The organism is Roseateles chitinivorans, from assembly GCF_002761755.1.
GTDB lineage: Bacteria > Pseudomonadota > Gammaproteobacteria > Burkholderiales > Burkholderiaceae_C > Roseateles > Roseateles chitinivorans.
Window position 1 is genome coordinate 1 of record NZ_PEOG01000031.1, and the last position, 54,895, is coordinate 54,895.

The 54,895-nt window shown below is 70.3% G+C and carries 55 protein-coding genes and 1 pseudogene (1 of these 56 cut by a window edge); 26 read left to right on the plus strand and 30 right to left on the minus strand.

Going from position 1 to position 54,895, the window contains the following annotated elements; all coding sequences use genetic code 11:
• The first annotated feature begins 340 nt into the window (after positions 1–340).
• A complete protein-coding gene (gene efp, locus CS062_RS12815; protein ID WP_091733741.1) occupies positions 341–895 on the plus strand; it encodes an elongation factor P in 555 nt (184 codons plus the stop codon).
• A 104-nt stretch (positions 896–999) separates the two neighbouring features.
• On the opposite strand, the gene CS062_RS12820 is transcribed toward efp, so the two are convergent.
• The 6 genes from CS062_RS12820 to CS062_RS12845 form a co-directional block, all read right to left on the minus strand.
• The gene (locus CS062_RS12820) at positions 1,000–1,416 is read right to left on the minus strand and encodes a hypothetical protein (RefSeq protein ID WP_099862020.1); all 417 of its coding nucleotides are present in this window, start codon (positions 1,414–1,416) and stop codon (positions 1,000–1,002) included.
• A gap of 90 nt (positions 1,417–1,506) precedes the next feature.
• Positions 1,507–2,367 (minus strand): 2OG-Fe(II) oxygenase, encoded by an 861-nt coding sequence (locus CS062_RS12825; RefSeq protein WP_099862021.1) that lies wholly within the window; start codon positions 2,365–2,367, stop codon positions 1,507–1,509.
• A 52-nt stretch (positions 2,368–2,419) separates the two neighbouring features.
• Entirely contained in the window at positions 2,420–3,205 is a 786-nt protein-coding gene (yaaA, locus tag CS062_RS12830; protein WP_099862022.1) for a peroxide stress protein YaaA, read from the minus strand.
• Between the two features lie 100 nt (positions 3,206–3,305).
• Positions 3,306–4,658 (minus strand): TolC family outer membrane protein, encoded by a 1,353-nt coding sequence (locus tag CS062_RS12835; protein WP_099862023.1) that lies wholly within the window; start codon positions 4,656–4,658, stop codon positions 3,306–3,308.
• A 260-nt stretch (positions 4,659–4,918) separates the two neighbouring features.
• Positions 4,919–5,572 carry a protein-L-isoaspartate O-methyltransferase family protein gene (locus CS062_RS12840; RefSeq protein ID WP_099862024.1) on the minus strand — a complete coding sequence of 218 codons (654 nt, stop codon included), beginning with the start codon at positions 5,570–5,572 and terminating at the stop codon, positions 4,919–4,921.
• A 47-nt stretch (positions 5,573–5,619) separates the two neighbouring features.
• Positions 5,620–6,315, minus strand: coding sequence for a TetR/AcrR family transcriptional regulator (locus CS062_RS12845; RefSeq protein WP_099862025.1), 696 nt, complete (start codon positions 6,313–6,315; stop codon positions 5,620–5,622).
• A 268-nt stretch (positions 6,316–6,583) separates the two neighbouring features.
• Between CS062_RS12845 and CS062_RS12850 the strand changes: the two genes are divergently transcribed.
• The 4 genes from CS062_RS12850 to mnmH all read left to right on the plus strand — a co-directional run bounded on the left by CS062_RS12850 (position 6,584) and on the right by mnmH (position 12,096).
• On the plus strand, positions 6,584–7,411 hold the full coding sequence (locus tag CS062_RS12850; protein WP_099862026.1) for an undecaprenyl-diphosphate phosphatase: 828 nt from the start codon (positions 6,584–6,586) through the stop codon (positions 7,409–7,411).
• Between the two features lie 114 nt (positions 7,412–7,525).
• On the plus strand, positions 7,526–8,344 hold the full coding sequence (gene map, locus CS062_RS12855) for a type I methionyl aminopeptidase (protein ID WP_091733726.1): 819 nt from the start codon (positions 7,526–7,528) through the stop codon (positions 8,342–8,344).
• 16 nt (positions 8,345–8,360) lie between these two features.
• Complete coding sequence (locus CS062_RS12860; RefSeq protein ID WP_099862027.1) at positions 8,361–11,024, plus strand: [protein-PII] uridylyltransferase; 2,664 nt, start codon at positions 8,361–8,363, stop codon at positions 11,022–11,024.
• A 4-nt stretch (positions 11,025–11,028) separates the two neighbouring features.
• A complete protein-coding gene (mnmH, locus tag CS062_RS12865; RefSeq protein WP_099862028.1) occupies positions 11,029–12,096 on the plus strand; it encodes a tRNA 2-selenouridine(34) synthase MnmH in 1,068 nt (355 codons plus the stop codon).
• 84 nt (positions 12,097–12,180) lie between these two features.
• Here the strand turns inward: mnmH and CS062_RS26900 are convergent, their stop codons facing one another.
• The 4 genes and pseudogenes from CS062_RS26900 to CS062_RS12880 form a co-directional block, all read right to left on the minus strand.
• Positions 12,181–12,588 (minus strand): FKBP-type peptidyl-prolyl cis-trans isomerase, encoded by a 408-nt coding sequence (locus CS062_RS26900; protein ID WP_233218038.1) that lies wholly within the window; start codon positions 12,586–12,588, stop codon positions 12,181–12,183.
• A pseudogene (locus tag CS062_RS26905) lies at positions 12,562–12,906 on the minus strand (FKBP-type peptidyl-prolyl cis-trans isomerase); the annotation flags it as partial. The pseudogene CS062_RS26905 and the gene CS062_RS26900, both read right to left, overlap by 27 nt.
• A 125-nt stretch (positions 12,907–13,031) precedes the next feature.
• Positions 13,032–14,015: a tRNA glutamyl-Q(34) synthetase GluQRS gene (gene gluQRS, locus CS062_RS12875; protein WP_303645157.1), complete on the minus strand. Its 984-nt coding sequence runs from the start codon at positions 14,013–14,015 to the stop codon at positions 13,032–13,034.
• The gene (locus tag CS062_RS12880; RefSeq protein ID WP_099862029.1) at positions 14,012–14,974 is read right to left on the minus strand and encodes a LysR family transcriptional regulator; all 963 of its coding nucleotides are present in this window, start codon (positions 14,972–14,974) and stop codon (positions 14,012–14,014) included. The genes gluQRS and CS062_RS12880 overlap by 4 nt, the downstream gene beginning before the upstream one ends.
• 122 nt (positions 14,975–15,096) lie before the next feature.
• Between CS062_RS12880 and CS062_RS12885 the strand changes: the two genes are divergently transcribed.
• Positions 15,097–15,819, plus strand: a complete 723-nt coding sequence (locus CS062_RS12885; protein WP_099862030.1) for a pirin family protein — start codon at positions 15,097–15,099, stop codon at positions 15,817–15,819.
• 87 nt (positions 15,820–15,906) lie between these two features.
• A complete protein-coding gene (locus CS062_RS12890) occupies positions 15,907–16,617 on the plus strand; it encodes a DUF599 domain-containing protein (protein ID WP_099862031.1) in 711 nt (236 codons plus the stop codon).
• A gap of 67 nt (positions 16,618–16,684) precedes the next feature.
• Here the strand turns inward: CS062_RS12890 and clpB are convergent, their stop codons facing one another.
• From clpB to CS062_RS12910, 4 genes are all read right to left on the minus strand, one after another.
• Positions 16,685–19,297 (minus strand): ATP-dependent chaperone ClpB, encoded by a 2,613-nt coding sequence (gene clpB / locus CS062_RS12895; RefSeq protein WP_099862032.1) that lies wholly within the window; start codon positions 19,295–19,297, stop codon positions 16,685–16,687.
• A 263-nt stretch (positions 19,298–19,560) separates the two neighbouring features.
• Complete coding sequence (locus CS062_RS12900; protein ID WP_099862033.1) at positions 19,561–20,562, minus strand: S66 family peptidase; 1,002 nt, start codon at positions 20,560–20,562, stop codon at positions 19,561–19,563.
• Positions 20,559–20,939 (minus strand): fluoride efflux transporter CrcB, encoded by a 381-nt coding sequence (gene crcB, locus CS062_RS12905; RefSeq protein ID WP_099862034.1) that lies wholly within the window; start codon positions 20,937–20,939, stop codon positions 20,559–20,561. The genes CS062_RS12900 and crcB overlap by 4 nt, the downstream gene beginning before the upstream one ends.
• Positions 20,936–21,430 (minus strand): molybdenum cofactor biosynthesis protein MoaE, encoded by a 495-nt coding sequence (locus tag CS062_RS12910; protein WP_099862035.1) that lies wholly within the window; start codon positions 21,428–21,430, stop codon positions 20,936–20,938. Before CS062_RS12910 ends, crcB begins: the two co-directional genes overlap by 4 nt.
• Before the next feature lie 206 nt (positions 21,431–21,636).
• On the opposite strand from CS062_RS12910, the gene CS062_RS12915 reads away from it, so the two are divergent.
• Together CS062_RS12915 and CS062_RS12920 are read left to right on the plus strand one after the other, a co-directional pair.
• A complete protein-coding gene (locus CS062_RS12915; RefSeq protein ID WP_099862036.1) occupies positions 21,637–22,146 on the plus strand; it encodes a DUF2306 domain-containing protein in 510 nt (169 codons plus the stop codon).
• 259 nt (positions 22,147–22,405) lie between these two features.
• Positions 22,406–23,131 (plus strand): glutamine amidotransferase, encoded by a 726-nt coding sequence (locus tag CS062_RS12920; RefSeq protein ID WP_099862037.1) that lies wholly within the window; start codon positions 22,406–22,408, stop codon positions 23,129–23,131.
• A 26-nt stretch (positions 23,132–23,157) separates the two neighbouring features.
• On the opposite strand, the gene CS062_RS12925 is transcribed toward CS062_RS12920, so the two are convergent.
• From CS062_RS12925 to CS062_RS12975, 11 genes are all read right to left on the minus strand, one after another.
• Positions 23,158–24,054, minus strand: coding sequence for an RNA ligase family protein (locus CS062_RS12925; RefSeq protein ID WP_099862038.1), 897 nt, complete (start codon positions 24,052–24,054; stop codon positions 23,158–23,160).
• A 382-nt stretch (positions 24,055–24,436) separates the two neighbouring features.
• On the minus strand, positions 24,437–24,709 hold the full coding sequence (locus CS062_RS12930; protein WP_099862039.1) for a hypothetical protein: 273 nt from the start codon (positions 24,707–24,709) through the stop codon (positions 24,437–24,439).
• Positions 24,710–24,815: 106 nt separating this feature from the next.
• Entirely contained in the window at positions 24,816–25,511 is a 696-nt protein-coding gene (gene kdpE / locus CS062_RS12935; RefSeq protein WP_099862040.1) for a two-component system response regulator KdpE, read from the minus strand.
• On the minus strand, positions 25,508–28,261 hold the full coding sequence (locus CS062_RS12940) for a DUF4118 domain-containing protein (RefSeq protein WP_099862041.1): 2,754 nt from the start codon (positions 28,259–28,261) through the stop codon (positions 25,508–25,510). Before CS062_RS12940 ends, kdpE begins: the two co-directional genes overlap by 4 nt.
• A gap of 36 nt (positions 28,262–28,297) precedes the next feature.
• A complete protein-coding gene (locus CS062_RS12945) occupies positions 28,298–29,155 on the minus strand; it encodes a TorF family putative porin (protein WP_099862042.1) in 858 nt (285 codons plus the stop codon).
• The gene (kdpC, locus tag CS062_RS12950; protein WP_099862043.1) at positions 29,152–29,742 is read right to left on the minus strand and encodes a potassium-transporting ATPase subunit KdpC; all 591 of its coding nucleotides are present in this window, start codon (positions 29,740–29,742) and stop codon (positions 29,152–29,154) included. The genes CS062_RS12945 and kdpC overlap by 4 nt, the downstream gene beginning before the upstream one ends.
• 16 nt (positions 29,743–29,758) lie before the next feature.
• The gene (gene kdpB, locus CS062_RS12955; RefSeq protein WP_099862072.1) at positions 29,759–31,840 is read right to left on the minus strand and encodes a potassium-transporting ATPase subunit KdpB; all 2,082 of its coding nucleotides are present in this window, start codon (positions 31,838–31,840) and stop codon (positions 29,759–29,761) included.
• Between the two features lie 154 nt (positions 31,841–31,994).
• The gene (kdpA, locus tag CS062_RS12960) at positions 31,995–33,788 is read right to left on the minus strand and encodes a potassium-transporting ATPase subunit KdpA (RefSeq protein ID WP_099862044.1); all 1,794 of its coding nucleotides are present in this window, start codon (positions 33,786–33,788) and stop codon (positions 31,995–31,997) included.
• A gap of 1 nt (position 33,789) precedes the next feature.
• Positions 33,790–33,879 (minus strand): K(+)-transporting ATPase subunit F, encoded by a 90-nt coding sequence (gene kdpF, locus CS062_RS12965; protein WP_067064141.1) that lies wholly within the window; start codon positions 33,877–33,879, stop codon positions 33,790–33,792.
• A gap of 209 nt (positions 33,880–34,088) precedes the next feature.
• Entirely contained in the window at positions 34,089–35,249 is a 1,161-nt protein-coding gene (locus tag CS062_RS12970; RefSeq protein WP_099862045.1) for a hypothetical protein, read from the minus strand.
• Positions 35,250–35,292: 43 nt separating this feature from the next.
• Positions 35,293–36,015, minus strand: a complete 723-nt coding sequence (locus CS062_RS12975; RefSeq protein ID WP_099862046.1) for a helix-turn-helix domain-containing protein — start codon at positions 36,013–36,015, stop codon at positions 35,293–35,295.
• 146 nt (positions 36,016–36,161) lie between these two features.
• Here CS062_RS12975 and trhA point away from each other — a divergent pair, with 146 nt between their 5' ends.
• Positions 36,162–36,833: a PAQR family membrane homeostasis protein TrhA gene (trhA, locus tag CS062_RS12980; RefSeq protein WP_099862047.1), complete on the plus strand. Its 672-nt coding sequence runs from the start codon at positions 36,162–36,164 to the stop codon at positions 36,831–36,833.
• Positions 36,834–36,869: 36 nt separating this feature from the next.
• On the opposite strand, the gene CS062_RS12985 is transcribed toward trhA, so the two are convergent.
• Positions 36,870–37,550, minus strand: coding sequence for a TetR/AcrR family transcriptional regulator (locus CS062_RS12985; RefSeq protein WP_099862048.1), 681 nt, complete (start codon positions 37,548–37,550; stop codon positions 36,870–36,872).
• Between the two features lie 118 nt (positions 37,551–37,668).
• Between CS062_RS12985 and CS062_RS12990 the strand changes: the two genes are divergently transcribed.
• The 5 genes from CS062_RS12990 to CS062_RS13010 all read left to right on the plus strand — a co-directional run bounded on the left by CS062_RS12990 (position 37,669) and on the right by CS062_RS13010 (position 42,577).
• Positions 37,669–38,862, plus strand: coding sequence for an MFS transporter (locus tag CS062_RS12990; RefSeq protein WP_099862049.1), 1,194 nt, complete (start codon positions 37,669–37,671; stop codon positions 38,860–38,862).
• A gap of 105 nt (positions 38,863–38,967) precedes the next feature.
• Complete coding sequence (locus tag CS062_RS12995; RefSeq protein ID WP_099862050.1) at positions 38,968–39,387, plus strand: DUF2147 domain-containing protein; 420 nt, start codon at positions 38,968–38,970, stop codon at positions 39,385–39,387.
• Positions 39,388–39,411: 24 nt separating this feature from the next.
• Positions 39,412–40,314, plus strand: a complete 903-nt coding sequence (locus tag CS062_RS13000) for a TorF family putative porin (protein WP_099862051.1) — start codon at positions 39,412–39,414, stop codon at positions 40,312–40,314.
• Positions 40,314–41,918: a xylulokinase gene (locus tag CS062_RS13005; RefSeq protein ID WP_099862052.1), complete on the plus strand. Its 1,605-nt coding sequence runs from the start codon at positions 40,314–40,316 to the stop codon at positions 41,916–41,918. The genes CS062_RS13000 and CS062_RS13005 overlap by 1 nt, the downstream gene beginning before the upstream one ends.
• Positions 41,915–42,577, plus strand: coding sequence for a class II aldolase/adducin family protein (locus CS062_RS13010; RefSeq protein ID WP_099862053.1), 663 nt, complete (start codon positions 41,915–41,917; stop codon positions 42,575–42,577). Before CS062_RS13005 ends, CS062_RS13010 begins: the two co-directional genes overlap by 4 nt.
• On the opposite strand, the gene CS062_RS26910 is transcribed toward CS062_RS13010, so the two are convergent.
• Complete coding sequence (locus CS062_RS26910; RefSeq protein WP_233218036.1) at positions 42,564–42,722, minus strand: hypothetical protein; 159 nt, start codon at positions 42,720–42,722, stop codon at positions 42,564–42,566. The two genes, CS062_RS13010 and CS062_RS26910, sit on opposite strands and share 14 nt — an antisense overlap.
• Before the next feature lie 10 nt (positions 42,723–42,732).
• On the opposite strand from CS062_RS26910, the gene CS062_RS13015 reads away from it, so the two are divergent.
• From CS062_RS13015 to CS062_RS13040, 6 genes are all read left to right on the plus strand, one after another.
• Complete coding sequence (locus CS062_RS13015; RefSeq protein ID WP_233218037.1) at positions 42,733–44,163, plus strand: aspartate aminotransferase family protein; 1,431 nt, start codon at positions 42,733–42,735, stop codon at positions 44,161–44,163.
• Complete coding sequence (locus CS062_RS13020) at positions 44,160–44,831, plus strand: hypothetical protein (protein WP_099862055.1); 672 nt, start codon at positions 44,160–44,162, stop codon at positions 44,829–44,831. Before CS062_RS13015 ends, CS062_RS13020 begins: the two co-directional genes overlap by 4 nt.
• Positions 44,832–44,926: 95 nt before the next feature.
• Positions 44,927–45,985 carry an SPFH domain-containing protein gene (locus CS062_RS13025; RefSeq protein ID WP_099862056.1) on the plus strand — a complete coding sequence of 353 codons (1,059 nt, stop codon included), beginning with the start codon at positions 44,927–44,929 and terminating at the stop codon, positions 45,983–45,985.
• Positions 45,986–46,017: 32 nt separating this feature from the next.
• Positions 46,018–47,619: a DUF4178 domain-containing protein gene (locus tag CS062_RS13030; protein ID WP_099862057.1), complete on the plus strand. Its 1,602-nt coding sequence runs from the start codon at positions 46,018–46,020 to the stop codon at positions 47,617–47,619.
• 103 nt (positions 47,620–47,722) lie between these two features.
• The gene (locus CS062_RS13035; RefSeq protein WP_099862058.1) at positions 47,723–47,947 is read left to right on the plus strand and encodes a DUF350 domain-containing protein; all 225 of its coding nucleotides are present in this window, start codon (positions 47,723–47,725) and stop codon (positions 47,945–47,947) included.
• Positions 47,948–47,954: 7 nt separating this feature from the next.
• Positions 47,955–48,788, plus strand: coding sequence for a hypothetical protein (locus CS062_RS13040; RefSeq protein ID WP_099862059.1), 834 nt, complete (start codon positions 47,955–47,957; stop codon positions 48,786–48,788).
• A 73-nt stretch (positions 48,789–48,861) separates the two neighbouring features.
• Here the strand turns inward: CS062_RS13040 and CS062_RS13045 are convergent, their stop codons facing one another.
• On the minus strand, positions 48,862–50,019 hold the full coding sequence (locus CS062_RS13045) for a DUF2799 domain-containing protein (RefSeq protein WP_158238778.1): 1,158 nt from the start codon (positions 50,017–50,019) through the stop codon (positions 48,862–48,864).
• Between the two features lie 413 nt (positions 50,020–50,432).
• Between CS062_RS13045 and CS062_RS13050 the strand changes: the two genes are divergently transcribed.
• From CS062_RS13050 to CS062_RS13060, 3 genes are all read left to right on the plus strand, one after another.
• Positions 50,433–51,263, plus strand: a complete 831-nt coding sequence (locus CS062_RS13050) for a hypothetical protein (RefSeq protein ID WP_099862061.1) — start codon at positions 50,433–50,435, stop codon at positions 51,261–51,263.
• Positions 51,264–51,410: 147 nt separating this feature from the next.
• A complete protein-coding gene (locus CS062_RS13055; RefSeq protein ID WP_099862062.1) occupies positions 51,411–51,851 on the plus strand; it encodes a PA2779 family protein in 441 nt (146 codons plus the stop codon).
• 7 nt (positions 51,852–51,858) lie between these two features.
• Positions 51,859–52,824, plus strand: coding sequence for a PA2778 family cysteine peptidase (locus CS062_RS13060; RefSeq protein WP_099862063.1), 966 nt, complete (start codon positions 51,859–51,861; stop codon positions 52,822–52,824).
• Between the two features lie 21 nt (positions 52,825–52,845).
• Here CS062_RS13060 and CS062_RS13065 read toward each other — a convergent pair whose 3' ends face one another.
• Positions 52,846–53,103, minus strand: coding sequence for a hypothetical protein (locus CS062_RS13065; protein ID WP_099862064.1), 258 nt, complete (start codon positions 53,101–53,103; stop codon positions 52,846–52,848).
• Positions 53,104–53,469: 366 nt separating this feature from the next.
• Here CS062_RS13065 and CS062_RS13070 point away from each other — a divergent pair, with 366 nt between their 5' ends.
• Together CS062_RS13070 and CS062_RS13075 are read left to right on the plus strand one after the other, a co-directional pair.
• Positions 53,470–54,288, plus strand: a complete 819-nt coding sequence (locus CS062_RS13070) for a PEP-CTERM sorting domain-containing protein (RefSeq protein ID WP_099862065.1) — start codon at positions 53,470–53,472, stop codon at positions 54,286–54,288.
• Positions 54,289–54,327: 39 nt separating this feature from the next.
• Positions 54,328–54,555: a hypothetical protein gene (locus CS062_RS13075; RefSeq protein WP_099862066.1), complete on the plus strand. Its 228-nt coding sequence runs from the start codon at positions 54,328–54,330 to the stop codon at positions 54,553–54,555.
• Positions 54,556–54,590: 35 nt separating this feature from the next.
• Here CS062_RS13075 and CS062_RS13080 read toward each other — a convergent pair whose 3' ends face one another.
• Positions 54,591–54,895, minus strand: partial view of a glutathione S-transferase N-terminal domain-containing protein gene (locus CS062_RS13080; RefSeq protein WP_099862067.1) — the final stretch only. The gene runs 388 nt beyond the window's last position; 305 of the gene's 693 nt are visible here — the last part of the coding sequence; its start codon lies beyond the right edge, outside the window — the gene reads right to left on this strand; the stop codon is at positions 54,591–54,593.

Sequence of the window (54,895 nt, forward strand, 5' to 3'; positions counted from 1 at the left end):
GGACTCGCCCCCTGGTCCGACGAGGCCGCGGCGGCGCTGCGCGACCTGCCGGCTGCCGCGACGCAAGCCCGGTCCTGGCGTGCGGAATTGGCCGTCCAGCCGGATTTGACCTCCCGGCTCCAGGCCTTTGCCGCGCGCCCAAGTGGCGCATGAGGGGTCTTTCGAGCTAGAATGCGCGGCTTTTCGCGTTCATGACGCGCGACCCCGCGAACGTCCGCAAGGCCGCTCGGGCCGACACACCGGCCACGGGAATCGCCGCGGAGCGCCTCACACCGCCGGAACAGTTCGGATCTCCAAGCATCCAAGTGACTGTGCCCGGACCCAATCTCCCGGAATCATCATGAAGATCGCTCAAGAAATTCGCGCCGGCAACGTGATCATGCACGGCAAGGACCCCATGGTCGTGCTGAAGACCGAATACAGCCGCGGTGGCCGCAATGCCGCGACGGTGCGCATGAAGCTGAAGAGCCTGCTGAACAACTCCGGTACCGAAGTCGTCTTCAAGGCCGACGACAAGATGGACCAGATCATCCTCGACAAGAAGGAGTGCACCTACTCCTACTTCGCCGACCCGATGTACGTGTTCATGGACACCGAGTACAACCAGTTCGAGGTCGAGGCCGAGAACATGGGCGACGCCATCAACTACCTGCAGGACGGCATGGAAGTGGAAGTGGTGTTCTACGACGGCAAGGCGATCTCGGTGGAACTGCCGACCAGCGTCGTGCGCGAAGTGACCTGGACCGAGCCGGCCGTCAAGGGCGACACCTCGGGCAAGGTCCTGAAGCCCGCCAAGATCGCCACCGGTTTCGAGATCCCCGTGCCCATCTTCGTGGCCCAGGGCGACAACATCGAAATCGACACGCGGACCCACGAGTACCGCAAGCGCGTCTGAGCGACGACAGAGCCGGCGACGGCTCTTCGCCAAACAAGAAAGCAGCCCGAGGGCTGCTTTTTTGTGTCCGCGTCGACGCTCGACGCTCAGGCTCGGGCCGGAATTCAGGCGGCAGCCTGGCGCGCCTTGCTCTTCTTCGACTTGGCCGTGGCCAGCTTCTTCGACCCGGTCTTGCCCGACGACGACGCATGCTGCGCCGTCTGCTTGGTGCCGGACTTCCTGGCACCCGACTTCTTCGCAGTGGCGTGCTGCTTGCTGCCGGACTTCGTCGTCTTGCCAGCGGTCTTCCCTGCCGCCTTGTGGCGGGTGCTGGACTTGGTCGACTTTGCCGACTTCGCGGGCTTGTCCGGCGTCGTGGCCTTCGCAGCCGGCGCCGCGGCGGGCGCGGCCATGTCGGCATGCGCGGCGGGGATCGGCGCCGTGGCCGGCGGGACCGGCTGGGGCTGCGTCTGCGGCTGGCCTTGCGCCTGCGCGAGGGTGCTCAGCAGCACGGTGCCCAGGGCGGCGATCAACGACTTCATGAGGATGTCCTTCTTCGAGGCGCGCCGGCGCGCGGGCCAGCGCTCATGGGAATGAGCGGCGAGTCTAGCCGCGCGCCGGTCAAGACCGCGTCAAACGAACTCGCCCTGACGTAACCATTTGGTGGCGACCCACTTCTCGCCCTCGACGACCGGCGCGCCGCCATGCAACGTCAGCGTGCTGGGATCGGGCCGGTCATAGCTGAAGAAGACCGCATTGCCCTTCTGGGCCATGACGTCGAGCTTGATGTCCGGGAAAACCGTCGCGCCACCACGCGTCGGCGTGTTCAGGTACATCACCAGGGTCGCGACGCGCTGGCCGCCGCGCTCCAGGATCGCCTTGCTGCTGGCGTGCCGCGGGTCGAAGTAGTCGTAATGCGGCTGGTACTCGGCGCCGACACGGTAGCGCAGCACCTGCAGGCCCTCGCCGTTGCGCAGCGGCCAGTTCAGCAGCGTCGCGATGCGACGCTCGATGCGGGCGACCACCTCGTTCTCCCCGCGCTCGAAGAACATGCCTTCGCTGGTGCGCGCCGAGTTGACCTCGCTGCCCTCCCGCTGGGCCGCCACGGTCTCCGATCGCGCCAGCCGTGCACCGGCCGCGGCCACCATCGCGTCGCACTCCTGGGCGCTCAGCAGGTTGCCGAACACGATCACCCGCGGCCGTTGCAGCGCCATCAGGATCTCGACGCGGTGGCCATCGGGCAGCAGCACGCTGCGCTGGTCGCTGAGGTCGGGCTCGGGCAGCGAGCCCGGCTCGACCACCGGCTCGGGCAACTCCGGCAAGGTCAGCGGCGGCTCGAAGGGCCGGTGCTCGGCCAGCGCCTGCTGCGCCATGTCGGGTTGCCAGCCGCTGGTCAGCATGGCCTGGTACAGCGCCTCGCGGGTGATGCCATTGCGCAACTGCGCGGCCACCCAGTCGCGCAGTTCCGGCGTGAGGTATTGCGAATTGCTCATGGTCGCACGGTATCAAAGTGAGCGGTGTCTGCCTGTATCCCGGTGTGCCAGCTCAGTCGGCGATGCGGCGGCGGAACACCAGCCGATCGGGCTCGCTGGCCTCGGGCGCATAGGCGTAGCCGTCCACCGCGAAATCCTGCAGCCCCGCTGGCGTGCCGATCCGGTGCTGGATCGCATACCGGGCCATCAAGCCGCGGGCGCGCTTGGCGAAGAAGCTGATGATCTTGTAGCGACCACCCTTCCAGTCCTCGAACTGGCACTCGATGACCCGCGGCTTCAGCACCTTGCGTGCGGCGGCCTTGAAGTATTCCTGCGAGGCCAAGTTCACGATCACCGGGGCCGACAGCTGCGCGCTCTGCGCGTTCAGGTGTTCGGCGATGGTGTCGCCCCAGAAGGCATAGAGGTTGCCGCCGCGCTCGTTCTTCAGCGCCGTGCCCATTTCGAGCCGGTAAGGCTGCAGCCGGTCCAGCGGCCGCAGCACGCCGTAGAGCCCCGAGAGGATCGCCAGGTGGCGCTGCGCCCATTGCAGGTCGTCGATCGACAGCGTCGCGGCCTGCAGGCCGTCGTACACGTCGCCGTTGAATGCGAGCACGGCCGGCTTGCTGTTCCGGTCGGTGAAGCGGGTCGACCAAGCGTGGTAGCGCGCCACATTCAAGGTCGCCAGCGCCTCGGAGATGTCCATCAGGCCGCCGATGTCGGCCACCGTCTTCGTCTTGAGGATCCCGATCAACTCGGCCGCCTGCGGCACGAACTGGGGACGGCCCGCCAACGCGGCCAGCGCCTCGGGCGTCGGGGTGTCGTAGTCCAGGGACTTCGCGGGGGAGATCACATACAGCATGGGGGCGGATTGTCGCGCGTCCGGCACGCAAGACCTGTCACCAGGCCGCCAGATGAACGAAGGCCGCCCAGGGGCGGCCTTCATCGACGCTGGGCGGCGATCAGCGGGCGAGCAGCGCGTTGATCGCGGTCACGTCCTCGGGACGCAGCTGGCCCGACGCCTGGCGCAGCTTGAGACCATTCACCAGCACGTCATAGCGGGCCTTGGCCAGGTCGCGCTGCGTCGTGTAGAGCTGGGTCTGCGCGTTCAGCACGTCCAAGTTGACCCGCACGCCGACCTTGTAGCCAAGTTGGGTGGCCTCCAGCGCCAGCTTCGACGAGGCCTCGGCCGCCTCATAGGCCTTCACCTGCGCCTGCAGCGACTGCACGCCGAAGAACGCGCGCTTGGTGCCTTCCTCGACACTGCGGCGGGCGAAGTCCAGGTCGTTGCGGGACTTCTCCTCCAGCGCGACCGTCTCCTTGATGCGATTGGTGATCGCGCCGCCGCTGTAGATCGGCATGTTCAGCGCCACGCCGACCGACGCGTTCTTGAGGTTGCCGGTGTACTGCACGCCCTCGCCGGTGGAGCGCTGCACGCCCAGCTGCGCGGTCAGGTCGACGGTCGGCAGGCGCGCGCCCTTGGCGCGTTCGATCTCGTAGCGGGCGATGTCCAGGCCCAGCTGGGCCTTGCGGATCGCCGGATGACCGCCCTCGGCCTGGCTGACCCAGGGATCGACCGTCGACGGCGCCACCGGCGGCAGCACCACTGGCACGGCCAGCGGACGCGGCTCGACACCGACGCGACCCACCAGCTGGTCCAAGGTGACGCGCTTGACGCGCAGGTCGTTGTCGGCCGCCAGTTCCTGCGCGGTCGCCAGGTCGTAGCGCGCCTGCGCCTCGCGGGTATCGGTGATGGTGGCGGTGCCGACCTCGAAGTTGCGCTTGGCCGAAGCCAGTTGCTCCGCGATCGCGGCCTTGTTGGCACTCGAGGTGGCGAGCGTGTCCTTGGCCGCCAGCACGTCGAAATAGGCTTGCGCGACGCGGACGATCAGGTCCTGCTCGGCAGTGGCGAGATCCGACTCGGCCACATCGACGCCCAGGCGGGCCTGGTCGATGGAGCCCTGGTTGGGACGGTTGAAGACGGCGTACTTGGCATTCAGCCCGGCGTTGGTGACCGTGTTGCCGAAGCGGTCGCGCTGGCCGCCGCTGCCGGGCGGATCGAGTTCCGAGCGCGTCGCGCTGACGCCGACGCCGACCGAGGGACGCGCCAGCGCCAGGGCCTGGCCGTAGCGGTATTGCGCCGATTCCGCCGTCGCGCGCGCCGCCAGGTAGGTGGCGTCGTAGGCGCGGGCCGCGTCGTACAGCTCTTGCAGACTCTGTGCCTGGGCCGCCCCAGCCATCAGCGCGAGCGCCGCGGCCAGAAGCTTGACCCGCGGCAGGCGGGCGGTCGGAGACGTACGGCGTTCAGCGGCCATGAGGCTTCCTCGTATCGATGTGATGTTCTTCGGAGCGATCCAACTGCGGACCGGCCGCGGGGGTGCCGCGGCCGGGGTCCAGTTCCTGGGCACCCCGCCCGGTCGATCGCCGTCGACCGGGCCCGGGTGCCGCGGGCGAGGTTATAGATCACCTCGCCCTCCTGTCTCGAAAGAAATGCGACGACTTGCAGTCTTCGCATACCGTGACGGCAATAACGCGCGATGGGCTGCCAGCGCCCGGCCCGCCGCGCGCCGTCCGCTCAGAACGTGAAATGCGATCCGGTGTCGAAACCGTCCAGGCGCTGGACCACGGTCTCGAACAGGTTCTTCGTCGTGAATTCGCGCTCGCCGGTGCGGGTGATGATGCGGGCGCTCATGGCCGGCTCGTCGCCGACGATCAGGCCCATGCGGCCACCGATCTTGAGCTGGTCCAGCAGCGCCTGCGGCGCCTGGGGCACCGAGCCGGACAGCAGGATCACGTCGAACGGCGCCTCGCCGGGCAGGCCCTTGACGCCGTCGCCCTCGACCACCGTCACGTTCAGCACGCCGTTGCGGCGCAGCGCGTCGCGGGCGGCGCCGGCCAGCGCCGGGTCCTTCTCGACACTGAAGACCTGCTGCGCCTTGTGGCCCAGCAGCGCGGCCATGTAGCCGCTGCCGGTGCCGATCTCGAGCACCTTCTCGTGGCGCTCGACCTGCAGTTCCTGCATCCAGCGGGCCTCGACCCGCGGGGGCAGCATCTTCTGCCCGCCGGCCAGCGGCAGCTCGACATCGGTGAAGGCCATGTTGCGATAGGCGGCCGGCACGAAATCCTCGCGCTTGACCACGGCCAGCAGGGCCAGCACCGAGGGATCCAGCACATCCCATGGCCGGATCTGCTGTTCGATCATGTTGAAGCGGGCTTGTTCGAAGTTCATGTTCAGTCCTCTGGCGGCCCCCTGGCGCGCCGAATGCGGGCGGTATTCTAGGCGGGCGACCGGGCAGGAGCCGGATTGCGCGGGCGGTTGAGGAGTCCCTCGAACATCAGCTCGAGCTGCAGCGACAGCACCTGCTCCGGCGTGCACTTGTGGTCGTGGGTCACGCCGGCGGCGCCGATCGAGTGCTCATGCAGCACCAGATGCAGCATCGGCCCGATGAGCACCATCACCGCCGCATCCGGATCGACCTCGCGGAACTCGCCGGAGGCGATGCCCCGGCGCACCACTTCGGCCAGCAGCTCGCAGCTGGGTTCGATGACCTCGTCGTTGTAGAACGCGGCCAGCTCCGGGAAGTTGCGGGCCTCGCTCATCATGATCTTGTGGATGCCGCCGGCTGGCGTCAGCCCCAGACGCTCCCACCAGGTCCACAGCATCCAGGTCAGCAGGTCCGCCATCGAGCCCTGGTGCTTGGCGAGTTCCGAGTTCCCCTCGGCGATCTTGCTGGCGAGAGCCTCCCGCACCACCGCCTTGAAGAGCTCCTCCTTGGAGGGGAAGTAGAGGTAGAGCGTTCCCTTGGAGACCCCCGCCTTGGCGGCCACCTCCTCCGAACGGGTGGCGGCGAAGCCCTTCTCGACGAACAGCGACAGCGCGGCTTCGAGCAACTCCTGCGGTCGCGCCTCCTTGCGCCGCTGTCGGGCGGAGGACGGCGCCGGGCTGTCGGTCTTGGCGGGAGCGCGAGGCATGGGGATGGAGGACTGCTAACTGACTAACCGGTCAGTAATGTAGCGGCGCGCTTTCCAGCCGGTCAAGCGCGCCTTTCCCGCCCCGCGAAGCGTCCCCTGGCAAGGGGTCCCCTGGGGAGGCGACGCCGCCGAGGCGCCATCCTCACACGCTCCTCACGCGGAAGCGCCCAAGCGGGTGCTGCACTGCGGCAAACCCTGTCCGGTGCAGGGCTATGATCCGCGCCGACCGTCTCCGGACCCGAGCGAGGCGGCATTCTGGAGTCGTAGTTTGGACACTGTGCTGCTGATCAAGGCCGCGATCATGGGGATCGTGGAAGGCCTGACCGAATTCCTGCCCATCTCGTCGACCGGCCACCTCATCCTGACGGGCGCGCTGCTGGGCGGCTTCGAGGACGCCCGGGGCAAGGTCTTCGACATCGCGATCCAGACCGGCGCGATCCTGGCGGTGATCATCGTCTACTGGCAGCGGCTGCGCGACACGGCCGCCGGACTGGGCAGCGACGTCCGCGCGCGCCGCTTCGTCGTCAATGTCGCGATCGGCTTCCTGCCGGCGGTGATCCTGGGCCTGCTGTTCGGCAAGGCGATCAAGGAACACCTGTTCACGCCGGTCGTCGTGGCCAGCACCTTCATCATCGGCGGCGTGATCATCCTGTGGGCGGAGCGCCGCCAGCAGAGCGCCGTCCGCATCCACGAGGTCGACGACATGAGCCCGCTGGATGCGCTCAAGGTCGGCCTGGTGCAGTGCCTGGCGATGGTGCCGGGCACCAGCCGCTCAGGCGCCACCATCATCGGCGGCATGCTGCTGGGCCTGTCGCGCAAGGCGGCGACCGACTTCAGCTTCTTCCTGGCGATCCCGACGCTGATCGGCGCCGGCCTGTACAGCCTGTACAAGGAGCGCTCGGTGCTGTCGACTGGCGACATCCCGCTGTTCGCGGTCGGCCTGTTCTTCTCGTTCGTCAGCGCCTGGATCTGCGTGCGTTGGCTGCTGCGCTACATCGCCAGCCACAGCTTCGTGCCCTTCGCCTGGTACCGGATCGCCTTCGGCATCGTGGTGCTGGTCACCGCCTACACCGGCCTGATCGTCTGGGCCGAGTGAGCACCGCCCGGCCGGGCACGGCGCCAAGCTGACGCGCCGATGACGCGTTCCCCCGCACCGGGAACGCGCCTGCCCCCTGCGAGGGGATGCCCGAGCGCCTAAAATGCCGGCCTTATGACCATCACGATCAAGACCGGCGCCGACATCGACGCCATGCGCATCGCCGGCCGTCTGGCGTCCGAGGTGCTGGACATGCTGACGCCGCACGTCAAGCCGGGCGTCACCACCGACCACCTCGACAAGCTGGCCCACGACTACATCGTGAATGTCCAGCAAGGCATCCCCGCCCCGCTGAACTACCAGCCGCCGGGCTACACGCCGTACCCGAAGTCGATCTGCACCTCGATCAACCACCAGGTCTGCCACGGCATCCCCAACGACCGCCCGCTGAAGAACGGCGACATCGTCAACATCGACGTCACCGTCATCAAGGACGGCTGGCATGGCGACACCAGCCGCATGTTCGTCGTCGGCGAGGGCTCGATCGCGGCCAAGCGGCTGTGCTCGTTCACCTACGACGCGATGTGGAAGGGCATCCAGAAGGTCAAGCCCGGCGCCCGCCTGGGCGACATCGGCCATGCGATCCAGACCTTCGCCGAGAACGCCGGCTTCAGCGTAGTGCGCGAGTTCTGCGGCCACGGCATCGGCCAGAAGTTCCACGAGGAGCCGCAGGTGCTGCATTACGGCCGCCCGGGCACGCTCGAGGAACTGGTGCCGGGCATGGTCTTCACGATCGAGCCGATGATCAATGCCGGCCGGCGCGAGATCCGCGAGATGGGCGACGGCTGGACCATCGTCACCAAGGACCGCTCGCTGTCCGCGCAGTGGGAACACACGGTGCTGGTCACCGAGACCGGCTTCGAGATCCTGACGCAATCGGCCGGAACGCCGCCGCCGCCGGCCTTCGTCGCGCCCCAGGCCGTCCCGGCCTGATCCCGGCGGAACGCCCATGAACGCCAGGACGCCCGGCGAGGTCGGTGCTTCGCCGGCCTTGCCGCCCCCTGAGGCCGCCCCGCTGACCGTCGCCGAGCTGCGCCAGCGCTTCAAGGCCAGCAAGCAGCAACTCCTGGAAGACTTCGCGGCCGCCAAGGCCAGCGTCGCCGCCGCCACGCGGCTGATGCGCCTGCTGGCCCGGCATGTCGACGGGACGCTGCAGGCGCTCTGGACGCATTCGGGCATCGCCGCCGCGGCGCCCGACGCCGCGCTGGTCGCCGTCGGCGGCTACGGTCGCGGCGAGCTGTTCCCGCACTCGGATGTCGACGTGCTGGTGCTGCTGCCCGACACGCTGCCGGGCGGCCTCCTGCCGGACCAGCCAGGACCGCTGAAGCAGGCGATCGAGGCCTTCATCACCGCCTGCTGGGACATCGGACTGGAGATCGGCTCGTCGGTGCGCACCGTCCGCGAGTGCCTGGACGAAGCCGCCGGCGACGTCACCATCCAGACCGCGCTGCTCGAGTCGCGTTGGCTGGCCGGCTCGCGATCGCTGGTCAAGCGCTTCGACAAGGCCTTCCGCGAGGCGGTCGATCCGCGTGCCTTCATGCGCGCCAAGACGCTGGAGATGCGCCAGCGCCACACGAAGTACGAGGAAACGCCCTACGCCCTGGAGCCCAACTGCAAGGAGAGCCCCGGCGGCCTGCGCGACCTGCAGGTGCTGATCTGGATCGCTCGCGGCGCGGGCCTGGGCAGGACCTGGTCGCAGCTGGCGGCCAAGGGCCTGATCACCCCCTTCGAGGCCCGCCAGCTGCTGCGCAACGAGGGCGTGCTCAAGAGCATCCGCTGCCAGCTGCACCTGGCGGCGAAGCGGCGCGAGGACCGGCTGGTCTTCGACCTCCAGACCGCGGTGGCCGAGCGCTTCGGCTACGAATCGACCCGCTCGCTGCGCGCGTCCGAGAAGCTGATGCGCCGCTACTACTGGGCGGCCAAGGCGGTGACGCAGCTGAACCAGATCACGCTGCTCAACCTGGAAGAGCAGATCAACGGCACGCGCGACAACGAGCTGCGCCCGGTCAACGCGCGCTTCCTGGAACGCAGCGGCATGCTGGAGATCGCCACCGACGACCTCTACGAGCGCGAGCCGCATGCGATCCTCGAGACCTTCCTGATCTACCAGCAGACGCCCGGCATCAAGGGGCTGTCGGCCAAGACGCTGCGCGCGCTCTACAACGCGCGGGGGCTGATGAACAGCGCGTTCCGGCGCGATCCGGCCAACCGCGCGATGTTCATGCGGGTGCTCGAGGAGCCGCAGGGCCAGACCCATGCCTTCCGGCTGATGAATCAGACCTCGGTGCTGGGGCGCTACCTGTGGGTGTTCCGACGCATCGTCGGACAGATGCAGCACGACCTGTTCCACGTCTACACGGTGGACCAGCACATCCTGATGGTGCTGAGGAACATCCGGCGCTTCTTCATCCCCGAGCACACCCACGAGTACCCGTTCTGCTCGCAGCTGGCGGCGCAGTTCGACCGGCCCTCCCTGCTCTACATCGCGGCGCTGTTCCACGACATCGCCAAGGGCCGCGGCGGCGACCACTCGGACCTTGGCGCGGACGAGGCCCGGCGTTTCTGCCGCGCGCACGGCCTGCCCAAGGCGGATGCGGCGCTGGTGGTGTTCCTGGTCGAGCACCACCTGACGATGTCGCGTGTCGCCCAGAAGGAGGACCTGTCCGACCCCGAGGTCATCCAGCACTTCGCGCAGCTGGTGAAGGATGAACGGACGCTGACGGCGCTGTACCTGCTCACCGTCGCCGACATCCGCGGCACCGGCCCCAAGGTCTGGAACGCCTGGAAGGGCAAGCTGCTCGAGGACCTCTATCGACTCACGCTGCGCGCGCTGGGCGGGGCGAAGCTGAACATGGCGGCCGAGATCGAGGCCCGCAAGCAGGAAGCGCGGCAGGAGCTCGCGCTGAAGGCGCAGCTGCCGGGCACCGAGGACGCGCTGTGGAAGACGCTGGACCTGAGCTACTTCGCGCGCCATGACGCGCCGGACCTGGCCTGGCATGCCCGGGTGCTGTGGCGGCACGTCGAGAGCACGGCGCCGGTCGTGCGCGCGCGGCCGTCGCCGGTCGGCGAGGGCCTGCAGGTGCTGGTCTATGCGAAGGATCAGCAAGACCTGTTCGCGCGGATATGCGGCTACTTCGACGGCGCGGGCTTCAACATCCTGGACGCCAAGGTCCACACGACGCGCAGCGGTTACGCGCTCGACACCTTCCAGGTCATCGCACCGGAACTCGACCTGCACCACCGCGACCTGACGGCGCTGGTGGAATCCAAGCTCGGCCAGGCGCTGGTCGCGCAGGGGCCGCTGCCGGAGCCGCGCAAGGGCCGGCTGTCGCGCCGGGTGAAGAGTTTCCCGTTCACGCCGCGCATCTCGCTTCGCCCTGACGAGCGGGCGCAGCGCTGGCTGCTGTCGGTCAGCGCGACCGACCGCGCCGGCCTGCTGTATGCGATCGCGCGCGTGCTGGCGCGGCACGGCATCAACCTGCAGCTCGCCAAGGTCTCGACCCTGGGCGAGCGCGTCGAGGACACCTTCCTGCTCGACGGCGCGGCGCTGCAGCTGAGCCGGATGCAGCTGCAGATCGAGGGCGAGCTGCTGGACGCGCTGTCGGTGCAGTGACGCGATGAGCCAGTACCACGTCATCCCGTCGGCCGAGGCCTTCGCGCGGCTCGACGGTTTCAGCACGGTCATCGACGTGCGCTCGCCGGCCGAGTTCGCGGAGGACCGCCTGCCTGGCGCGGTGAACTGGCCGGTGCTGGACAACGACGAGCGCCGCATCGTCGGCACGCTCTACAAGCAGGACCCGCTGGAGGCGCGCAAGGTCGGCGCCGCCATCGTGGCGCGCAACATCGCCGGCCACCTCGACGCGAACCGGGCGCTGATGCAGAAGCATTGGCGGCCGCTGGTCTATTGCTGGCGCGGCGGGCAGCGCTCGGGCGCGATGAACTGGTTCCTGAACCAGATCGGGTTCAAGTCGCTGCAGCTGGTCGGTGGCTACAAGGCCTTCCGTGGCGAGGTGATCCGGACGCTGGCCGAGCTGCCGGCGCGCTTCGATTTCGTGGTGCTGTGCGGCCGGACCGGTTCCGGCAAGACGCGGCTGCTGCAGGCGCTGTCAGGTGCGGGCGCGCAGGTGCTCGACCTGGAAGCGCTCGCGCGTCACCGCGGATCGGTGCTCGGCGCCCTGCCCGACCAGCCTCAGCCGAGCCAGAAAGCCTTCGACACGGCGCTGTGGCAGGCGATGGTCCGCCTCGACCCGACGCGGCCGGTCTTCATCGAAAGCGAGAGCCGCAAGATCGGCGGCGTCCAGTTGCCGGAGCCGCTGCACCTGCGCCTGCGCCAGCACGGGCGCTGCGTGTGGATCGACATGGCCGAGGCCGGCCGGGTCGAGCTGCTGCTGGAGGACTATGCGCACTTCCTTGCCGAGCCGGAGGCGTTCAACGCGCTGATCGGCGGGCTGGTCGCGCTGCGCGGCCGCGAGCGGGTGCAGCGCTGGCAGGCGATGGCGCGGGAGGGCCACTGGGTGGCCGTCTTCGGCGAGCTCATGCGGGATCACTACGACCCGGGGTATGAGCGCTCCTTGACCAATCACTTCCCCGGGCTGGCGACAGCGCCGCGCATCGCGTTGCGCGATGGCAGCGAGGCGGAGACTGCGAAAGCAGCCGCGGAGTTGCTCGCGATCGCTCAGCCTTGAAGCCCTGCGGTTCGGGACTGCCCTCGCCGCCAGCCCTCACCGCTGCCCTCTCCCGCAAGCGGGAGAGGACGTCGGAAGCACCGATCAGACGGCCAGCAGTTCCACTTCGAACAGCAGCGTCGCATGCGGCGGAATCACGCCGCCGGCGCCATACGCCCCGTACCCGAGTTCCGACGGAATCACGAGGAACCGGGTCCCTCCGACCTTCATGCCCTGCACGCCCTCATCCCATCCCTTGATGACCTCCCCGGCCCCGAGGTGGAAGCGGAACGGATCCCTGCGGTCCTTGGACGAATCGAACTTGCGCCCCCGCTGACCATCCTTGTAGAGCCAGCCGGTGTAATGCACGGTGACGCGCTTCCCGGCCTCCGCGACGGCGCCCTCGCCGGTCGTGACGTCCTCGAACTCGAGGCCGCTGGCGGTCTTGGTGAGTTGGTTGAGCGTGATCGGCTCGGCGCCACCGGACACGCCCAGCAGTTCCACCTCGAACATCAGGGTGGCATTCGGCGGGATCACGCCGCCCGCGCCGCGCGCGCCGTAGCCGAGCTGGGGCGGGATGACGAGGACACGGGTCCCGCCGACCTGCATGCCTTGGACGCCTTCGTCCCATCCCTTGATGACCATGCCGCCATCGAGTTCGAACTCGAACGGCTCGCCGCGGTCCTTGCTGGAGTCGAACTTGGCGCCTTTCTGGCCGTCCTTGAACAGCCAGCCGGTGTAATGGACCTTCACGTCCTGGCCGGCGCGGGCGGTGGCGCCGGTGCCGGGCGTGGTGTCGTCGTATTGCAGGCCGCTGTCGGTCGTTTTCATCGAAGGATTCCTTGAGAGGGGGATGTCCGCGGACATCGGGAACGCAAAGGCGTGATCATGCCAGCCGCCGGCCTGCCTGGCCGCACCCGGGGTCACGCGACGGCTCGACTGCCCACCGCCGCGCTTCAGCGCCGACGTGCCGGCCATGCCGCCACCGCGCGCTCGAGCCATTCGGGCAGGGTCCGCGCCGCCAGGGCCGGCAGGCCGAGCCGGTCGCCGGCCCGGCGCAACGCGGCAAGCGGGTCGCCCAGGTCCAGCGGCCGGGCGCCGTTCTGCTTGGAGAGCTTCTCGCCGTTGTCGCCCAGCACCAGCGGCGTGTGGAGATAGCGCGGTCGAGGCAGGCCCAGCAATTCCTGCAGCCGGATCTGCCGAGGCGTGTTGTCGGCGAGGTCTTCGCCCCGGACCACGTCGGTCACCCCCTGCCAGCCGTCGTCGACGACGACCGCCAACTGATAGGCCCACAGCCCGTCGGCGCGCTTGAGGACGAAATCGCCGACCTCGTCGGTCAGGTCCTGGGACTGCGTGCCGAGCCGGCGGTCCTGCCAGGTGATGCGCAGCGGCGCGTCGCCGTCGCCGGCCCGGCCGATGCCGGCCGTGCTGCGCAGCCGCCAGGCGCGCGCTGGCTTGCCCTGCAGGCCATCGCGGCAGTTCCCCGGATAGACCAGTTCCCCATGTCGCTCCCGCTGCCCGCCGCGGGCGGCGATCGCCTCGGCGATGTCCTTGCGCGAGCAGCCGCAGGGATAGGCCCAGCCCGCCGCGACCAGCCGGTCGAGCGCCGCCTGGTAGGCCTCGCCGCGGCGCGACTGCCACACCGGCGGCGCATCCGGTAGCAGCCGCACCTGGGCGAGCTGCGACAGCACCGTCGCATCGGCGCCGACGGGACAGCGCGGCCCGTCGACATCCTCGATCCGGATCAGCCAGCGCCCGCCATGCGCCCGCGCGTCGAGCCAGCTTGCCAGCGCGGCGACGAGCGACCCCTCGTGCAGCGGACCGGTCGGCGACGGCGCGAAGCGGCCGACATACCGGCCCGCCGAGGGGCGGTCACCAGGATCGACGCCGGCATGGGCGCCTTCCGCCCCGTCGCCGTCCGAGCCGCCGATGCCGCTCACAGCAGCAGCCCCTCATGCTGCTCCAGCAGCGAGCGCCGCGTCGCCTCGCTCTTGAGCCGCTCCAGCCACCAGGCCAGCGCCTTGGCGGGCCGATGACCGGTATTGCGCCACGCGTAATGCATCGGCGAGATCCGCTTTCCCTGGAAGGTTTCCTTCTTGACGAGGCGACCGGCGTCGATGTGGCGGCGCACCATCGGCGTCGGCAGGAAGCCCACGCCGAGGCCGCGCAACAGGGCTTCCAGCTTGGTCGCCATCGACGGCACGGTCAGCACCTCCTGCCCGGGGACCACGCCCACCGTCATCGGCGCGAGGCTGCGCGCCGTGTCCGCCACCGCGACGATGCGGTGGCGCGCGATCTCGGCGGAGGTCAGCACGCCCTCGAAATCCGCCAGCGGATGATGCGGCGCGACGCAGAACACCATCTCCATCGGCCCGAGCACCTCGCAGACCACCGAGCTGCCGGGCGGCTGCGCGCTGGTGCCGATGGCCAGGTCGGCCTGGCCGGAGATCAGCGCCTCCCAGGTGCCGGACAGCACCTCGGTGCGCAGCTTCAGCCGGGTGGGCGGCGGCTTGCCGTCCTCCTTCTCCTGATAGAAGGTCTCCATCAGGTCGAAGATCGCGCGGCGCGCGATCGCGTCGTCGAAGGCGATGGTGAGCTCGCTCTCCCAGCCCGTGGCCACGCGCTTGACGCGGTTGGCGACCGCGTCCATCTCCTGCAGCAGCCGCCGGCCCTCGGTCAGCAGCTCATGGCCGGCGGCGGTCAGCACCGCCTGGCGCGAACTGCGGTCGAACAGCAGCACGTCCAGCGCGTCCTCGAGCTGCCGCACCGAGTAGGTCAGCGCCGAGGGCACCTTCCCCATCTCCCGCGCCGCCGCAGCGAAGCTGCCGCTGCGCGCGATGCTGTCCATCATGGCCAGCGCCTCCGGCGTCAGCACCCGTCGTTTGTCTTGCTGTGACATTCCTTCATCTTATTTGAATGGTGGCTTCAAGCCCCCTCCCCCTCGGCAGAGGCCCGCATCCCTACAGTGAACCCATCGCAACACAACGGCCCGCCACCACAGGCCAGAGAAGGAGCATTCAAATGCGTGAAGTCATCAAGTCCTCGGACCGCGGTTATGCCGATCACGGCTGGCTCAAGAGCTTCCACAGCTTCTCGTTCGCCGACTACTACAACCCGCGCCGGATGGGCTTCGGCCCGCTGCGGGTGATCAACGAGGACCGCATCGCCGGCGGCACCGGCTTCGGCACCCACGGCCACCGCGACATGGAGATCATCAGCTACGTGCTGAGCGGCGAGTTGGCGCACCAGGACAGCATGGGCAACGGCAAGCCGGGCGGCGCCAACGCGGGCGTGATCCGTCCGGGGGACGTGCAGCGCATGAGCGCCGGCACCGGCGTGATGCACAGCGAGTTCAACCACTCCAAGGACGGCGAGACCCACTTCCTGCAGATCTGGGTGATGCCGGACCGGCAGGGCGTGACGCCGGGCTACGAGCAGAAGCACTTCGCCGAGGCGGACAAGCGCGGCCGGCTGCGCCTGGTCGCCTCGCCAGATGGCGCGCAGGACTCGGTGTCGATCCACCAGGACGCCCGCCTGTACGCCGGCCTGTTCAACGGCGATGAGCGCGCCGAGCTGCCGCTGGCGTCCGACCGGCTCGCCTACGTGCATGTGGTGCGCGGCCGGCTGAACGTCAATGGCGAGGCGCTGGGCGCCGGCGACGCGCTGCAGCTGGCCAAGGAAGCGGCCATCACGCTGGAGGGTGGCGAGGACGCCGAGGTGCTGGTCTTCGACCTGCCGGTCTGAAGCCCGCCGATCGAGGCACCGCCCCGATCCCGCCGAACGCCGGCCCGGCCCCCGCACGGGGACCGGGCCGGCCCCTACACTCGCGCGATGCAATCGCTTCGACAACTGCTGACCGCGCTGCCGCTGCTGGATTGGGCCGCGCTGGGCCTGTACTTCCTGACCTGGATCGCCTACGCCCATTTCTCCAAGCATCACGCGGAGGGGCAAGGATCGCTGCTCGCGATCACGAACCGGGTGCGGCGCCAGTGGATGCTGCAGCTGACCTACCGTGAGATGCGGGTGCTGGACGGCGCGGTCAGCCAGGCGCTGCTGTCGAGTCCCTCCTTCTTCGCGTCGACCACCATCCTGATCATCGGCGGCCTGCTGGCCGCGCTGGGCGCGAGCGAGCAGACCAGCGCGATGGTGCTGGAGCTGCCCTTCACGGTGAAGACCAGCACGCTGGTCTTCGACATCAAGCTGGCGCTGCTGACCGGCATCTTCGTCTACGCCTTCTTCCGCTTCACCTGGAGCATGCGGCAGTACACCTTCGGCGCGCTGCTGGTGGCCTCCGCGCCGGAGGCGGGCCAGTTCGAGCAACAGGGGCACGAGGCGCGCGAGCAATTCGCGGATCGCGCCGGCGCGGTCGTCGGCATGGCGGCCGAGGCCTTCAACGACGGGCTGCGCGGCTACTACCTGGCCTTCCCGGTGGTGGCCTGGTTCTTCTCGCCCTGGGCGCTGATGCTCGCCACCGCCGGCGTGGTCTACGTGCTGTACCAGCGCGAGTTCCGGTCCGAGGTGCTCGAGAAGCTGCGGGCCTGAAACAGACGCGGGGCGCCTCGGCGCCCCGCGGTCGTTCCGGCGCCGGATCCGGCGCCGGAAAGCGCGCTCAGTGGACGACGCGTCCGAACGAGAACTCGCCCGGCTCGCCACCGATGCCGTGCTCGACCCCGACCGGGATCACATCCTTCGGACCGAAGCGGCCCTGCAGGATCAGTTTGGACAGCGGGTTCTCGATCCGCTGCTGGATCGCCCGCTTGAGCGGCCGCGCGCCGAAGACCGGATCGAAGCCGACCTTGGCCAGTTCGTCGAGCGCCTCGTCGCTGACATCGAGCTTCATCTCGAGCTTGTCCAGTCGCTGTTCCAGCTGTCGCAGCTGGATCCGGGCGATCGACTTGATGTGCGACGCGCCCAGCGCATGGAAGATCACCGTCTCGTCGATGCGGTTGAGGAATTCGGGCCGGAAGTGCGCCTTGACCTCGGTCCACACCGCGTCGCGGATCACGTCCTCCGGCTCGCCCTGCAGCGCCATGATGTGCTGCGAGCCGAGGTTGGACGTCATCACGATTACGCAGTTCTTGAAGTCCACGGTGCGGCCCTGGCCGTCGGTCAGGCGGCCATCGTCCAGCACTTGCAGCAGCACGTTGAACACGTCCGGATGCGCCTTCTCGACCTCGTCCAGCAGCAGCACGCTGTAGGGCTTGCGGCGCACGGCCTCGGTCAGGTAGCCGCCCTCGTCGTAGCCGACATACCCCGGCGGCGCGCCGATCAGCCGGCTGACCGAGTGCTTCTCCATGAACTCGCTCATGTCGATGCGGACCATGTGGTCCTCGCTGTCGAACAGGAAGCCGGCCAGCGCCTTGCACAGCTCGGTCTTGCCGACGCCGGTAGGGCCAAGGAACAGGAAGCTGCCCAGTGGCCGGTTCGGGTCGGACAGGCCGGCGCGGGAGCGCCGGATCGCATCGGCGACCGCGACGATGGCCTCGTCCTGGCCGACGACGCGCTCATGCAGCTTCTCTTCCATCTGCAGCAGCTTGTCGCGCTCACCCTGCATCAGCTTGGACACCGGGATGCCGGTCGCGCGCGAGACCACCTCGGCGATCTCCTCCGCGCCGACCATCGTGCGCAGCAGCTGCGGGACGGACTTGTCCTTGGCCTTGCCGGCCTCCTTGGCCTGCGCTTCGCCCAGGCGCTTCTCCAGCTCCGGCAGCTTGCCGTACTGCAGCTCGGCGACCTTGTTGAAATCGCCCTTGCGCTTGAGCTCCTCGATCTGGAACTTGATGCGGTCGATCTCTTCCTTGACGTGCGCGGAGCCTTGCGCCTGCGCCTTCTCGGCCGTCCAGATCTCCTCGAGGTCGTTGTACTCGCGCTGCAGCTTGAGCAGCTCTTCCTCGATCAGCGTGAAGCGGCGCTGCGAGCCCTCGTCGGTTTCCTTGCGAACGGCCTCGCGCTCGATCTTGAGCTGGATCATGCGGCGGTCGAGCCGGTCCATCGCCTCGGGCTTGGAGTCGATCTCGATCTTGATCTTGGCAGCGGCCTCGTCGATCAGGTCGATGGCCTTGTCGGGCAGGAAGCGGTCGGTGATGTAGCGGTGCGAGAGCTCGGCCGCGGCGACGATCGCCGGGTCGGTGATCTCGACGCCGTGGTGGACCTCGTACTTCTCCTGCAGGCCGCGCAGGATCGCGATCGTGGCCTCGACGCTGGGCTCGTCGACCAGCACCTTCTGGAAGCGGCGCTCGAGCGCGGCGTCCTTCTCGACGTACTTGCGGTACTCGTCCAGCGTGGTGGCGCCGATGCAGTGCAACTCGCCGCGGGCGAGCGCGGGCTTGAGCATGTTGCCGGCGTCGATGGCGCCCTCGGCCTTGCCGGCGCCCACCATCGTGTGGATCTCGTCGATGAACAGGATGATGCGGCCCTCGTCGGCGGCGACTTCCTTCAGCACCGACTTCAGGCGCTCCTCGAATTCGCCGCGGAACTTCGCGCCGGCCAGCAGGCCGGCCATGTCCAGCACCAGGACGCGCTTGTCCTTGAGCGACTCCGGCACCTCGCCGTTGACGATGCGCTGCGCGAGGCCCTCGACGATCGCGGTCTTGCCGACACCGGGCTCGCCGATCAGCACCGGATTGTTCTTGCTGCGGCGCTGCAGCACCTGGATCGCGCGGCGGATCTCGTCGTCGCGGCCGATCACCGGATCGAGCTTGCCGGCGCGGGCGCGCTCGGTCAGGTCGAGGGTGTACTTCTTCAGCGCTTCGCGGTTGCTTTCGGATTCCTGGCTGTCGACCTTCTGGCCGCCACGGACCGCCTCGATCGCCGTCTCCAGGGCCTTGCGCGTCAGTCCATGGCCGCGCACCACGCCGGCCAGGTCGCTCTTCGCGTCGGCCAGGGAGAGCAGGAACATTTCGCTCGCGATGAAGTGGTCGCCGCGCTTGGCGGCCTCCTTCTCCGCGGCCTGGATCAGGCCGATCAGGTCGCGGCTGGGCTGGACCTGCTGGCCCTCGCCCTGCACCTGCGGCAGACCGGTCAGGATCGCATCGACGGCCGCCTTCAGGGCCGGCACCTTCACGCCGGCCCGCTCCAGCAGCGCCTTGGGGCCCTCGTCCTGGGCCAGCATCGCGCCCAGCACATGGGCGGGCTCGATGTAGGGGTTGTCGCGCGTCACCGCGAGGCTCTGGGCCTCCGCCAACGCTTCCTGAAACCGGGTGGTGAGCTTGTCGACTCGCATGGGTGAAAAACCTCCGTTGCGAAGCCAAGTGGGAATGTGTCCCCATATTTCAAGAGACTGGGGCTCGCGGCAAGTCTCGGGCCCAATCAGCGACGAAATCGGTCAGGCGATGGGGAGACGGGCCCGGTGGGCCCACAGGGCCCACCGGGCCCCCTCATTTTTTCGTGGGCTCCCACCCCTTCCCCGCCCTCCAAGCGGGCGGGGTCGATGTCGCCCCACCCCATCCCGCCCCCACGGGGCGGGTGAGCGGCGGCGAGCCAGCATCACGCCAGGATCTGTGACAGCACCGATCGTCCGACGGACCATGACAGCCGCGCCAGCGCGCCCTGCACCAGCGACCACTGCGGCGCCACATGACCGATGTCCAGGTCCAGCAGCACCGGGCACGACAGGTCGCCGAGCGCGCGTTGCAGCGCATGGTCCTGCGTGAACTCGCCGCCGCTGGCGATCGGGGCCGGGACCGCGCTGCGGCCGAAGACCACCCCCGCCGCCCCGTCGAACCAGCCGGCCAGCCGCAGGCCGTGCAAGGTGCGGGCAAGCTCGAACGGCGGCAGCTCGGCCACCTCGAAGAACCACAAGGGCCGCTCACCCTCGCCCAGCGACCCGCGCCAGGCGCCTACGTCCGCCCAGGGCGTGCCCGCCAGACGCGCCACCGAATCCAGGCAGCCGCCTACCAGGCAGCCTTCGACCTCGATGGGCTCCGTGGCGCCATCCAGGCGCCGCGCCACCGTGCCCGGCGCCGACAGTTGCTCCAGCGGCTCCTGCGCGGTCGCGGTCCAGACATCGAAGATCCGGCGCGACACCGGATCCAGCGCGGGATCGCCAAGCTGCATCAGGTTGGGCCCGTGCAGCGACGCCCAGCCCGCGCGCAGCAGCAACGGCACCTGGAGCGTCGACAGGTCGGAGAACCCGCTGAACCACTTCGGCGGTGCGTCACGCAGGCGCTCGAAGTCCAGGTGCGGCAGCAGCTCGATCGCCAGTTCGCCGCCCCAGGGCGGAATCACGGCGGCGACCGTCGGATCGAGCAGCGCCGCCATCAGTTCCTCGGCGCGCTCGATGGCGGTGCCGCTCGCGCCCTGCACCTGCCGGCGCAAGGTGCGGCCCTCGCGGACGGCGAAACCTTGACGCCGCAGCGTCGCCAGGGCGCCGTCCAGCCGCTCGTGCATCGCCGGCCCGACGCCGGAGGACGGCGCGACAACGGCCACGAGATCTCCGCTGCGCAAAGGCCTCGGGAACCGGACCGGCGCGTGCAGGTCGGCAGTCATGCCGAAGTCAGCATCTGCATGACCTTGAGGCCGGCCGCGGCCGCCGCCAGCGCGCCGAAGACATGCGCGGCCGAGTGCGACAGCGCCATCAGGAACTCACCGCGCTGCAACAGCGACAGCGATTCGCCCGAGAACGAGGAGAAGGTGGTGAGGCCGCCGAGGAAGCCGGTGACCAGCAGCAGCTTGAGCAGGTCATCGGGATAGCGGCCGAACCACTCGAGCGCCATGCCGATCAGGAAGCCACCGACCAGGTTCACCGCAAGGGTGCCCAGCGGAAAGCCCTGCCACTTCGTGTTCAGCCACAGGCCCGCGCCCCAGCGCGCGAGCGCACCGCCCGACGCCCCCACCGACACCGCCGCCACTTGCAACCAGCTCATCGACCATTCCCCTCCACCTCAATGCCCCATCGGGCGAGTGCCTCGTCATCGGCGACCCGGGCGTCGACCCAGCGCGCGCCGTCCGGGCCGTGTTCCTTCTTCCAGAACGGCGCCTGCGTCTTCAAGTAATCCATCAGGAACTCGCAGGCCTGGAAGGCCTGCCCGCGATGCCGCGAACTGACCAGCACCAGCACGATCTGCTCGCGCGGCCGCAGCGGGCCGACGCGGTGGATGACACGCGCCCCCCGGATGTCGAAGCGGCGGAAGGCCTCGTCGATCATGGCCTCGATCGAGGCCTCGGTCATGCCGGGGTAATGCTCCAGCTCCATCAGCGACACCGGCGAGCCATCCGCGCCGTCGCGGACCGTGCCGACGAAGCTGACGACCGCACCGATGCCACCGTCCCCGGCGCGCAGCGCCAGCGTCTCGGCGCTGAGGTCGAAATCTTCGGTCTGGACAGTGACTCGCGGCGGGGCGGCAGGCGGATTCATCCCGCCATTCTGGCCCATGCCTCGAGGCGTCGACCGGCCCGGCGAGGCGCCGCCGGGCGGGCTGCGGCGTCCCGATGCGCGGGAAAACCCGCCCCGCCGCCTCCCCCATCCGATCGATGCGCGCGCCTCGCCCGCCGTCTAGCTTTGCGGCAGGAGTGCGTTGCGCTCCGGCCCGCCGCACCGATGCGGCTCCAGCAGGAGCATTCATGTTCGGTCTGACCCTCCTCGGCGCCGTGCACACGGCCTTCGCGCTGGTGGCCCTCGTGGCCGGCTACGCGATGATCCTCCGCCATGGCCGCATCGACGGCGCGTCCCTCTGGGGACGCCTCTACGTCTGGTGCACCGTCGTCACCTGCCTGACGGCCTTCGGCATCTTCCGCCACGGCGGCTTCAACATCGCCCACACGCTGGCCATCGTCACCCTGGTCACGCTGGCGATCGCCGTCGCGGCGGCCCGCACCCGCTTCCTCGGCGGCTTCTCGCCGTACGCGGAAACGCTCGGCTACTCCGCCACGCTGTTCTTCCACATGATCCCCGGCCTCAACGAGACCTTCACCCGCCTGCCGGTCGGCGCGCCGCTGTTCACCGGGCCGGACGACCCGGCGCTGCAGAAGGCCATCGGCGTGGTGCTGCTGCTCTTCCTGATCCTCATGGCGGCGCAGGCCTGGCGCATCCGCAAGGGCCCCGCGACCGCACGGCAGCCGCATCCGGCCTGAACGCCGGCCTCGCGTCCGAAGCGCCCATCGAGCCGGCAGGCGGGGACCTCCGTCGGGTCCGCCGCCCCGCGGCCCGCCGCCCGTGCCGCCCGTGCCGTCCGTCGCCATCACGTCGCCGGGCCGACGCCTCGGCGCCGGAAGCGCAGTGCGCCCTGTACGAATGGATAGCTCGCGTGGACGATCAGACGATGGCTGAGTCCGGATGGGCGCGGATACTCGGCGCTCCGCCCCACTTCCACGCGCTGGCCGCGCCCCCACGATGCCCACGCCCAAGACCGTCCTGGCCCTGCGCCATCTGGCTTTCGAAGACCTCGGCCTGCTGCGGCCGGTGCTCGAGGCGCGCGGCTTCGGTCGCTTCCTCACGCTGGACGCCGGTGTCGATGAGCTGCGCGACGTCGACCTCGATGCGGTCGATCTGCTCGTGGTGCTCGGCGGTCCGATCGGCGCCTATGACGACGCGCTGTATCCGTATCTGAAGGACGAGCTGGCGCTGATCCAGCGGCGCCTTGCGGCGCGGCGGCCACTGCTGGGGATCTGCCTGGGCGCGCAGTTGATGGCGCGGGCGTTGGGCGCGCCGGTGCGGCCGATGGCGCACGGCCGCAAGGAGATCGGCTTCGCGCCGCTGACCTTGACCGAAGCCGGCCGCGACTCGGCGCTCGCGCCGCTCGCACTGGGCCAACCGGTGCTGCACTGGCACGGCGACCAATTCGAGATCCCCGCCGGGTGCGCGAGCCTCGCCACGACGCCGCTGTGCCCCCATCAGGCTTTCGCGGTCGAGCACTCCGCGCTCGGCCTGCAGTTCCACCTGGAAAGCGATCCGGCTCGGCTGGAGCAGTGGCTGATCGGCCACGCCGGCGAGCTCGCCCAGGCGCGGATCCCGCTCGACGCGCTGCGGCGCGACGCGATCACGCACGGGCCGGCGCTGCAAGCCGCCCTGGGCGAGGTGATGGATCGCTGGATGGCGGGCTGGCCCGGCCCGGCCTGAGCGACACCTGGCGCGCACCACCGCCTTCAGGCACAGCGTCGTTCCACCGCCCCGGCGGACAGCCCCCGCAACGCGCCCAGCGAGCGCAGCGTTTTGAGGCCGAGGTCGCGCCAGCTGACCGTCGGCTGCGCCGCGAACAGGTCCGCGCCCCCGGCGAGCGCATTCGGCAGCAGCGACGGCAAGGGGATCGCGCCCTCGTCCGGCGTCTGCACCAGCCGGTAGCGCGCCACCACGTGCCGGTCGTCCTCGACCTTGACGATCAGTCCCGCCGCCGGACCGCCACGGTCCGCCCGTCGTTGCCACAGCGCCGCCGGCAGCGACTCGCGGATCGCGACCGCCTCGAAGGCGCGGCGCCAGTCGGCCGAGGTCGCCAGCGACGCGCGCATCAGCGGCTCCAGCCACTGCGGATGGGTCGGCATCGGCCCCATGTAGAGCACCGGGGCGCTCATCACCGGCGAGCCGTCGAGCAGCGCCTGCCGGCGGGCGGTCGACAGGCACCGGCCGCTCTCCCGGTCGACCAACTCGGTCGCGATGAAGTAATGCGGCAGCCGGTCGTACCAGCAGCGGCGCATCGCGTAGGTCCAGGCGCCGTGCAACACGAGGCGGTCGCCGAGCCGCTCCATCAGCCGATGCTCATGGGCCAGGGCCCAGATCTTCAGCGGGATGAAGGGCCGCTCGCCGAAACCGCCGGCCAGCGGTCGGCCTCTCGAGCCGAGCCGCAAGTCGCCGCGCGCGTCGAAGGACAGGTCGGCATCGGCGCCGTCGAAAGCTTCCTCGATGACGACCTGCCGTCCGGCGAGCGTCGACAGCGGCAGCCGCTCGACGGTCGCGTCGAGGGCAGGCGGCGAAGGAAGCCGTGGGCCCGGGCCCACAGGGGTCGCCGCGCGCGCGGGTTGCGGCAGCGGCAAGGCAATGAGGTGCATGAATCCGTCGGCCTGTCGCGTTGTTGGCGCGAGCAGGACCTCATGAGGTCAAGGGACCGACGGGGAGCGGAAGGTGGCGCGCGATGTGCACCGGCATCAGGACCGGTGGCGGAGCATCACGGCGAAGCATCGGAAGGATCCGGACAGCCGTCGGCGATCAGCGAAGGGTGAACGTCGGGTTCTTCATCGGGCACCTCCTGGATGGCAAAGAGGTTGAGGGAACGCGCGGGCGGTGGGGCCTCGGCGGCGTGGGCGCGATTCTTCCACCATGCCGGCGACGGCGTCAACCGCGCGGGACGCCCCTGTCCGTCGCAGGGACGGCGGTCGATCGTCGGGCACCTGCGCTCACGCGCGTCCCGACCGATAGCCGCCGCTCATCGGTTCACTTGCCCTTCTTTTGGACCAGCTTGGCGTAGTCCGCCTGCAGCTTGGTCATGAAGTCGACCGTCGCGCGGAATTGCTGCTCGTGGAAGTCGATGAGCTTCTGGAATTCGTCGGCCGCCACCTCAAAGGGCGTGCCCGCCGTGCGCATCGATTCCATGATCGCCTTCTGCGATGCGAGCACCGTGCTCCACGCCGCGTAGTTCTGCTCGAATGCCTTCTTCGACTGCTCGAAGAAGGTCTTCGCGAGTTCGACCTGGGCCTGCTGAATCATGAGATGTCTCCTGTTGAGCGTGTTGTCGAGCCAGCGCCCGGACCGGGCGTGCGGGCAATGCTACAGGGGACGCGGCGGACACGCGCGGGACCACCGCCGCGGTCGCTCAGGGCATGAGCCGGTAACCCACGCCGGTCTCGGTCAGCAGGTGCCGCGGGCTGGCCGGCTCGGCTTCCAACTTCTGGCGCAGGTTGCCCATGTAGACCCGCAGGTAGTGGTTCTGCTCGACCTGCGACGGCCCCCACACCGCCTTCAACAGTTGGCGGTGCGTCAGCACCTTGCCGGCATTGCCGATCAGATGGCTGAGCAGCCGGTACTCGATCGGCGTCAGATGCACGTCCTGCGCCGCGCGGCGCACGCGGCGCGCGGCCAGGTCGACCTCGACCTCCCCGAAGCGGAACACCGGATCCTGCTGCTCGCTGGCCCGCGACTGGCTGCGGCGCAGCGCGACCCGCACCCGGGCCAGCAACTCGCCGACGCCGAAGGGCTTGCTCAGGTAGTCGTCGGCGCCGTGGTCCAGCGCCGCGATCTTGTCGTCCTCCGCGCCGCGCGCGGACAGCACGATCACCGGCACCTGCGACCAGGCGCGCAGGTCGCGCAGGAAGTCCTGGCCGTCGCCGTCCGGCAGGCCCAGGTCGAGGATGACCAGCTCCGGCCGACGGGTGCCGGCATCGATCAGGCCCTGGCGCAGCGTGCCCGCTTCATGCACCGCCCATCCTTCGCCTTCCAGCGCCAGACGAACGAAGCGACGGATGTTGGGCTCGTCCTCGACGATCAACGCGATGGGCTGCGATTCGCTCACGGATGGGGGTCTCTCGGCTCTTGCGCTGCAGGCTCATCGCCGCCGACGCGCTCGTCTTCGAAGGCCGGCAGCGCCGGCGGCTCGCCCAGCGGCAACGCGAGGCTGAAGCGAGCGCCGCCCGCGGGCCCCACGCGCTCGGCCCAGATGCGGCCGCCATGGGCCTGCATGATGGCACGGCAGATCGCCAGGCCGAGACCGACGCCGGGCAGGTGCGATTCGCTGTGTCCGCGCTCGAACTTCTCGAACAGCGACTCCTCCCGTCCGGCCGGCAGGCCCGGGCCGTTGTCCTCGACGGAGAGCCACAGTTCGCCGTGATGCGCGCGGGCGATGACGCGGATCTCGCTGCCCGGCGGCGTGTACTTCGCCGCGTTCTCGAGCAGGTTGGCCAGCACGCGCTCGATCAGCACCGCGTCGAGCTCCACCAGCGGCAGCGAGGCCGGCACGTCCAGCGCGACGCGATGTCCTGCCAGCGCCGCCCCCATCACCTGGAGGCTGGTGCCGACGACCTCGTCGACGGGTTGCCACTGGCGGTTGAGCTTGAGCGCGCCGCTCTGCAGCCGCGCCATGTCCAGCAGGTTGTGGACCATCGCATTGATCCGCAGCGACTGCTGCTCGATCGCCCGCGCGGTCTCGGCCGCGCCGGCCTCGAGCTCGCGTCGGGCCAGCGTCTCGGCCAGGCCTTGCAGCGCCGCCAGCGGCGTGCGCAGGTCATGCGAGAGCGCCGACAGCAGCGAGTTGCGCAGCCGCTCCGACTCGATCTGCAGCAGCGCCTGCTGCGCAACCTCGACGTAATGCACCCGCTCCAGCGCCTGGCCGGCGATACGGGCGGCGGTCTCGAGCTGCGCCCGGCGCTCCGGCAGCAGCAGCGTCTGCGCATCGCCGGGGCGCAGCGCCAGCACGCCGCGGGTGCGCATCGGCGCGCGCAGCGGCAGGTAGAACCACTGGCTGCCCGGCAGCGTGTCGGTGCCCAGGCCCGCCGCCTGCTCGTGGTCGAACGCCCAGCGCGCTGTGCCCGCGTCGGAGCGCTCGCCCGGCGGCAGCGCCTGCTCGGCGGGCGACGGCTGCAGCCGATCGTCCTCGTCGAGCACATGCAGCAGCGCCCGCCCGCCGAATTGCTGCGCGATCTGCTGCTCCGCCGTCGCCACCACCTGCTCGGTCTGCAGCGCGCCGGCCAGCTCGCGGGTCAGCTCGAACAAGCCGCGCGCCCGCGCCTCGCGCTCGGAGGAGACGCGGGCCTCATAGCGCAGCCCCGCGGTCAGCTGTCCGGTGACCAGGCCGACGGCCAGCATCACCGCGAAGGTGATCAGGTACTGCACGTCGCTGACCGCCAGGCTCAGCCGGGGTGCGACGAAGAGGAAATCGAACAGCGCGACGCTCAGGAAGCTCGCCAGCACCGCCGGTCCGCGACCCCAGCGCATCGCCACCGCGACGACGCCGAGCAGGAACAGCATGACGATGTTGTCGTTGGCGATCCGGTGCGACAACGGCCAGCAGGCCAGCGCCACGCCGACGCAGGCCAGCGTGGCCCAGAGGTAGCGGCGCGGCGCGGCGCCGAAGGCGGGACCGGCCTTGTCGGCGCTGCTGCGCTGCGTGGCCGAGGCGCCGACCTGGATCAGGTCCAGCTCCGGCGCGGCGCCGCCCAGGCGGCTCGCCAGGCCGCGTCGGCCCCAGCGGCGCGACGACGGTTCGCCGCGGCCCATCAGCAGCTTGGACAGGTTGTGCTCGCGGGCGTACTCGGCCAGGGCCAGCGCCGGCTCCTGAGCCGCCAGCACCGCGGTCGTCGCGCCCAGGTCCTGGGCCAGCCGCACCGCGCGCAGCGTACGCTCGCGCCGCGCGTCGGGCAGCCGGTGCAGCGCCGGCGTCTCGACATAGACCGCATGCCAGCTCACCGCCAGTTGCTGCGCCAGTTGCGCGGCGCTGCGAACGACCGACTCGGCCTCGTCGCCGGGGCCGATCGCGCAGAGGATGGCGGCCTCGGTCTTCCAGACCGGCGCGATGCGCTCGTTGCTGCGCCAGGCCTGCACGTCGTCCTCGACGCGGTCGGCGGTGCGGCGCAGCGCGAGTTCGCGCAGCGCCATCAGGTTGCCCTTGCGGAAGAAGTGCTGGCCGGCGCGCTCCGCCTGCGCGCCCTGGTAGACCTTGCCGGCCTTGAGCCGCGCGAGCAGTTCGTCGGCCGGGGTGTCCACGAGCACCACCTCGTCCGCACGGTCGAAGAAGGTGTCGGGCAGCGTCTCCTGCACCCGCACGCCGGTAATGCCGCCAACGACGTCGTTCAGGCTCTCCAGGTGCTGGACGTTGACGGTGGTGTAAACGCTGATGCCGTTGGCCAGCAGCTCCTCGACGTCCTGCCAGCGCTTCGGATGCCGCGAGCCGGCGACATTGGAATGCGCCAGCTCGTCCACCAGGATCAGCGCGTCGGGCTGGCCGCGCAGCCGCTCGAGCGCGCCGTCGAGGTCGAATTCCGGCAGCGTGCGATCGCGGTAGGCCACCTGCTGCATCGGCAGCCGCGGCAGGCCGTCGAGCAAGGCGGCGGTCTCGGCACGGCCATGGGTCTCGACGACGCCGATCAGCGGCGCCCGGCCCTGCCCGGCCAGATGCCGCGCCGCCTGCAGCATCGCGAAGGTCTTGCCCACGCCGGCCGAGGCGCCGAAATAGATGCGCAGGCGGCCGCGCGACGCCGCCTCCTCCTGCTGGCGGAGCTGCGCCAGCAGGCTGTCGGGGTCAGGTCTCTCGTCGGTGACGCTGGGCATCCGGCGATTCTCTCCCTGGATGGCGGGTCGCGGCGGTCAGAACGTCCTGGAGACGCTCAGCACGACGCCCGTATCGCCCAGCCGCTTCGCGCGCTGGGCCGCGCTGTCGCCGGCCTGGTACAGCGCCGGGTCCGCGTCGGTGCCGACGACGGCCAGCGCCAGCGTCAGGCCGCCGAGGTCCGGCAGCGCCTTGCTGACCGAGAGCTTCCAGTCGCTGTAAGACAGGTCGCCGTAGCGGCGCACCCACAGATGGCCCAGGTGCAGGCCGGCGTTGACGCCCTGCCCCAGCTCGACGCCGTAGTTCAGGTCGAGGTAGGCCGTGCCGCGAGACGAGCCCCGGGCGGGAAGCGCGCTGAAGTAGGCATAGCCGGCGGTCTCGCTGGCCAGGCCGAAGTAGTCGGTCGCGGCGACCGAGAGCTTGGCCGAGAACGCGCCGGCAGTGACGGCGGCATAGACGTCGACGTTGTCGTACTTGTGCGCGCTGGGCTGACCCGGCGCGGCGTTCAGGCGCGCACCGGGATAGAGGTAGGCCAGCGCGCCGACGTCGAGCGTCACCGCCTCGGTCACCGGCAGCTTGTAGCCGCCGTACAGGTCCCATTCCATGCCGGCGCCGTTGTTGTAGCTGTTGCCCGAGACATTGGATGCCCAGGTGCCGGCGTACAGGCCGCTCGCGTGGTTGTAGTCGAAGCCGGCCTGCACCGCCGGGCGCTTCCAGGTCTGGCTGATGCCGCGGAAGCGGTAGTCCGAGACGAACCCGACGTTGCCGGTGAAAGTGTGCTCGGGCGCGGCGGCCGCCGGCGCCGACGTGGCGACCGGGGCCTCGCCTTCAGCGCGGGCGGCGGCGTGCAGGAAGCAGGAAGAGATCAGGAAGAGGAACAGCGGACGGGTGGTCATTGGGAGGCATGCGCCCGGTCGAGCGCGAGGTTGAGCTTGAGCACGTTGACGCGCGGTTCGCCGAGCACGGCCAGGTCGCGGGCCTCGGTGTTGGCCTGGATCAGGCGCTGGACGGCCTCGAGCGGCAGGCCGCGCTCGCGGGCCACGCGCCCGGCTTGATACCGGGCCGCAGCCATGCTGATGTGCGGATCCAGGCCGCTGGCCGAGGCGCTGACCAGGTCGACCGGCACCGGGGCGGTGTTGGTCGGGTCGGCGGCCTTGAGCGCCTCGACGCGGGCCTTCACCGCATCGACCAGCGCCGGGTTGGTGGGTCCCTGGTTGGAGCCGCCGGAGCCGGCGGCATTGTTGGCCATCGGCGCGGTGGCCGACGGACGGCCCCAGAAGTAGCGCGGCGAGGAGAAGGTCTGGCCGATCAGCTCGGAGCCGATCAGGCGACCGTCCTGCCTCACGAGGCTGCCCTCGGCCTGGAACGGGAACAGCGTCCCGGCCACGCCGGTGACCGCGACCGGATACAGCAGGCCGGTGATGGCGCTGAGCAGCGCGAAGCCGACGAGCGCGGGGCGCAACATCTTGAGAGTCGAGTTCATGGTGAGTTCCTCCGCATCACGCGAGATGCAGCGCGACCAGCAGCAGGTCGATCGCCTTGATGCCGATGAAAGGCACGATCAGGCCGCCCAGGCCATAGATCCACAGATTGCGGCGCAGCAGCGCGGCCGCGCCGATCGGGCGATAGGCCACGCCCTTCAAGGCCAGCGGGATCAGCGCGACGATGATCAGCGCATTGAAGATGACCGCCGACAGGATGGCCGAGGCCGGGCTGTGCAGGCCCATCACGTTGAGCGCGGCCAGCTGCGGATACACGCCCAGGAACATCGCCGGGATGATGGCGAAGTACTTGGCGACGTCGTTGGCGATCGAGAAGGTGGTCAGCGAGCCGCGCGTCATCAGCAGCTGCTTGCCGGTCTCGACGATCTCCAGCAGTTTGGTCGGGTTGGAATCCAGGTCGACCATGTTGCCGGCCTCCTTCGCCGCCTGCGTGCCGCTGGCCATCGCCACCGCCACGTCGGCCTGCGCCAGCGCGGGGGCGTCGTTGGTGCCGTCGCCGGTCATCGCCACCAGCCGGCCCTCGGCCTGGTAGTCGCGGATCAGCTTGAGCTTGGCCTCGGGCGTCGCCTCGGCGAGGAAGTCGTCGACGCCGGCCTCGGCCGCGATCGCCGCGGCGGTGAGGCGGTTGTCGCCGGTGATCATCACCGTGCGGATGCCCATCCGGCGCAGCTGCGCGAAGCGCTCCTTGATGCCGCCCTTGACGATGTCCTTGAGCTCGACCACGCCCAGCACGCGCGCCTGGCCGTCGGCCAGGTCGGCCACCACCAGCGGCGTGGAGCCGCGGCGCGCGACCTCCTCGGCCGCCGCGGTCACCTGCGCAGGCATCTGGCCGCCGTGCTGCTCGACGAAGCGGCGGATCGCATCGACGGCGCCCTTGCGCAGCTGGCGCCTCGGATGGTCCGGATCGCCGAAGTCGACGCCGCTCATGCGGGTCTGCGCGGTGAACGGCACGAAGTGCGCCTGCAGCGTCGCCAGCTCGCGCTCGCGCAGGTTGAAGCGCTGCTTGGCCAGCACGACGATGCTGCGGCCCTCCGGCGTCTCGTCGGCCAGCGAGGCCAGCTGCGCGGCATCCGCCAGCGCCTGCTCCTGCAGCGTCGGCGCCGGCAGGAAGGCACTGGCCTGGCGGTTGCCCAGCGTGATCGTGCCGGTCTTGTCGAGCATCAGCACGTCGACATCGCCGGCGGCCTCGACCGCGCGGCCGGAGGTGGCGATCACGTTGGCCTGCATCAGCCGGCTCATGCCCGCCACGCCGATCGCCGACAGCAGGCCGCCGATGGTGGTCGGGATCAGGCACACCAGCAGCGCCACCAGCGCGGTGATCGAGACGACGGTGCCGGCACCGGCCGCCTCGACGGCGAACAGCGAGTACGGCAGCAGCGTCACGGTGACGACCAGGAAGACCAGCGTCAGCGCCACCAGCAGGATGGTGAGCGCGATCTCGTTGGGCGTCTTCTGGCGCTTGGCGCTCTCGACCATCGCGATCATGCGGTCGAGGAAGGCCTCGCCCGGATTGACGGCGATGCGCACGACGACCCAGTCCGACAGCACCCGCGTGCCGCCGGTGACGGCCGAGAAGTCGCCGCCCGATTCGCGGATCACCGGCGCTGATTCACCGGTGATGGCGCTCTCGTCGACAGAGGCGACGCCCTCGATGACCTCGCCGTCCAGGGGCACCAGGTCGCCGGCCTCGACCAGCACGACATGGCCCTTGCGCAGTTCCTCCGAGGCCACCGGATGCCAGGACGAGCCATGGCGCGGCGCCTCGAGCTTCTTCGCCCAGGTCTTGGCCTTGAGGCCGCGCAGCGAGGCCGCCTGCGCCTTGGAGCGGCCCTCGGCCAGCGCCTCGGCGAAGTTGGCGAAGAGCACGGTGAACCACAGCCACAGCGCGATCGCGAGCATGAAGCCGGGGCCTTCGGCGCCGGCCAGCTCGGGCCTGGCGAAGCTGGCCAGCCACAGGCCGGAGGTCAGGAGGCTGCCGGCATAGACGACGAACATCACCGGGTTGCGCAGCTGCACCGACGGTGCGAGCTTCGCGAAGGACTCGCGGATCGCCGGCTTCACCAGCTTCGGGTCCCACATGCCGCCGCTCCCGTCGGAACGGGGCGGCGGCGGGGACGGATCCTGCGGCGCCGGACCGGAGGCCTTGGCGTCGCCATGGACCTCGGCGCGCGCACGGGTCGGCGCCGGGGTGGGAAGGGTCTTGAGAGGGTGGGTCATGTCAGGCTCCGAAGGATCACTTCCAGAGCATCAGGTGCTCGACGACGGGGCCGAGCGCGAGCGCGGGCACGTAGTTCAGCAGGCCGACGAGCAGGACGGTGCCGATGAGCAGCACCACGAAGAGCGGACCATGGGTGGGCAGCGTGCCCTCGCCGACGGGGATGCGCTTCTTGGCGGCCAGGCTGCCGGCGATGGCCAGTACCGGCACGATCACCAGGAAGCGGCCCAGCCACATCGCGATGCCCAGCAGCGTGTTGTAGAACGGCGTGTTGGCGGACAGGCCGGCGAAGGCACTGCCGTTGTTGTTGGCCGCGGAGGTGAAGGCGTAGAGGATCTCGCTGAAGCCGTGGGCGCCCGGGTTGGCGATGCCGGCCTTGCCGTCGCCCGCCAACACCGCGATCGCGGTACCCGCCAGCACGACGATGGGCGTGACGAGGATGGCGACGGCGCTCATCTTCATCTCGAAGGGCTCGATCTTCTTGCCGAGGTATTCGGGCGTGCGGCCGATCATCAGGCCGGCGATGAAGACGGCGAGGATGGCGAAGATCAGCATGCCGTACAGGCCGGTGCCGACGCCGCCGAAGACGACCTCGCCCAGCTGCATCATCACCAGCGGCACGGCGCCGCCGATCGGGGTGAAGCTGTCGTGCATCGCATTGACCGCGCCGCAGGAGGCGGCGGTGGTGACGACGGCGAAGAGCGCGCTGGCCGAGATGCCGAAGCGGGTCTCCTTGCCTTCCATGTTGCCGCCGGGCTGCAGCTCGGAGGCCTGGAGATCGACGCCCTGCGCGGCCACCAGCGGATTGCCGGCCTGCTCGGCGGGCGTGGCGACCAGCACGCCGGCGATGAACAGCACGCTCATCGCGGCGAGGATGGCGGCTCCCTGCCGGCGATCGCCGACCAGTTGGCCGAAGCTCAGGCACAGCGCCGCGGGGATGACGAAGATCGCCACGATCTGCAGCAGGTTGGTCAGCGGCGTCGGGTTCTCGTACGGATGCGCGGAGTTGGCATTGAAGAAGCCGCCACCGTTGGTGCCCAGCATCTTGATCGCTTCCTGCGACGCGACCGGGCCCATCGCCAGCGATTGCTCCTTCGTGCGCTGCTGCTCCATGACGGGCTGGCCCTGGGCATCCTTCACCGGTTGTCCGTCCGTGCCGAGCTTGGGTGTCTGGTAGTCCTGGGCTTGGATCGTCTGCACCGTCTTGTAGCCGTCGAAGTTCTGGATGACGCCCTGCTGGACGAAGGCGACCGCGAGCAGGAAGGACAGCGGCAGCAGCAGCCAGAGGGTGCAGCGGACGATGTCCGCCCAGAAGTTGCCGACGTGCCCGGACAGCCTGGTGGCGAAGCCGCGGATGAGCGCGAACACGACGGCGATGCCGGTCGCCGCGGACAGGAAGTTCTGCACCGTCAGCGCCAGCATCTGGGTGAGGTAGCTCATCGTCGACTCGCCGCCATAGCCCTGCCAGTTGGTGTTGGCGACGAAGCTGATGGCGGTATTGAACGCCGAGTCGGGCGCGACCGCGCCCAGGCCCTGCGGGTTGAGCGGCAGCACGCCCTGCAGGCGCTGCAGCGCATAGACGGCGAGGACGCCGATGAAGTTGAAGACCAGCAGCGCGACGGCGTACTGCTTCCAGCCCATGCCGTCGTCGGGCCGGATGCCGGCAAGGCGGAACAGCGGACGCTCGATCGCGGCGATCCAGCGCGGCACGCGGCCCTGCGCGAGCGCAGTGATCCAACGGGACAGCGGCCAGGCCAGCAGCAGCGTGACGGCGAGGTAGAGGGCCAGGTTGGCCCAGGCGAGGTTCGTCATGTCAGAACTCCTCGGCGCGCCACAGGGCGATGAGGAGGTAGACGAACAGACCGGCGCTCAGGAGTCCGGTCAACCAGTAGAGCGCGCTCATTGCCTGCTCCCCAGCCGGTCGCTGGCGACAGCCAGCCCGACAGCGACGAGGAACAGAACCACGCTCAATCCGAGGAAGAGTGCATCCATGTCTTGAAGTCCCATGCCCTCTGGATTGAGGACGGGATGGGATGGATGGACTCTAGGAATCAGCGGGTCAAGGGCGTGTAGAAGGTGGCGGCGCCGGTATCAAGATTGCATAAAGACCGGTCATCTGGTCGCCAACGGCCACAGCGCATCGACCGGCCGCTCCAGCACCCGCGCCGCGACCGGATGGAACACCGCCGGCTCCAGCCGGCCCTCGCGGACCGCATCGGCGAGCCAGCGCTCGATCGACCCGCCCTGCTCCACCCACCGGTCCTGTCGCAGCAGGCCATAGAGCCCGGCCGCGATCACATGCATGCCGTCATCGGCCTTCCGCCAGCGGTCCGCCGGATTGCGCGCGACGCCCAGGGCCTCGCTGATCAACTGGTCCAGCGCCTGGACCAGGTCCTCGTTCACCATCCCCTCCAGCGTCGTGTAGCCCCAACGCGGATCGTGGTCCCGCACTATGCGCACGACCAGCGGATCGCGCCCGAAGGCGGCCAGCGCGGCGGTCGCGGCCGGGCCGTCCATCGGCACCGGCGGATGGAGCATCTCGTGGGCGGCGATGCGGACGGTGGTGGCGGTGTCGTAGTCGGCCGATTGCAGGAAGGTCTGCCCCTGCACCTTGATGCCGTGCGGCTTGGCGAACTGCAGCAGCACGATCTGGATCTCCGGATCGAAGCGCCGGCCGGTCAGCTTCTCCTGCCAGGAGATCACGTCGAAGCCGGCCAGCGCGCGGCTCACCTCGGCAATGCGGCGGTCCAGGTCGCCGACGCGCTCCTGGCGGAATGCCGCGAAGCCGGCGTCGCGCAGGCCGCGGAAGATCGCCTCGAGGCGCGGCGCCGCGCGCTCGAACCAGGTCCAGTCGGACTCGCTCCAGTAGCTGCTCGCCTTGTAGCCGGGGAGGATCGCCGTCTGGCGCGATCGCAGCGCGCTCAGCAGGGTGTCGAGCGTGGCGTCGTTGCCGTCGGCCGAGAACAGGACCTGCAAGTTGGGACCGAGCAGACCGAAGCCGTCCTGGGTCGCCTCGTTCCACAGCCGCCGCACATCGTCACGAACCGCCGCGGGCAGCCGCGGCGCGAAGGCGGCGGCCTCCGCGGCATAGAAATCGAGGTAGAGCGGCGTGCCCGACAGCGGACCGAGGAAGGCGATCGCATCGGCCCCCTCGGAGGCCCGCACTCGCCATCGGGTGCGATTCGGCTTGGTCTGCGCGGCGGCGCGCAGCACCGGCAGCAGGGATGTGAAACCCACGATCGCGGGCGCGGACAGGAAGGTGCGGCGTTGCATGCCGCGATGCTAGGCGGCAGTCGCCGCCGGCTCTTGAACGGACTTAACCCGCCAGCTGTTTCGGCGTCCGTCCCGTCATGGCGACGACGGCACGGGTGAAATGGGCCTGGTCGGCGAAGCCGGCCTCGGCGGCGAGCGCCGCCAGCGATCCGCGCCAGCCGGGCAGCCGGCGCAGGGCCTGCAGCACCCGCAGTTCCAGGCGGTAACGCTTCGGACTGACGCCATAGGCGAGGCGGAAGCCCCGGCTGATCGACTGCGGCGAGATGCCCATGGCATCGGCCCATTCGGCGATGCCGAGCGCCGGATCCACCGCCAGCGCCGCGGCCAGCAGGTCGGGCCAGTCCTCGAGCCGGGACGTCGAGGGACGGAAACTGCGCCACAGCAGATCGGCGGCCTGGACCGGATCGCGCTCGGCGAGGCGGGCGATCGCGTCGGCATCGTCGACATGGCCCAGTACCTCCCCGGGCGCGGCGCCCAGCACATCGGCCGCTGCTTCGCGCCGAGCAGCCTTGGCGCCTGAGCCGGTGCCAGGCAGGCCGAGGCCCGGGAGCGGCAGATTCAGCACCCGCGCGCCGATGCCGAAGAACTCGTTGCGATGCGATTCATGCGCGCCGTGGAGCACGGCCTGGCCGGCCTCGACCCGCAGCCGGCCCCGATCGCCGGCCTCCACATAACCGCCCCCGAGCACGAGCGCGACATAGCCGTGGTCGTGGCGGTGCCGAGGCATCCGCTCGAAAGCGCTGTGCGTGGAGATCACGGTCGTCATGGGGTATCCCTCTCGCCAGATCACAAATGGCGGCGCCGCTCGGCGGAACGTCGAGGCGGTGGAGTATCGCTGCCCGGTCCCGCGCGTGGACAATCGCCCGATCGCCGCTCACCCCCGGCCGCTCACCCCCGCATGCCCGCCGCGCCATGACCGCTCGCACCGTCCCCGCCGACCGCCCGCAGACACGCGGCGAAGAGATCGCCAATGCCATCAGCCACGGCCTGGGCGCCCTGCTGGCCATCGCCGCCCTGCCCATCCTCGTGACGCGGGCGATGGGGCATGGCGAGGTCGCGGACGTGGTGGCGGCCGCGATCTTCGCCTCCACCGGCATCCTGCTGTACGGCATCTCCACGCTGTACCACGCGCTGCCAGCCTCCTTGGCCAACGGCCGAGTCAAGGCCTGGATGATGCGCCTGGACCACGCGGCGATCTACGTGTTCATCGCCGGCAGCTACACGCCCTTCACCCTCGGCGTGCTGCAGACGGGCCCCGGCGTCACGCTGCTGATCGCCGTGTGGGCCGCCGCGGCCTTCGGCGTGACGATCAAGCTGCTGAACCGGTTGCGCCACCCGCTGGTGTCCACCGCCCTGTACCTGGCCATGGGCTGGGTGGTGGTCTTCGCCATCGGGCCCCTCGTGGAGCGCACGCCTGGCCCGGGCCTGGCGCTGCTGGTGGCCGGCGGACTGAGCTACACGCTTGGCGCGGCGGTCTTCCTGCTCGACAACAAGCTGCGCTACGCGCATTTCGTCTGGCACCTGTTCGTGCTCGGCGGCAGCGTCTGCCACTTCTTCGCGGCGCTGTTCTACGCCTATCGCTGAGGGCCGCGCCCGGCTTGCCGCCTCGGCGCGGCGCGCTCAGGCCTTCACCTTCGCGAGGTGGCTCGCCAGCATGCCGGCGGTGATGCGCGCGACCTCCTTGGGCTTGAGGCTCTCGTCGAAGAGCATTTCCACCGTCGCATAGATCAACTCCACGACGATGCGACTCGCGAGCTTGAGCTCCGCGCGCCGCACGCCCGGCAGCGCCTGCACCAGCAACTGCGTCTGCGCCTCGGTCACCGCCGCGTGCGATGCCAGCCGCACCTCCTGCAGCGCCGGCACCGCCCGCATCGCGCGCATGATCCACACGCCGCCGGCGGTCGCGCGTGTCGCCTCGTAGGTGTCGAGCAGCAAGCCCGCCAGCGCCTCCTCCAGCGCCGGCACGCCGCCCTGGATCACCGCCACCGACATCCACTTCGCCACGCACTCGTTCTGCCGCTGCATCAGGCGCTGCCCGAGCTCATGCAGCAGCGCGTACTTGTTGGGGAAGTAGCGGTACAGCGCCGGTGGCGACACCCCCGCGCGCTCGCACACCAGGTTGGTGGAGAGCCGCTCCACGCCCACCTCGATCAGCGTCTGCGCCGCGGCCTCGAGCACCCGCTCATAGGTCTCCGCGGCGCGTTGCTGCGCGGGCTGCTTCTTGGTGGCGAGCGCCGGCGCGGCGGTCGTCGACGTGGGCGATGGCGGAGGAGCGGCGGTCTTACGGCGGGCAGTGGGCATGGGATGACGGGGAACCGAGGTGAAGGCTGCGGGATTGTTCCAGGGGGCGAGGCACCCCAGAACGATAGCTATGACTATAAGATCGCCAGCCATCATCCAACGCTCCGCTTGCGCCGAAATGACACACACGCAGCCTCCCGGCCCGACGTCTCCGAGCGCCCGCGGCGCGCAGGTCCTGGCGATCCTCGTCGGCGCCGTCGCCCTGCTGATGCTCGGCCTGCAACCCCTGCTGCTGGGAGCGCTGCTGGAGGCGGGCCAGGTGACGCTGGAAGGCGTGGGCCTCGTCGCCATGGGGGAGATCGTCGCCCTGGGCCTGGGCGTGCTGATCGGCGACCTGTGGTTGTCGGTGCGCTCGCTGCGCCGCATCACGATGCTGGCCGCGCTGGCGGCGGCGGCCCTGGACCTCGCCACCATGCGGGTCGGCGGCGACCTGGCGCTCGGCCTGGTCCGTGCGGCGGCCGGCATCGCCGAGGGCCTGATGGTCTGGAGCACCACCGCCGTGATCGTCCGCGCCGCCGTGCCGGAACGGCTGGCGGGCCTCTTCTTCGTCGTGCAGACCCTCGCGCAGGCGACGACCGGCCTGGCGCTGGCCCACCTCGTCCTTCCGGTCGCCGGCTGGTCCGGCGGCTTCGCGCTGCTGGCCGGACTGTGCGTGCTGGCGGCGCTCCTCGCTGCCCGCTTCGCGCGCCCGCTCGGGCCGCTCACGCCGACGGTGAGCCAGGTCGGCGTCGGCCTGCGCTGGACCCGGCCCCGCGTCGGCACGCTGCTGCTGGTCTTCCTCCAGCTCGCGACACTGGGCGCGCTGTGGGCCTATGCCGAGCCGCTCGGCACCCGCGCCGGCTTCTCGCCAACCGCCGTGCAGACCCTCATCGCCGCCGGGCTGGGCATGCAGGTGGTGGGCGGCAGCGTCGGCACCTGGCTGGTCCGCCGGGCGCCGATCCGGCCGGTCCTGCTCGGCTGCAGCCTGGTGCTGGGGCTCACCGCGCTGGGCATCGCGCGCACCGCGCAAGGCGGCACCCTCGCCTTCGCCGCGCTCTGCGGCCTGTTCACCTTCACCTGGCTGTTCATGCTGCCCTTCCAGATGGCGCTGGCCTTCCATGTCGACGGCAGCGGCCAGGTCGCCTCGCTGGTGCCGGCGGCGCAGCTCTTCGGCAGCGCCTTCGGGCCGCTGATGGCCTCGCTGGTCGTGACCGGCGAGGAAGTCGCGCCCGTGCCCTTCGTCGCCGCCGGCTTCGCGCTGCTGGCGATGCTCGTGCTGCCGCTGACGCGCACCGCGCCGCGCCAGGGTTTCTCCGAGCGTCAATTTCGGTAGTCATCGCTATACCATAGCCATCACTATCAACTTGACGCGAGGGCAGACCCCTCCGGAAAGCAGGCGATGGCTTCTCGACCGGTCCCTCCGCGACACCACTCCCCGATGGCCCGGGCCATCGTGGCCGTCCTGTGCATCGCGGCCCTGTCCGCTCCGGCGCTGGCCGCCGGCCCCGACGACGCCAAGGGCCTGTGGCTGAGCGCCGACGGCGGCGCGGTGATCGAGTTCAAGCCCTGCGGCGACAAGCCGTCCGCGCTGTGCGGCCGCATCGTCTGGGACAAGGACGCGGGCCAGGCCAACGACACCTGCGGCATCCAGGTCGCGCAGCTGGAGCGCTACGACAACGAGGCCTGGCGCGACGGCTGGGTCTATGACCCGCGCGACCGCAAGAAATACAAGGGCGCGCTGCGGGTGAAGGGCGGCGACCTCCACCTGCGCGCCTTCATCGGGACCGAGATCCTCGGTCAGACCGAGCAGATGAAGCGAGTGGCCGAACTGCCGGCGACACCGGTCTGCAAGTCCTGAACACCCCCACCGAGGAGACCCGAGATGACCCGCACGACCTTCGCCCCCACGACCCGACTGGCCCTGGCGGCCTGCGCCGCCCTGGCCGCGCTCGGCACCTCCGGCGCCCGGGCCGACGACGCCGGCGTCGCCACGATGGCGATCGACACCGAAGTGAAGCTGCTGTCGGACCTGCGCAACCGCGGCGTCTCCGACTCCGGCCGCAAGCCGGCGCTGCAGGTGGGCGTCCAGCTCGCCCATGAATCCGGCTTCATCGGCCTGGCGCAGCTCTCCACGGTCAGCAAGAAGGCCTTCACCGACGGCGACGGCGTCAATCTGCTGCTGGGCACCGGCTACCGCTTCGGCGATCCGGATGCCTGGCATTTCGGTGTCGGCCTGGCCAAGGAGTTCTTCCCCGGAGCCAGGTTCGACGCGCCGCACGGCATCGACCTGGAAGCCGGCGTGCCGGTGGACTTCCGCCGCACCCGCTACGACACGGCCTACGCGGTGCTGGAGATCGGCTGGGGCCGGCTCGAGGGCCGGGTGCTGCATGTGCTCTCGCGCACCTACCGGGGCGCGGACACCGGCGGCGTCTGCGGCCAGATCCTCGCCGCCGCGGTCGATCCGACGCCAGCGCTCGAGTGTTACGCCCGCGGCGACCAGAACTCGCGCGGCAGCATGCTCTACGACCTGACCTATCGCCATCCGCTCACGCCGACGACGACGCTGAACCTGCATGCCGGCACGCAGAAGATCCGCCACTTCAAGGAGGCGGACTTCAGCGACTACTCGATCGGCATCACCCATCAGCGCTGGGGCATCAACTGGACCGCCGAATGGGTGGCCACCCGCACCCATCGGCCGGAACTCTTCATGATCCCCGACGGCGACGGCTGGAAACGGCAGGACAACAACACGCTGGTGCTCTCCGTGTCGCGCAAGTTCTGATGGCCGCGCACTCCGCTCCGCCGCTGGTGCTGGCGGTGGACCTCGGCACCAGCGGCTGCAAGTGCGCGCTGGTGGCGCCGGACGGCGAGGTCCTCGCCTGGGCCTTCCGGCCGGTGGCCTTGCATGTCGAGGGCGTCCGGGCCGAACAGGACCCCGAGGCCTGGTGGCAGGCGCTGCTCGACGCCGCCGGCGAGGTGCTGGCGGGCGAGGCCGCGCGCCGAAGCCGCGTGTCGGCCGTGTGCTGCTCGACGCAGACCGAGGTGACCGTGTGCCTGGGCCGCGACGGCTGCGCGATCGGCCGCGCCTTCAGCTGGCTGGACGCGCGCGGCGCCGCCGCGGTGGCACGACGGGTCCGCGGCCGCTGGCTCAACATCGAGGGCTATGCGCCGCTGAAGCTGTGGCGCTGGCTGCGCCTGACCGGCGGCGCGCCATCGCTGACCGGGCGCGACGCGGCCGGCCACATGGCCTTCATCCGCGACGAGCAGCCCGCCGTCTACGAGGCCACGCGTTGCTTCCTCAACGCGCTCGACTACCTGAACTACCGCCTCTGCGGCCGCCTTTGCGCGACCCAGGATTCCATCCTCACCAGCTGGGTGACGGACAACCGCGATCCCTCGCGCATCCGCTACGACGATCGGCTGATCCGCGCGCTCGGACTGGATGCCGCCAAGCTGCCCGAGATCGTGCACTCGACCGAGGTGCTGGGGCCGCTGCTGCCCACGGTCGCCGAGCAGCTGGGACTGCCGGCCACGACGCCGGTGGTGGCCGGCGCGGTGGACACCTCGGCCGTCGCGGTCGGCGCCGCGGTGCCGGACTACGAGACCCACCTCTACCTGGGCACCTCGTCCTGGCTGGGCGCGCATGTGCCGGGAATGCGGACCGACGTCCGCCACAAGATCGCGGCGGTGCCGTCGGCGGTCGACGGGCGCTACCTCGCGCTGGCGCTGCAGTCGACCGCGGGCGCCAACCTGTCCTTCCTGCGCGACCGCATCCTCTACCACCCGGACGAGCTGGCCGCCGACGAGGAACATCCCGCCGTCTACGAGGCGCTCAACCGGATCGCCGCGCGCGTGCCGCCGGGCTCGCGCGGGCTGATCTACACGCCGTGGCTCTTCGGCGAGCGCACGCCGGTGGACGATCCGCTGCTGCGGGCGGGCCTGATCAACCTGTCGCTGGAGCATTCGCGCGAGGACATCTTCCGGGCCTTCCTCGAAGGCGTCGCACTGAACACCCGCTGGATGATGGAGCCCTTCGGGCGGCTGCTGGGCCGATCGCCGGGCACGATCGCGGCGGTGGGCGGCGGCGCGCAGAGCGATGTCTGGTGCCAGATCCTCGCGGACGTCACCGGCCAGCCGATCCGGCAGCTCGAGCACCCGATCCAGGCCAACGCGATCGGTGCGGCCTTCCTCGCCGGCGTGGGCACCGGCGCGCTGCGCTTCGGCGACCTGCCGGCGCTGCGCCGCACCCGCCGCGTCTACGACCCCTCGCCCGCACTGCGCCGGCTCTACGGCGACAAGTTCGAGTCCTTCAAGGAGGTCCGCACGCGCCTGGCGCCGCTGTACCACCGCCTCAACCGCGTGCCCGCGACGGGGGCCGCCGCATGAAGCACGCAGCCGAACGGCGGCAGGTGGTGACGCTGTGCCTGCGCCTGTCCGAGCGCGGCTACTTCGCCGGCACCGGCGGCAACCTGATGCTGCGCATCGACGACGAGCGGGTGGCGGTGACGCCGTCGGCGACGGACTACCTGGTCATGCGGCCGGAGGACGTCTGCGTGCTGCGCCTGTCCGACCTCGCCGTCATCGACGACGCCAGCGACGGCGCCCGTCGCCCCTCGGTCGAGACCGGGCTGCATGCGCGGGTGCTGCGGGCGCGGCCGGACGTCGGCTGCAGCATCCACACCCATCAGCCGCTGGCCAGCGCCTGCGCCCTGATCGGCGAGCCGCTGGCGGTGCCGCCAGCGCTGCGCGCCTGGCTCGGCGACGAGGTGCCGGTGATCGGCTACGCGCCGTCCGGTACCTCCTGGCTGGCCGGCAAGCTCGCCAAGGCGGTGCGCCCCGGACGCCAGGCCTACCTGCTGCGCAACCACGGCATCCTGTGCTGCGCCGCGGACAGCGACACCGCGATGGCGGCCGTCGAGCGTCTGGAAGGACTCGCCCGCGACCGCCTCGCCGCGCGCATCGAGGAACGCGTCCGACGCGCGCCCGATCTCCGGGATCGCCTCGCCCCGGTGCGCGACCTGCTGCTTCACCTCAAGGGACCGTGATGTCTTCGCTCGCCTCTTCCCCGCCCTCTTCCTCTTCGGCGTCTTCGTCGTCTTCGTTGCCGCCGTCCCCGACGTCCCCGTCTGCCTCGCCGTCGCTCGCGACCGACGGGTCGGCGAAGAACGCGGCCGAGTCGGACCACGCCACCCTGTCGGCCGTGCCCGCCTGGCCCGACACCCACGCGCTGTACGAGCGCTTCGCCGCCCTGGTCAACCAACCGATGCGCCCGATCCGTCCGGACGCGATGCCGAAGGTGCTGCGCTGGTTCGACGAGCACTGCGCCGGGTCGAAGCGCCTGGCCGAGCGCGCTGCCACGGTGATCCCCGGCGGCGTCCAGCACAACCTCGCCTTCAACCATCCCTTCCCGCTGGCGATCGCGCAGGCCCGCGGCGCCCACCTCACCGACGTCGACGGCAACCGCTACATCGATTTCCTGCAGGCCGGCGGCCCGACGCTGCTGGGCAGCAATCCCCCCGCGGTGCGCGAGGCGGTGCAGGCGCTGCTCGAGGACTGCGGCCCGGTCACCGGCCTGCTGCATGCGTACGAGGTCCAGCTGGCCGAGCGCGTCTGCCGCCACATGCCGGGCGTGGAGATGCTGCGCATGCTGGGCTCCGGCACCGAGGCGGTGATGGGCGCGGTGCGGCTGGCCCGCACCTTCACCCGGCGCCAGCGCGTCATCAAGATCGGCGGCGCGTACCACGGCTGGAGCGATCAGTTGGTCTACGGCATGCGATTGCCCAAGACCGGCCGCATGGAGGCCACCGGCATTCCGCGCGGCGCGACGGCGCACACCCAGGAATGCCTGCCCAACGATCCCGAGGCACTGCGCCGGTTGCTGCGTTGGAACCGCCTGCGCGGCGGGACGGCGGCGGTGCTGCTGGAGCCCTTCGGGCCGGAGAGCGGCACGCGGCCGGTGCATCGCGAGTTCAACGCGCAGGTGCGGGCGCTCTGCGATGAATTCGGCGCGCTGCTGATCTTCGACGAGGTGGTGACCGGCTTCCGCGCCGGCCTGGGCGGCGCGCAGGCCTACTTCGGCGTGACGCCCGACCTGACGGTGCTGGGCAAGTGCCTGACCGGCGGCTATCCGATGGCGGGGGCGATCGGGGGCAAGCGGGAGATCATGATGTCGCTCGTCGGCGGGATCGGCACCACCTCGCGGCGGGCCTTCGTCGGCGGGACGCTGTCGGCCAACCCGCTCAGCTGCGTGGCCGGCTACCACGCGCTGCTCGAGGCCGAGCGGACCAACGCCCCGGGCGTGGCGGCCCGCGCCGGCGAGCGCCTGCGCCGCGGGCTGGAGGAGATCATCGGGCGGCGCGGCCTGCCCTATGTCGCCTACAACATCGGCTCGATCGTCCACCTGCAGACCTCGGGCGTGCTGCTGCTCGACACCAGCAGCCTGTGGAAGCTGTTCCGGCTGAAGGACGAGGCACGGCGGCGCAAGCACATGATGGAAGAGATGGGCGCCGCCTTCACCGCCCACGGCCTGATCTCGGTGGCGGGCAGCCGGCTGTACACCAGCCTGGCCGACACCGACGAGGTGATCGACGACGCGCTCAACCGGTTCGACGACGTGATGGCGCTGACATGAGCGGCGAGGTCCTGCTGCACGACACCTGGCTCGGACTGCGACGGCGGCTGCTGGCGCGCGGGCTGATGCCCGAAGCCACGGACAGCCTGTCGCTCCGCGACCCCACCAGCGGGGCGATGGCATGGGGCACTTCCGAGGATGCGCTCGCCAGCGACGGTGCCCTGCCGGGCGACGTCGGCATCGGCCCTGGCCATGGTCCCGGCCGCGGTCCGGTGCCCGCGATCGCGCTCCACCGCGCCGTCTACGCCGCGCGTCCGGATGTCTGCGCGGTGCTGGTCGGCGGTGGCCCCTTCGGTCGCCAGCTGCAGGCCTTCGGCGGCTGGATGCCGGCGGTCTTCGACGAGCAGATCCGTCAGCTCGGCCACATGGGCCGGCCGACCGAGGAACTGGCGCGCCTGCCTCAGGCGCTGGCCGGCGGTGGCAACGTCGCCATGCATGCGGGCCGACTGATCCTGCTGGGCATGACGCCGTCCCGGCTCGCGCTCAACGCGGAGCTCTTCGAGAAATGCGCGAAGGCCTGGCTGCCGGCCGTGGCGGGCGGCGCTTCGGTGCGGCCCCTGCCCTGGCTGGTGCGCCACATCGCCAATGGACGGCTGAGGAAGGAGCAGGCCCACGCCCGGGAGCAGGTCCGCCAGGGCCGCTGGCCGGTCGAGACGCGGGGGTATTGAATCTCCCCCCTCGGGGTGACCAAGGTCGCCGGTCCGCTGAGGGATACTCGCCCGCGGCGGTCGGTTTGGATCGCATCTTTTTGTGGAGCTGCGCCATGGGCCTGATGGACTTCATCAAGAAACAGTTCATTGACATCATCCAGTGGACCGAGGACGACAACGGCGTCCTGGCCTACCGGTTCCCGATGCAGGACTTCGAGATCCAGTACGGCGCCTCCCTCACCGTCCGCGAATCGCAGATGGCCGTCTTCGTCAACGAAGGCAAGGTGGCCGATGTCTTCGGTCCCGGCATGTACAAGCTGACCACCCAGACGCTGCCGGTCCTCACCTACCTCAAGAACTGGGACAAGCTCTTCGAGTCCCCGTTCAAGAGCGACGTCTACTTCTTCTCCACCCGCCAGCAGGTCGACCAGCGCTGGGGCACCACCCAGCCGGTCACCATCCGCGACAAGGACTTCGGCGCGGTGCGCCTGCGCGCGTTCGGCAACTACAGCTACCGGGTCGTCGATCCGAAGAAGTTCCACACCGAGATCTCCGGCACCCGCGAGCGCTACACCGTCACCGAGCTCGACGGCCAGCTCCGCGGCCTGATGCTGCAGCACATCAGCGACGCGGTCGCCCAGTCCGGCATCCCGTTCCTGGACCTGGCCGCCAATCAGGTCGAGTTCGCCAAGGCGCTGCAGGAGGCCACCCAGCCCTCCTTCGACGCGCTGGGCCTCAAGCTCGAGATGGTCACGCTGCAGAACGTCTCGCTGCCCGAGGAACTGCAGAAGATCCTCGACCAGAAGATCGGCATGGGCATGATCGGCCAGAACATGGGCCAGTTCATGCAGTACCAGACCGCGCAGGCCATTCCCAAGCTCGCCGAGGGCGTCGGCTCGGGCGGCGGCAGCGGCATTGCCGGCGACGCGATGGGCCTGGGCGCCGGCCTGGCCCTGGGCCAGACGATGGCGCAGCAGCTGCAGCAAGGCCTGGCCGGTGCGAACCAAGGCGCCAGCCCGGCTGCCGCGCCGGTCCAGCCGCAACCGGTCAGCCAGGGCGCCGACGAGGTCCTGCTGCTGCTGGAGAAGCTCGGCGACCTCAAGGCCAAAGGCATCCTCACCGACGAGGAGTTCGCGGCCAAGAAGGCCGAGCTGCTGAAGAAGCTCAGCTGACGCCGCCAGGCGCGCTCCGTCCCGGGTCCTGATTGGCTACCGCTTCCCCCCAGCGCCGCTGGCAGGCGCAGTGCCCCAATTGCGGCGCACCGGTCGAGTTCGCCTCGGCCGCGTCGGCCAGCGCCGTCTGCAGCTATTGCCGCTCCACGCTGCTGCGTGAGGGCGACGCGCTGCGCAAGATCGGCACCAGCGCCGAGGTCTTCGAGGACTATTCGCCGCTGCAGCTGGGCAGCGCCGGGCGCTATGCCGGCGCGGGCTTCCTGGTCGTCGGCCGGCTGCAGATGTCCTATGCGGACGGCGGCTGGAACGAGTGGCACCTGCTCTTCGACGCCAGCGCCGACCAGCCGCCCCGCAGCGGCTGGCTGGCCGAGGACAACGGCAGCTTCGTCATCAGCTTCGAGGCGCCGCTGGCCGAGCGCGCGCCCGATCCCGCCACGCTGCGCCCCGGTGGCCTGCAGATGCTGGCCGGCTCGGCCTGGCAGGTGGCCAGCATCGTCGACGCGACGCTGGCCGCGGCCCAAGGGGAACTGCCCCATCCCCCGCGGCTGGACGGCAGCTTTCCGGTGGTCGACCTGCGCAACACCGCCAACGAGGTCGCCTCGCTCGAATACAGCGATCCGGCGCAGCCGACCTGGTCGGTCGGCCGGCCGGTCAAGCTCGCCGACCTGCAGCTGACGGGGCTGCGCGCCGAGAGCGGCGCGACGCTGCAATCGAAGGCGCTGCCCTGCCCCAATTGCGGCGCCGCGCTCGAACCGCGGCTGGACACGACGCAGTCCATCGTCTGCGGCCAGTGCCAGTCGGTCGTCGACATTTCCAAGGGCGCCGGTGCCGATCTGAGCGCCTACCGGCAGAACACCGGCGGCGAACCGCAGATCCCGCTGGGCACCACCGGCCAGCTCGCGATCTCCGGCGGCGCGCCACAGCCGTGGCAGGTCGTCGGCTACCTGGAGCGCTGCGACCTGCCCGAGTCCGCCGAGGACGAGCAGACCTTCTGGCGCGAGTACCTGCTGTTCAACCGCATGGAGGGCTTCGCCTTCCTCGTGGACACCGAGGACGGCTGGAGCGTGGTGCGCCCGATCACCGGCGCGCCGGCCAATGCGGGAGCGAAGTCGGTCAGCCACCAGGGCAAGGACTTCAGGCACAAGTGGACCTACACCGCCAAGGTCACCTATGTGCTGGGCGAGTTCTACTGGCGCGTCAAGCGCGAAGAGCGCGCGCTGGTGCGCGACTACGAATGGCGCAACGGCACGCGGCTGGAGCTGCTCAGCAGCGAGCAGACCGGCAACGAGGTCACCTGGAGCCACGGTCGCGCGATCGACGCCGCCGAGGTGCGCCGATACTTCTCGATGCCCGAGGACCGCATGCCCGCGTTGCTGCGCGACGTGTCGTCCGGCCTGGACCAGGGCAAGCTGCTGCGCAACATCATCATCGCGATCTTCGTCATCGCGGTGCTGTTCGCGCTGCTGCGCGCCTGCAGCAGCGACGACTGCGACCGCTACAAGGACACCTACGGCGAAAGCAGCGCCGAGTACCAGCAGTGCAAGCGCAGCAGCCGCGGCAGCGGCGTGGGCTACGTCGGCTCCAGCGGCGGCTCGTTCGGCGGGTACAGCAGCGGCGGCGGCGGTCACAAGTAGTCGCCATCGCCCCGCCGACCCCTGCGCATTCACCCGGACAATCGCCGGTCCCCGCGGCGCCACACCTCACCAACCCTAGCGAACGACCGACCAGGAGAACGAGATGGAAGGATTCGAATGGCTCAAGCCCGCCGTCGTGCTGGGCTCCATCCTGTATGCCGTCATCGGCGTGCTGGTGTTCTGGATCAGCTTCGTCATCATCGACAAGCTGACCCCCTACAAGCTGTGGGAGGAGATCGTCGAGCACAAGAACATGGCGCTCGCGGTCGTGGTCGCGGCGATGTGCATCTCCATCGGCCAGATCGTGGCCGCGGCGATCCACGGCTGAGCGAGCGATGCCGATGCGTCGATCCGCGCGCCTGCCGGTCCTGCTGGCCCTCCTTGCAGCGATGACCGCGGGCGGCGCCGCGCAGGCCCAGAACCAGCCGTACAAGCCGCCTCCGCCCGCCCGTCCCACCGGCATCGCGCCCAAGGGGGACTTCACCAAGGGCCTCGAGCCGGCCCGGCCCGAGCTCGATCCCGGCCAGGCCGCCGGCAGCGAAGGCTCCGACGAGGCCTTCCGCGCCAAGGCCGAGGCCGACGCGATCCGCAAGGCCAACCTCGGCGGCGGCCACGTCCTCATCAAGCGGGCCGGCTCGCGCCTGATGCTGCCGACCGGCTCCGGCCGGCCCGAGGTCTTCGACAGCGTCTGGCCCAATGCCTCCGGCAACAACGAGGCGGCCTACGAGGATTACCGCTTCGACGGCCTCTCTGCCGACCGCGAGTTCTTCATCGTTCGCGCCACCTTCTACGAAGGCAGCAACGTCTACTGGGTGTCGCGCAAGGACGGCACCCGCTACACGATGCACGGCGAGGTCCGTCCGTCGCCGGACGGCCGCTTTCTCGTGATGGCCAATGCGTCGGACTCGCACGACTTCAACGGCATCATGGTCTGGGAGAACGTCGCCGGGCGGCTGGTCGAGCGCTTCCGCCACACGCCGCCGCTGGAGGGCATCTCTTTCTACCGCTTCATGCGCTGGAAGGACGCGCGCACGGTCGAACTGGAGCACACCGCCTACGGTGACGAGATCACCTGCCGCGGCGGCACGCAGGAGGCCCTGGCCCTGCTGACCCGCGACGGCGAGCAGTGGGCCGTCAAGGACGTGACCGCATCGCGCTGCAAGCGCTGACGCGCCGCGCGAGCCGCGACGCTCCGGCGCCGGATCCCCGATCCCGGATCTGGCATCCAGCGCCGACGGGCGCTCAGCGGACCCGCTTGTAGACCACCGTCGCTTCGCTGGTGCTGTCGCTGCCGTCCGGCAGGTCGGTGCGCACGATCAGCGTGTCGGCGCCGATCGACTCGATGATCAGGGTCTCGGTGTCCGCCGGGGCGCGCAACTGCAGGGCCACGACGGCACGCTCGTCGACGATGCGCTGGCCATTCTCGTAGCGCGCCTTGCGCGTCTTGGCGTCGACCAGGCTCCAGTCGTAGGTCTTGGCCCGGGCCTTGCAGCCGGCCGTGTTCGCGCCATAGCGCAGCGTGCCCTTGCGGTCGGCGCCGATCTCCAGCTGGGTATCCCGCGAGCACGGCGAGTACTCGCTCATCGCGTCGTTCGACTTGACCCCGTCGCGGTTGAGGTCCACCGGCTGGTCGAAGCGCACGCCCGACACCTGCCAGGTCCCGACGACCAGATCCATCGCCCGGGCGCGCGTGACCGCCGGCGCCGCGTCCGGCGCGGCGAGGGCCATGCCGTCGCGCTCGGCCTGGCGGATCAGCCGCCGCACGCTGGCTTCGTCGCTGTCGAGTTGCCCGAGTCGACGGCTGGCGGTCTCGCGGGCCGCGGGCTGGGACTTGCTGTCGGCCAGCACCTTGCGCTGGTCGAGCTGCTCGGTGCTGATGCGCTCGAGCCGCCGGTTCAGGTCGAAGAGCTCCTTGCCGAGTCGATAGCCGCCCTGGAACGCGGCACTCGATTCCGGCGGGCAGATGTCGCGGTCCATGGCGCCAAGGCGGCCGAAGTCGAAGCCGCTCCTGGCGGTGCAGAAGCGCTGCAGGCCGTCGTCGTAGCCGATGCGATAGGCCCGCGCGGCGGCCGGGACCTGGCAGGCGGCGGATCGCGGCTGGCCCGCCAGGGCCTCGTCGCGACCGCGATCGGTCGTGCAGAAGCTCAACTGGCCCTGCGCATGCCCGGCCGCGTATTCGGACGAGTCGGCATTGTTCACGCCGGCCTTGACGCAGGCCTCGGCGCGCTGTGCGAAGCGGGACGAGGCCTGCCCGCGCTCGGCATCCTGCCGGCCCAGTTCGCGCCAGTCGGCCTTCTCGCAGTCGCCCTTGCTCATGACGGCACAGCCGGCCAGCAGCGCCACGGCCGCGAGAACGAGCACGGCCTGCCGGGCACGTGGGAGGGTCGGATGAGACGTCATGAAGGGAGTTCCAAGAGAGGGGGCCGGCACGGCGCCGGCGGCATCGGACGAGGTGGCATCGAGGACGTCGCGGGTCTGGACGTGCGGAGGTCGGCCGCAGGAGTCGGCGTGACCGAATCCGGGACGGGGAGCCGCTGATGGCGGCTCGGGGCACCGTGGGCGCATCTTGAACGGAGCTCGACGACGACGAATCGGCCGTTTCCAGGAGGGTTCGCACCCTTTCGGGCCATGTCGTGACGCAGTTCACGATTCATGCGGCTGGCGCGGGAACGACTTTGTGACCAGCCGTAAGGAGGCGGCTCCGCCCACGACACCGCTCTTAGACTGCCCCGCCCCAGCGTCGGCCGGCCCGGTCGGCGCCGCGTCCCGTCTGCCGATTCCGCTCTGCCCAGCCGCTGTCGCCGTCCCCGCCGATGTCTCCCCTTCCCGCCTCCCCGGCCGATCGCCTCGGCCTGGCCTTCCGACTCTGCCTGACCGGTCTCTCGCTGTGCACCGCGCTGGCGGCTGAAGCCGCTCCCATCGCGCCGGCCAACCCGCCTCGGCCCGCCCCAGCGCTGGGCATCGCGCCACGCGGAGCGCTCTTCACGCCAGCCTCCGCGCCCGAGGCGTCCCCCGCTGCGGCGGCCGAAGACGACTCCGACGAGGACTTCCGCGCCCGCGCCGAGGCCGAGGTGCTGCGCCGCGTCGGCGTCGGCGTGCGGCGCGAGGCCCAGCGCCTGTGGTTGCCGATCGCCAAGGGTCGGCCGGTCGTCCTTGACAGCCGGCGTGCCGATCCGTCGGACCCGGCGTCGCCCGAGGTCGACTTCCGCCTCGACGGCCTCTCCCCGGACCGCGAGTTCTATGTCGTGCGCGCGACGCTCGCCGCCGGCAGCGAACTGCTGTGGATCTCCCGCACCGACGGCACCCGCTACGCGATGCACGGCAATGTCCATCCCTCGCCGGACGGACGCCATCTGGTCGTCACCCATGCATCGCCAGGCGCGGAATTCAACGGCGTTGTCATCTGGCGCCGCGAGGACGGTCGTCTGGTCGAGCGCTACCGCTTCCAGCCCACGCCGGAGCAGACGGCCATCAGCTTCCGCTTCCTGCGCTGGCGCGACGCCGACACGATCGAGCTGGCGCAGTTCGCCGAGGTCGATCCCTCGATCTGCGCGCTGGGGACCCTGAGTTCCACCGCCCTGCTCGCCCGCAAGGGCGAGCGCTGGATCCTGCGCAGCGCCAGCGCCCAACGCTGCGAGCCTTGACCGCTCGGTCGCCGGTGGCTTAACACGTTCTTCAGGGCGCTTCGGGCAGCGGAGTTGCATCCGATGTGACGCTCGGTAATCGAACTTGTAACAGCATCAAGGGCGGACCTAGGATTTCGTCGATCCTTCAATTTCAGGTCCGCCCTCATGAACCAACAAGCTGCCTCCCGCCAAGACCTCGCCCGCCCCTCGCTCGCCAAGCGCGCGATCGCCTCGACGCTGATCGTCTCCTGCTCGCTGATGGCGCTGCCGATGCAAGCCAGTGCCCAGGTCGTGCCGACCGACGCCCTGGTGCAGCAGGAAGCCCCTGCCGGCACCGCCGCCGACAGCCGCGTGCGCGTCAACGCCTTCTTCGCCCGCGAGGACGTGCGTCAGGCGATGGTCAAGGAAGGGGTGAATCCGGCCGACGCCCAATCGCGCGTCGACGCGATGTCCGACGACGAGATCCGCGCGCTGGACGGCCGCATCGCGCAGGCCCCGGCTGGTGGCGATGTGCTGGGCGTGATCTTCGCGGTCTTCGTGATCCTGCTGGTGACCGACATCCTGGGCTTCACCAAGGTCTTCCCGTTCACCCGCTCGATCCGCTGAGGCCCGCATGCGCCTAGTCCGGCCCTCCCGGTCCCTACTCCCGCTGGCCGCCCCGGCGCTGGCGCTCGCCTTGCTGCTGGGCGGCTGCGCGAGCACGCCGCCGCAGCTGAAGGCGCTGGAGGCGCAGTGGCCGTCGGACCTGCCGGCGCATGTGGACCTGTCGTCGAAGACGCCGTTCATCGCGCAGGACGACTACGAATGCGGCCCCGCCGCGCTCGCGATGTTGCTGCGCACCGCCGGCAAGACCGCGACCATCGAGCAGCTCAAGCCGCAGGTCTTCCTGCCGGGCCGCAAGGGCTCGCTGCAGACCGAGATGCTGGTGGCCACGCGCCGCCAGGGCTTGCCCGCCTATGTGCTGCCGCCGCGGCTGGACGCGCTGCTGGCGGAGGTCGCGGCCGGCCATCCGGTGATCGTGTTCCAGAACCTCTCGCTGGACCTGGCCCCGGTGTGGCATTACGCGGTCGCCGTCGGTTATGACCGCCAGCGCCGCACCATCCTGCTGCACAGCGGCAAGACCGAGCGGCAGGAGGTCGAGCTGCCGGTCTTCGAGCGCACCTGGGCGCGGGGCGACTACTGGGCGATGACGACGTTGCCGCCGGACCTGCTGCCGGCCTCGCTGGATGGCGCGCAGACCGGCGCGGCGCTGGCGGCGCTGGAGCGCCTGAATCCGGCCGCGGCCCGCAAGGGCTACTCGGCAGCGCTCACGCGCTGGCCGGGCGAACCGGTGCTGTTGCTGGGTGCCGGCAATACCGCCTACGCCGCCAAGGACCGCCGCACCGCCGCCCGCCATTACGCCCGGCTGACCGATGTGCGCCCTGACCTGCCCGAGGGTTGGAACAACCTGGCGCAGGTGCTGATGGAACAAGGGCAGCGCTACAAGGCCGCGCTGGCGATCGAGCGCGCGGTCGCGCTGGGCGGCCCGCGCCTGGACCAGTACAAGGCACTGCAGAAGAAGATCACCGCCGGCATGTGAGCCGGCGTCCCCGCTCCGGCTTCAGGGCCGGAAGTCGATCGCGCGCTGCGCCGCCTCGAGCGCGGCATCGGCCGCATAGCTCCAGGTGTCGAAGCTGCGCTCCAGTTCGTGCCAGTAGCCGTTGAGCTCCGGTTGCCCGCCCGGCGCCGGATGCGCGGCGATCACCAGGTAGCGCGCCCGGAATGGAGGCGCCTCGCCGACGACTTCACGGACGAACCAGCGCCCGTTGTGACTCTCGACGCCCCCGACGGCATCGGTATGGTCTGGCTTGGCTGACATGGACGCTCCTTTTCGCGTTGTGGCCAGGACCGCGGTCCGATGATCGATCGGGCCGCGCGTGCACGCCCGGGCAAGTTTCCCTCCAAGCGACCGCCGACGCCACGCGCGCCGGCGATGTTTTACCCCCGCATTACAAGGTCCCCGATCGGGGCGATTCGCGAAGCAACTTCCGCACCGTCGGTGTCGGGTTTTATTACACCGCCTGACCCCTTCTTGAGGGACAGGCGATGCAAGTGCTTGAACCGGCGGGGAATCCTGTCCCGTGGCTTGGATGTTGCTTCCCCAAGCCGCTTCCGGCCGCCGCGCCGGATCCCGCCCGGCCTCCCGCCCTGGGCCTCCACAAGAACGACAGCCAGAGAGATCCCGATGAAGCGCTCGCCCCTCCTTCCCCGCCTCCGCGCGCCCCTCGCCGCCGCCGTGCTGTGCGCCGCCAGCGTGGCCGCGCAGGCCTCGGTGCTGATCCTGGGCGCGACCGGCCAGCCTGGCGGGCTGGCCGACGTGCAGTCCAAGATCGCTGCCACCGGCGTGGTCGGCGGCACGGTGGACGTGTTCAACGCCAACGCCGGCACGCCCACGCTCGCCCTGCTGAAGAGCTACGACGCGGTGCTGGTGTTCAACGACACCTTCAACAAGCCCTTCGCCAGCGCCACGCTGCTGGGCAACGTGCTGGCGGACTATGTGGACGCCGGCGGCGGCGTCGTCGAGGCCGGCCTGTCGCACGCGACCATCCCGTTCGGCGGACTCACCGGGCGCTTCGTGACCGGCGGCTATGACGTCTTCAACGCCAACAACAACCAGAACTCGTGCGGCGGCCTCGGCCGGATCGCGGATCCGCAGAGTCCACTGATGCGCGACATCGACAGCTTCAGCGGCGGCCTGTCGGCGCTGTGCTATCGCGTCACGCCCAAGGCCGGCGCCAGCGTCGTCGCCTACTGGACCAACGACAAGCCGCTGCTGGGCTACCGCACCGACCACAAAGGCATCGTCGTCGGGCTGAACATGTTCCCCGTCTCGGGCGATGTGCAGGCGGGCCTGTGGGACACCTCCACCGATGGCGCGCGGCTGATGGCCAACTCGCTGGCCTTCGCCGCGGGCGAGCTGCCGGAGCCGGGCTCGCTGGCGCTGCTGGGCATCGCCGCGGTGGCCGCCGGACTGGCGGGACGCCGTCGCGCGCGCCGCCTCTGAGCGGACATGCCACCGCGGGCGTGAGGGATACTTCCACGCATGTCCACGCCGCCGACCTTCAACTTTCCCGTCCCGCCCGCCGACCTGGTGATCACCGACGAGGAGCGCGCCGCGCTCTACTTCATCCCGCAGGCGCCGGGCGGCATGCCCGTCAGCGAGGAGATGCAGCAGCGGCTGCAGGACAAGGGCCTGGCCACGGGGATCCGCGAGGACGGCCGGCGCTGGCTGACGGAACTCGGCGACCGCGCGCGGCTGGGCAAGATCTGACCCCGCGCCGGTTGCTGCCGGCGATCACGCCTCGCTCAGCGCCGCTCGTACTGGGTCTTGCCGAACAGCGCTTCACGCGCCTTGTCGTCGACCAGCGGCCGGCGTTTCTCGGCCAGCACCTCGACGGCGCGCATCACCGCCGGTCGCGCGGCGATCTCGTCGAACCAGCCCTTGAGATGCGGGAAGTCCGCCATCTCCACACCCTGGTTCTTCGCGCCACGCAGCCACGGGAAGATCGCCATGTCGGCGATGCCGTAGGCGGGACCGGCGATGTAGCGGCTGCGCGCCAGGCGGCGGTCGATGACGCCGTACAGGCGCTTGGCCTCGTTGGTGTAGCGGT

What these genes read in the sequence shown, in the direction of transcription:
- efp (WP_091733741.1), top strand. Translation starts at nt 341, where the DNA reads ATGAAGATCGCTCAAGAAATTCGCGCCGGCAACGTGATCATGCACGGC.
- CS062_RS12820 (WP_099862020.1), bottom strand. Translation starts at nt 1,416, where the DNA reads ATGAAGTCGTTGATCGCCGCCCTGGGCACCGTGCTGCTGAGCACCCTC.
- CS062_RS12825 (WP_099862021.1), bottom strand. Translation starts at nt 2,367, where the DNA reads ATGAGCAATTCGCAATACCTCACGCCGGAACTGCGCGACTGGGTGGCC.
- yaaA (WP_099862022.1), bottom strand. Translation starts at nt 3,205, where the DNA reads ATGCTGTATGTGATCTCCCCCGCGAAGTCCCTGGACTACGACACCCCG.
- CS062_RS12835 (WP_099862023.1), bottom strand. Translation starts at nt 4,658, where the DNA reads ATGGCCGCTGAACGCCGTACGTCTCCGACCGCCCGCCTGCCGCGGGTC.
- CS062_RS12840 (WP_099862024.1), bottom strand. Translation starts at nt 5,572, where the DNA reads ATGAACTTCGAACAAGCCCGCTTCAACATGATCGAACAGCAGATCCGG.
- CS062_RS12845 (WP_099862025.1), bottom strand. Translation starts at nt 6,315, where the DNA reads ATGCCTCGCGCTCCCGCCAAGACCGACAGCCCGGCGCCGTCCTCCGCC.
- map (WP_091733726.1), top strand. Translation starts at nt 7,526, where the DNA reads ATGACCATCACGATCAAGACCGGCGCCGACATCGACGCCATGCGCATC.
- CS062_RS12860 (WP_099862027.1), top strand. Translation starts at nt 8,361, where the DNA reads ATGAACGCCAGGACGCCCGGCGAGGTCGGTGCTTCGCCGGCCTTGCCG.
- mnmH (WP_099862028.1), top strand. Translation starts at nt 11,029, where the DNA reads ATGAGCCAGTACCACGTCATCCCGTCGGCCGAGGCCTTCGCGCGGCTC.
- CS062_RS26900 (WP_233218038.1), bottom strand. Translation starts at nt 12,588, where the DNA reads ATGTTCGAGGTGGAACTGCTGGGCGTGTCCGGTGGCGCCGAGCCGATC.
- CS062_RS12880 (WP_099862029.1), bottom strand. Translation starts at nt 14,974, where the DNA reads ATGTCACAGCAAGACAAACGACGGGTGCTGACGCCGGAGGCGCTGGCC.
- CS062_RS12885 (WP_099862030.1), top strand. Translation starts at nt 15,097, where the DNA reads ATGCGTGAAGTCATCAAGTCCTCGGACCGCGGTTATGCCGATCACGGC.
- CS062_RS12890 (WP_099862031.1), top strand. Translation starts at nt 15,907, where the DNA reads ATGCAATCGCTTCGACAACTGCTGACCGCGCTGCCGCTGCTGGATTGG.
- clpB (WP_099862032.1), bottom strand. Translation starts at nt 19,297, where the DNA reads ATGCGAGTCGACAAGCTCACCACCCGGTTTCAGGAAGCGTTGGCGGAG.
- CS062_RS12900 (WP_099862033.1), bottom strand. Translation starts at nt 20,562, where the DNA reads ATGACTGCCGACCTGCACGCGCCGGTCCGGTTCCCGAGGCCTTTGCGC.
- crcB (WP_099862034.1), bottom strand. Translation starts at nt 20,939, where the DNA reads ATGAGCTGGTTGCAAGTGGCGGCGGTGTCGGTGGGGGCGTCGGGCGGT.
- CS062_RS12910 (WP_099862035.1), bottom strand. Translation starts at nt 21,430, where the DNA reads ATGAATCCGCCTGCCGCCCCGCCGCGAGTCACTGTCCAGACCGAAGAT.
- CS062_RS12915 (WP_099862036.1), top strand. Translation starts at nt 21,637, where the DNA reads ATGTTCGGTCTGACCCTCCTCGGCGCCGTGCACACGGCCTTCGCGCTG.
- CS062_RS12920 (WP_099862037.1), top strand. Translation starts at nt 22,406, where the DNA reads ATGCCCACGCCCAAGACCGTCCTGGCCCTGCGCCATCTGGCTTTCGAA.
- CS062_RS12925 (WP_099862038.1), bottom strand. Translation starts at nt 24,054, where the DNA reads ATGCACCTCATTGCCTTGCCGCTGCCGCAACCCGCGCGCGCGGCGACC.
- CS062_RS12930 (WP_099862039.1), bottom strand. Translation starts at nt 24,709, where the DNA reads ATGATTCAGCAGGCCCAGGTCGAACTCGCGAAGACCTTCTTCGAGCAG.
- CS062_RS12940 (WP_099862041.1), bottom strand. Translation starts at nt 28,261, where the DNA reads ATGCCCAGCGTCACCGACGAGAGACCTGACCCCGACAGCCTGCTGGCG.
- CS062_RS12945 (WP_099862042.1), bottom strand. Translation starts at nt 29,155, where the DNA reads ATGACCACCCGTCCGCTGTTCCTCTTCCTGATCTCTTCCTGCTTCCTG.
- kdpC (WP_099862043.1), bottom strand. Translation starts at nt 29,742, where the DNA reads ATGAACTCGACTCTCAAGATGTTGCGCCCCGCGCTCGTCGGCTTCGCG.
- kdpB (WP_099862072.1), bottom strand. Translation starts at nt 31,840, where the DNA reads ATGTGGGACCCGAAGCTGGTGAAGCCGGCGATCCGCGAGTCCTTCGCG.
- kdpA (WP_099862044.1), bottom strand. Translation starts at nt 33,788, where the DNA reads ATGACGAACCTCGCCTGGGCCAACCTGGCCCTCTACCTCGCCGTCACG.
- kdpF (WP_067064141.1), bottom strand. Translation starts at nt 33,879, where the DNA reads ATGAGCGCGCTCTACTGGTTGACCGGACTCCTGAGCGCCGGTCTGTTC.
- CS062_RS12970 (WP_099862045.1), bottom strand. Translation starts at nt 35,249, where the DNA reads ATGCAACGCCGCACCTTCCTGTCCGCGCCCGCGATCGTGGGTTTCACA.
- CS062_RS12975 (WP_099862046.1), bottom strand. Translation starts at nt 36,015, where the DNA reads ATGACGACCGTGATCTCCACGCACAGCGCTTTCGAGCGGATGCCTCGG.
- trhA (WP_099862047.1), top strand. Translation starts at nt 36,162, where the DNA reads ATGACCGCTCGCACCGTCCCCGCCGACCGCCCGCAGACACGCGGCGAA.
- CS062_RS12985 (WP_099862048.1), bottom strand. Translation starts at nt 37,550, where the DNA reads ATGCCCACTGCCCGCCGTAAGACCGCCGCTCCTCCGCCATCGCCCACG.
- CS062_RS12990 (WP_099862049.1), top strand. Translation starts at nt 37,669, where the DNA reads ATGACACACACGCAGCCTCCCGGCCCGACGTCTCCGAGCGCCCGCGGC.
- CS062_RS12995 (WP_099862050.1), top strand. Translation starts at nt 38,968, where the DNA reads ATGGCCCGGGCCATCGTGGCCGTCCTGTGCATCGCGGCCCTGTCCGCT.
- CS062_RS13000 (WP_099862051.1), top strand. Translation starts at nt 39,412, where the DNA reads ATGACCCGCACGACCTTCGCCCCCACGACCCGACTGGCCCTGGCGGCC.
- CS062_RS13005 (WP_099862052.1), top strand. Translation starts at nt 40,314, where the DNA reads ATGGCCGCGCACTCCGCTCCGCCGCTGGTGCTGGCGGTGGACCTCGGC.
- CS062_RS13010 (WP_099862053.1), top strand. Translation starts at nt 41,915, where the DNA reads ATGAAGCACGCAGCCGAACGGCGGCAGGTGGTGACGCTGTGCCTGCGC.
- CS062_RS13020 (WP_099862055.1), top strand. Translation starts at nt 44,160, where the DNA reads ATGAGCGGCGAGGTCCTGCTGCACGACACCTGGCTCGGACTGCGACGG.
- CS062_RS13025 (WP_099862056.1), top strand. Translation starts at nt 44,927, where the DNA reads ATGGGCCTGATGGACTTCATCAAGAAACAGTTCATTGACATCATCCAG.
- CS062_RS13035 (WP_099862058.1), top strand. Translation starts at nt 47,723, where the DNA reads ATGGAAGGATTCGAATGGCTCAAGCCCGCCGTCGTGCTGGGCTCCATC.
- CS062_RS13040 (WP_099862059.1), top strand. Translation starts at nt 47,955, where the DNA reads ATGCCGATGCGTCGATCCGCGCGCCTGCCGGTCCTGCTGGCCCTCCTT.
- CS062_RS13045 (WP_158238778.1), bottom strand. Translation starts at nt 50,019, where the DNA reads ATGACGTCTCATCCGACCCTCCCACGTGCCCGGCAGGCCGTGCTCGTT.
- CS062_RS13050 (WP_099862061.1), top strand. Translation starts at nt 50,433, where the DNA reads ATGTCTCCCCTTCCCGCCTCCCCGGCCGATCGCCTCGGCCTGGCCTTC.
- CS062_RS13055 (WP_099862062.1), top strand. Translation starts at nt 51,411, where the DNA reads ATGAACCAACAAGCTGCCTCCCGCCAAGACCTCGCCCGCCCCTCGCTC.
- CS062_RS13060 (WP_099862063.1), top strand. Translation starts at nt 51,859, where the DNA reads ATGCGCCTAGTCCGGCCCTCCCGGTCCCTACTCCCGCTGGCCGCCCCG.
- CS062_RS13065 (WP_099862064.1), bottom strand. Translation starts at nt 53,103, where the DNA reads ATGTCAGCCAAGCCAGACCATACCGATGCCGTCGGGGGCGTCGAGAGT.
- CS062_RS13070 (WP_099862065.1), top strand. Translation starts at nt 53,470, where the DNA reads ATGAAGCGCTCGCCCCTCCTTCCCCGCCTCCGCGCGCCCCTCGCCGCC.
- CS062_RS13075 (WP_099862066.1), top strand. Translation starts at nt 54,328, where the DNA reads ATGTCCACGCCGCCGACCTTCAACTTTCCCGTCCCGCCCGCCGACCTG.